Below are 57,671 nucleotides of genomic sequence, written 5' to 3'. Positions count from 1 at the left end.
TTGACGAAGAACCTCAAGTTCTAGGAAAAACTATCTTTTTTGCACAGCTCGTAGCCCGTGTTCAGTTATACAAGATACAAAGGGCGTTTGACACGAGTTCCACTCGTTCTATTTCCAGCCTTCAACAGTCTATCCCCAGACTGTTGAAGTGAGCGAAGTAAAAATAGGAGATTGACAAAGTGTTCGATGAACATGAGGAAATCTATCTTGAGTCAAGAAAAACAGAGATTCACGCTAGGCGTGAGTCTCTGTTTTTCTCATACTCTTTAAAAATCAAAAGGCTGCTCCCTCAACTTGTCTCGGTGAGTGAATACCATGACTGGAGCTTTTCAGCCCGTTTCCTTGAACTAGGCTGGAACTACTGAGGAAAGGTAGGGCTTTTCTTGTTTCAACTAGCTTTGACTTCAACTGATGTTGATGTTTATTGAGTATTACTTGGCGCTTCCCTTTCAGGTTACAGTCTTTGTAACTCGTCTTTATCTATCTAAAGCCAGGCGTTACATCGCGACCGTTATACTCGATTTTTTAGTTTTTGGCAAATACATTTTTAAAAAATTGCCCGATTGTTTGTAATAGTGTCGGTAATTTCACGACTTTTTCATTACCGAGATGGTTTCGTGCCTCTTTTAAAATCTTTCCCGAATCCTTGGAGGCAAAGAGGAACTTTCCGCTATCGGTAAAGACCTGGAAATGCCGGCTGATATGCCTTCGAGAAACATTGGCTCCGATTTGTTGGATATTTTTCCAAGGGATTTGGATATAATCTGCTACGTTAGCATCTGCGTAAAATTCTAGAGCCTGATCACCAATGAGAAATTTTCCTACTTTACCACCGGTTCCTAAGTAGGAAACACCGGTTGTTTGTAAGTCGACTCGTTTATTTTGTGACTGTACCATACATTATCCTTTGCTATTGCTGTCTGTTCTGTAAAAATTTCTACCAACCTTACGAATACTCCATGAAAGTCAAAAGACTACTTCGTCAAGAGTCTCGGGAAATGAATACCACGACTGGAGCTTTTCACTTGTCCCCTTGAAATAGTGATTAACGATTTCAATTATTCCGACTTTGATGGTGAAAGCTCGTCTGATAGTGATTTTCATGGGGCATTCCTATTGTATCATAAAAAGAAGGCCGAAACCTTCTTTTTCTTACATGATACCTACTAGACGGGCAAGGATACCAACGATAAAGAGTCCAATGATAATAGTGATTGGTGACACTTTTTTCTTTAATAACCACATACATAGGAAGGTAAGAAGTAAGTTCATCAATCCTGGAATCAGACCGTTCAAGTTATCTTGGAAGGTAGTGATTTTAGTAGGAGTCTGGGATAGCCCTTGACCGACTTGCTCAAAGGCTTGGCGGATACCTTCGCTGCCATTTGCTAGTTTGTCCCAGTGGATATATGCTTCTTCTGCAAGTGGCACTTCGGATACGTTGAAGGTAAAGTTGATGGATACCCAACGTTGTGCCAAGACAGCGAGGATAAACATTCCGAGGATAGAAGCACCTTTAGTAATATCTTGGAGGATACCTCCTGACATATCTTTTGTAATTTCAGAACCGGCCTTGTAGCCAATTTCTTGTGTATACCATAAAAAGGCCATGCGGATAAGATTCCATGCTAAGAAGAAGATAATCGGACCAAGGATATTTCCTGAAAGGGCCAGTGAGGCTCCAAGTGAACCAAGGATTGGACGAACAGTAAACCAGAATACTGGGTCACCGATACCAGCAAGAGGTCCCATCATCCCGATTTTAACCCCTTGGATAGCAGCGTCATCAATGGCTGCACCGTTTGCGCGCTCTTCTTCAAGGGCGAGTGTTACTCCGAGGATAGGAGCAGCTACGTATGGGTGCGTATTGAAGAATTCCATGTGGCGTTTTAGCGCGGCTGCCTGGTCTTCTTTCTTTGTGTAGAGCTTTTTCAGAGCAGGAACTAATGAGTAAGCCCACCCCAAGTTTTGCATACGCTCGTAGTTCCAAGAAGCCTGAAGAAATTGGGAACGCCACCATACTTTTTTACGGTCGCTTACGGAAAGTTGTAGTTTTTCTGACATTGTAAATCTCCCTTCTTAGTAGTCTTCTAGGATATCGCCGATTGGATCGTTAGAGGTAGCTCCTCCGCCACCATTTCCACCTGTTTTTGAAAGGTGAAGATAGATAAGGGCGATTGAAACACCTAGGGCACCAAAACCGATCAAGGTGATTTGAGTGACAGCAGCAAGTACAAAACCAATTGCAAAGAATGGCCATACTTCGCGGGTCGCCATCATATTGATAACCATGGCAAAACCAACAGCTACTACCATACCACCACCGACTTGCATACCGCCTTTGAGCCATTCAGGCATCAATTCCAGCATAGCTTGTACAGATTCAGCAGGGATTGCAAGAAGAAGAGCAGCAGGGACAGCGATACGAAGTCCTTGAAGAGAAAGAGCGATTAAGTGGTAGCGCTCAAGAGCAGCGAAGTTCCCTTTTTCAGCGGCAGCGTCAGCACCGTGTACAAGAGCGACAGAAGCAGTACGCACAAGCATGGTGAGGAAAAGTCCAGCGATCGCTAGAGGAATGGCAATCCCTTGAGCGACACTGATAGCAGCAGGGGAGAAGTCACCGCCTTTAATCAAGATGATAGCTGCAGCAACAGAGGCAAGAGCAGCGTCTGGCGCAACGGCAGCCCCGATATTTGCCCAACCAAGAGCGAGTAATTGAAGAGTACCTCCTAGCATAACACCAGCAGTAAGGTTCCCTGTTACAAGACCGATGAGGGTACATGCAACGATTGGTTGATGAAATTGGAATTGGTCGAGGATTCCTTCCATACCAGCAAGGAATGCAACTAAAACGACCAAGATCATTGAAATGAATGACATGATAGATCCTTTCTTTTCATAAGATACATAGAATAGAGTCAGAAATGGTTTTCCTTCTCTATTGGTGCAGGCGGATGGATTCTTTCGTTGGTTCAGATACAGTCATTGAGTGCGATAGGCAACAGCTCTTCTTTTCTATCTGATTTGTAGTTCTCCATCGCTTCACCGGTTCTGGTTAGAAATTAGTGAGGGACATTCGCCTTATTGATTAAGTCGAACAAGTCTTTCTTGGCGTCGTTTGGTACTTTACGGACATCAAACTCAACGCCTAAATCGCGTAATTTTTCAAAGGTAGCAACATCTTCTTTATCCATAGAAAGGACGTTGTTGACCATAGTTTTACCCGTTGAGTGAGCCATTGAGCCGACATTTAGGGTCTTGATTGGGACACCGCCTTCAACTGCGCGAAGGGCATCTTGAGGTGTCTCAAATAAGATAAGGGCATGTGTATTTCCAAAGCGAGGGTCTTTTGCAACATCAATCAATTTCTGAATTGGTACGACATTTGCCTTTACATTTCCTGGTGCAGCTTGTTTGATCAATTCTTTACGAAGGGAATCAGCTGCCACTGAGTCAGATGCAACGATGATACGGTCTGCTTTTGAATCGGGTGTCCAAGCGGTTGCAACTTGACCGTGTAGGAGACGTGTGTCGATACGAGCAAGGTTGATTTTTAATTTCCCATCCCCGATAACCGTTCCCTCAGGAATAGCAGCTTGAGCCACCTCGGCTTTTGGAGCAGCAGCTGTCTCTTCTACAGGGTTCAATTCTTCTGGAAGGGCTTTGATTCCGTCTTTTGATTCTTTAATGATATTAGCAGCAACTGCGGCAACACCTGCACTTGCATCCATCATTCGTTCTGTATAGGCCTGAATTAGCATTGGTAAATTCAAACCAGTGATAATGGCGAACGTACGGTCTGGGTTTTCTCCCATTACACGGCTTGCCTGATTGAATGGTGAACCACTCCACAAGTCGGCTAGGACCAAGATTTCATCGTCCGCATCAAAAGTAGCTACGGCATTGTTGAATTTGGCATATAAATCATCTGGACCTTCGTTTGGCATAAAGGTTACAACTTGAACTTTTTCTTGTTCGCCAAAAATCATTGAACCAGATTGATGAATACCAGCGGCAAATTCACCGTGGCTTGCAATAATGATTCCGATACTCATTATGTTTCCTCCTAAAAATTTTGTTAGCCAGCCAAAATGGGTCTCTCCTTAGTGCCTGCCTATCGAATACTCTTCAAAAATCAAAAGGAACGTGTCTAGGTCAGATTTGGAGTGTGAGACACGAACTGTTGAGATTTGCTGCGCAAATCCTATCTCCAACCGTTGACAGTTCACTGGACTGTAAAAGCCAATCAATCACTGCGATGAGAGGTTGATGTGAACTCGGAGAAGTGGTGTTGGACGTTTTGCCCAGCCTCAATACTTCGTTTCCTCGTCCACGTTGATTTTTATTGAGAATAAACACTTGTTCCATTATGGATCTGGCTAAAGTTCTCCATGTTGCTGTCTGTTGGGACGACATTTTTGAACTGTCTTATTATAAAACGTTTTCAAGTTTTCTGTCAAGTAAATATGTGCTGTTCATGAGTAAATTTTATGGAAGTTTTCTGAAATTTACCCATATAGTTACAGAGATGCCGATGAAAACATCTGATAGATAAAGGATTTAGCTCCCCCTACTATTCAGAGAAATCCAGATAGAAAACTGTGCCAGCCGATTGGGGAGAGAAATAAACACAACCCCCAAATTGGAAGTTGTGTTACCTAATCTAATAGTAGTTTTCTGAGCTCTCTTGCGACGCCGTCTGCATCGTTCGTGTAGTCTGTCAGATAGTCGGCATAGGGAAGGAGGGTATCACTAGCATTTTTCATGGCATAGCCTCTTCCTGCTAGGGATAGCATTTGTATATCGTTGTGTTCATCACCAAAGGCAATCAAGTCTTTGGCCTCCATACGGTAGTGGTCCAACAAGTAGGTGAGGGCAGAAGCCTTGGTGACACCCTTGGCACAGGTTTCAAGGATATTAAGAGGGCCGCCCCAGGTGTTGATTTCCAGTTCGTCGTTGAAATAATGGTTGATATCCGCTGCTAGTGCATACTTGTCAGCAGCGCGTGTCTGCATTAAAATGGAGTGTGGGTCGGATGTGATTCGCTCAGGTTTTATCAATGTGTCAGGCGAGATTTGTTCCACCCCCAAGAGGGCGGGGCTAAAATTATCCAAGTAGTTTTGGGTGATGAAAAATTTATTTTTGTACTCGCCGGCAATAAAATCTGCTTCAAATCGTTCCTCTTCTTTTAGGAAGTCGATCAAATACTGCTTATCGATGAGGATGTTTTGCTCCCACTCCCAGTTTTGATCAGGAATATGGACGAGAGAGCCATTGAAGTTAATCATGGGGGTTGAGAGCCCTAGTTCTTTATAATACTGATAGGCCATGCGATAGGGTCTGCCGGTTGCAATAATCACAGTATGACCGGCCTCTTGGATTTTGCGAATCGTTTCGATGGTATAACTGCTTAATTGGCTATCTCTATTTAGTAAGGTGCCGTCTAAATCGAGGGCGATCATCTTTTTCGTCATGCGGGTAATACTCCTTTTTGGTAGACTCATACGTTTCAGTATAGCAAAATAAGCTACGTTTCGCAAAGTATAGTTGTTTGCTTGTCATTTATTCGCTTCTTACCCGTCTTGCCGAATGCCAGTCCTGTCTGAGATTTGTGGATGAATGGAACATCTCCACTGGGGCTTTTCACGGGCTTTGTATCTTATAATTGAACTCGAGCTACAACTCACTGAAAAAAAGACCAATCTCATTGGTTGCAAGACAACCCGCTTCGATTGTCTATTTTTTCTAGGAGTTGTTTGACGCTCTCGTATCTTATGTAATTGAGTTCGGACTAAGGTCTGTGTGAAAAAGACAATTCCTCCTAGAGTCTCTGGACTCTGCGTCAGAATTCCTATTTTCACTTAGACCTTTTAACGTCCTCACATCTTGTGGAATTGAGTATGAGTGGGACATCAAAATTGGGAGATTGTAAAAGAGAGCAAGGCTTGTTGAACGGCTAAGATACTGTAAAGCAATGAAAACGGCGGAAAACAGGTAGAATCCGAACGTTTATCTATCAAAATGGGGGATGGACTAAAAAAAGAAAACAGTTTCACAAACATCAGGGTTGAAAAGTGAATGTTTTTTAGTTATAATATCTATAACGTTCGTAAATAAAGGAGATTTTTGAAAAATGGACAAATTTTTTGGCCTGAAAGAACATGGGACGACCGTTTCAACGGAAATCGTGGCAGGTCTGACGACCTTCTTTGCGATGTCCTATATCTTATTTGTTAATCCAAGCGTACTGAGTGTTGCGGGCATGCCTTCGCAAGCTGTATTTTTAGCAACGATTATTGCAAGTACAGTGTCTACCCTTATCATGGGCTTGTTTGCTAATGTTCCGTATGCCCTGGCTCCGGGAATGGGCTTGAATGCCTTCTTTACTTATACAGTGGTCATTGGTCTTGGCTTTACCTGGCAGGAAGCCCTAGCCATGGTATTTCTCTGTGGATTGTTTAATATTTTTATTACAGTGACCAAGGTGCGTAAAAGCATTATCAAGGCAATCCCCGTTAGTTTACAACATGCTATCGGTGGTGGTATCGGGGTCTTTGTTGCCTATCTTGGTTTCAAAAATTCAAATCTGATTACCTTCTTGACATCGGGTTCTGATATTATTACCGTCAATGGAGTAGCCCCAGCAGAGGCAACGGCAGATACCTTTTCAAACGGAGTCTTTTCCGTTCTAGCAGGTGGAGGGGTTGTTCCAGCCATCTCAACCTTTACAGACCCTAGCGTCCTCTTGACTGTTTTTGGTCTGATTTTAACTGCGATTTTGGTTATCAAAAATGTCCGTGGTGGTATCTTGATTGGAATCGTAGCGACAACACTTGCCGGTATCCCTATGGGGGTGGTTGATGTTTCTTCCATTAACCTTGCAGAAAATCATATCGGGAGTGCTTTTGCAGAATTAGGGACAACCTTCCTTGCAGCTTTTGGGGGCATGTCCTCACTTTTTAGTGGTACGGAACGCCTGCCCTTGGTACTGATGACCATCTTTGCCTTCAGCCTATCTGATACCTTTGATACGCTGGGTACCTTTATCGGTACTGGACGCAAGACAGGCATCTTCTCGGCAGAAGATGAGGCAGCCCTTGAAAACGGAAAGGGCTTCAATTCAAAAATGGACAAGGCTCTCTTTGCCGACGCCATCGGAACCTCTATCGGTGCAATCTTTGGAACGTCAAATACAACAACTTACGTGGAGTCTGCTGCTGGTATTTCAGCAGGAGGAAGAACTGGCTTGACAGCAGTAACGACAGCCGTTTTGTTCTTACTGTCAATCCTTATCCTACCATTTGTCGGGATTGTGCCTGCGGCAGCGACCGCTCCGGCTCTGATTATCGTTGGGGTCATGATGGTATCTTCCTTCCTTGATGTGGATTGGAGCAAGTTTGAAGATGCACTACCAGCCTTCTTTGCAGCCTTCTTTATGGCGCTTTGCTTCTCTATCTCGTACGGGATTGCGGCAGCCTTTATTTTCTACTGCTTGGTTAAAGTGTCAACAGGTAAGGCAAAGGAGATTCATCCCATTTTATGGGGTGCAACAGCCTTGTTTATCGTGAACTTTATTATCCTTGCGATTCTTTAATGTACTTATTGTCTAAACAGAGGGGTGGATCAAACAGGTCTGCCCCATCTTTTTTTGCCGTGCATTTGTTTCTTGGGTAAATTCTCAAAGTAAGTTCTAGTTCCCGTCCTTCCAGAAGTTACTTTGAGAAAACTGCATAAAATCAACAGAATTTAGTCTCAGACTAAGTTCTGTTTTTGACTAAAAATGTTGATAATAATGAGTTTTAGTATTGAAAATGTTGAAAAAAAGAGTACACTAAAGTTACTGGCTCTGAGACGTCTCAAAGTAAGTTCTAGCTATCTGGAATTTGGGATGGGACAAGTTCCTTTCTATTTTGGACTTATTTTTTGATAAAAATTAGCGATTATTTATCTAATAATCGAGGTGATTGGATGACGTTTTCAGGGTCAATTTTAGAGATTCCCAAAAGTGTTGCCAATTCCTCACCGTAGGTAAATGTAAAGAGTTCATAAGCGGATTTTCCGTTGAAAGCAGCTCGTTTGACACTGTTGACATGCGAACAAACTAGGTTGATGTCATCCTGTATCAAGTTGTCAAAACTAGTTCCTTTAGGAAGAATGTCTCTGATAAGTGTGTGATTCTTCTCAATTCTCCCCTTCTGATCAGAACGATTAGGGTCACAGAAGAATAGCTTAGATTCTCCGCGAACATCCATTTCTATATCGTCCACTCTAGCGAATTCACCACCATTGTCGGTCAGAATGACAGGGAATATTTCGCAGAAGTCCATCTCTTTCTGATGCAGGGCATTCTTGATAGCGTAGAGGTGTTTAGCGACCTCATTAGCTGTTTTATTATCAAGTAATCGAGCGAAGATAAAGTTGCAGAAGGAGAGGTTAAAGGTGAGAAGTACCTTTCCGCCGATCCGTCCAGTAACGGTGTCCATTTCTAGCCAATAGCTGATTCCTTTCTCTGTGAGAAAGCGTTGGAAGTCCTCGTAAGACCGTCCTTCTTTGGCAGTTTTAGGAATGGGTTGGAGGTTTCTGGTTCTCCGCTTTCTGAATTTCACGACACGGGGGAAATCAATAGGCTTTGTGGACAGATAGCCTTTTTCAAGGTATCGGTAGATAGAAGCTCTGGATGCCGCCAGTTCGTTTGAGGCGATGATGTGGTTGAGGTGTTGTCCTTTTTTGATGGCAGAAGAGATAATCTCGTCCATGCGATAGAATTCTTCTTTATTTAGGGCAACACCTGTTCTCGACTCTGAGAGCTTAGCTTCATAATCAAGCTGAGCTCTTTTTGCGTAGTAGAACTGTTTCTGGTATCCACAATTGCTTCTCTTTTTCGGACAGGCATTACAAACGTAGGGAGCCTTTTTGAGCAGAGGGCAGGCCTCACAATTGGAAGTACTAGAGTTCTCTTTCACCACTCTATTTCTCCGAACTTCTTTTGAGATTGTGGACGGATCTTTTCCTAGCTTAACAGCGATAGCCGAGAAGGGCTTAAGTTGCTCGATTCCTATTTGAATATCGTTGCGATCAGAGAGAGTTAAGTGTTTGTTTTTCATTGTCAGTTACCAACTTGTCCCATAGTAAGTTCTACCTTATTTCTTTGTCTCATTCTAGTTTCCAGTTTTTAAGACAGACTAGAACTTACTTTGGGAATTTACTCATTTATTTCTTGATGGGGGAGTTTCTAGGATAGAAAATGACAAAGTATCCCTACTATGCTATAATAGAGGACATGTATAGTCAGAATGAAGAAGAATTGATAGGGCTTGGCCAGATGATTGGCCAGCGACTACAGGCAGGAGATGTGCTGATCCTGACGGGTGATTTGGGTGCTGGAAAAACCACCCTGACCAAGGGTATCGCCCGTGGTCTTGAGATCGATCAGATGATCAAAAGTCCAACCTATACGATTGTCCGTGAGTATGAGGGGCGCCTGCCCCTCTATCATTTAGATGTTTACCGGATTGGGGATGATGCGGATTCCATTGATTTGGATGATTTTCTCTATGGGGGTGGTGTGACAGTGATTGAGTGGGGGGAGCTTCTCAATAGCTCACTCTTTGATGACTGTCTAAGGATTATGATTGAAAAAGAGGGGGATGGACGAAGGATATCCTTTGAAGCCCAAGGAAAACGTAGTCAGACCCTGGTAGAGGAACTTGTTCATGGTGCAGATTAAAAAAGAGATTTTCTTTGAAGAGGCAGAAGAGCCATATGCAGTAGCTTTTATTGACTTTATGAATCAAGTAGCCCGAGAGACAGACTTTCTGGTTATGGATGAGACGGGGTTTCGCTTTACACCAGAGGAGCTAGGTGCTATCTTTGAACAAAGTTTCGGTAGCCCACACCAACTGCACCTTCTTGCGATATGTGAAGGCGAAGTCATCGGTGCTATTACTGTGCGTGCTTCCAAGCAGTACCGAATCAGTCATATTGGCAATGTGTTTATCGCTGTACGGCAAGAGTATTGGGGTCGGGGTATCGGACGGATATTGCTAGAAGAAGCGGTGAATTGGGCAAAAACGTATGACATTATCAAGCGTCTTGAACTGACGGTTCAAGTCCGAAATGAGCGTGCAGTCGCCCTATATCAGAAGATGGGATTTGAAATAGAAGGCACCCAAAAAAGGGGTGCTAGAACAGATGAAGGAGAGTGGCTTGACCTGTATTATATGGGTAAGTTGATAGAGGATAAATGAGTATTGGTAAAAAGATTTTTCTCATGTTTTTAGCTATCATTGGCTTAACAGTAGGGGCTGGTGTGCTCTATGCAGCAACGGTGCTGAACTACTCAACGGATAGTTTTTCAAAGACCTTTAGATCAATCAAGGGGAAAGAAGAGGACCATGTCATCGAAGCGACAGAGCCTCTGACCGTCCTGTTGATGGGGGTGGACATGGACCAGGCTAGCCGTGGTGGTAACTGGGAGGAAGGGCGGAGCGACTCCATGATTTTGGTGACAGTCAATCCCAAGACTCAAAAAACAACCATGGTTAGTTTAACGCGCGACCTTATGGTAGAAATTGCCAATGCAGACGGCAAATCAAGTGGGACGGTTGAGAAACTCAACCACTCTTATAGCTATGGTCAAGCTCCGATGGCGATTGCAACGGTTGAGAAGATGCTCGATATCACTATCAATCGCTATGTTGAAATCAATATGGACGGTCTGATTGAGTTGGTAGATGCCTTAGGAGGTATTACCGTGAATAACACGCTGGGATTTCCGATTTCGATTAGCGAATATGAGCCAGCCTATACAGCGGTGGTAGAACCTGGAGAGCAACATGTCAATGGTAATCAGGCTCTCGTCTACTCTAGAATGCGTTACGATGATCCAGAAGGGGATATTGGCCGCCAAAAACGCCAACGTGAAGTCATCCAGGCTATTGTGAAAAAATTGCTAAACTTGGATGGCATTACCCAATATAAGCCGATTTTAGATGCGATTTCAAACAATATGCGCACGAATGTATCTATTACGCCAGCCTCTTTCCCGGGACTTCTAGGTTATAAAGATTCCTTAAAGACGATTGAAACCCACCAGTTGGTTGGAGAGAGTCAGATGATTGATGGTCTCTCTTATCAGATTCCGACGAGCGAAGAATTGCTGGACATTCAAAATACGATTAAGGCATCGCTTGGACTACCCACTTCTACTGAGTTAAAAACAAATGCGAGAGTGTCAACGACCGCTACTCCGATTTCGGTACTAGATGCTTATACAAATCTGCCAAGTGTAGGGGCAGGGGTGGAGACGACAGTAGACACCGGCTTTGATGCCCCTCAATAATAAAAACCAAGCCCTCAGCTTGGTTTTTATTTCATTTAAATCGTAATCCCTATTTGATTGCCTTCAAAGGTTAAAAGACAGCTTTCATAATAACCGTCACCAGTGGTTCTTGGACCACTAAGAACTCGGTAGCCATCATCTTGCAGTTGTTGGCGTATCCTGTCTACTTCTTTCTTCCTACTGAGAAAGCAAGGTGGATAATCCCTGTTCGATGGATGGTTTCTCACATTTTCCATCTACTGAATGATGAAGAGTTGATGGAATGCCACTCGTTTTTACGAGTAGTTAGGACTGATATTTTTCTTGTATCTTTTGAATCTCGTTTAAGTTGCCGGCGATCGTTTGCTGGTAGACCCGCAGTTTGTACTGGAGGTCTTTAGCCATTGCTTGGAGTGGCTCTTGGTAATCTTGGATAAAGGCGAGCTGCTCTTGGATATTCTGATAGCTGTCCTGCATGCGCTGGAGACTATCGATGGTTTCTGTCGTTTCCTGTGCAATTTTCTCGCGATGTTTAACGGCGAGATAGGCAATGGTAGCGGCTGTTCCTGCGGCGAGTAGATGTCTTAGTTTCATGGTGCCTCCATATGTAGTTGTTCTGCTAATTGTGCTAGGGCTGAAAAGTCAGGTTCCTTGGTGTCAAAGGAGATATGGAGACCGTCTTGATCGTCAAAGCGAGGTAAGAGGTGGATATGGGTGTGGAAAACGGTCTGTCCTGCACTGGCTTCCATATTGCTCAGCAGGTTGATACCGCTTGCTCCGAGTTGTTCTTTTAGGTGCTTTGCGATAACGGGGATTTTAGAAAAGAGCGCAGCGCTGGCCTGTTCCTCCATCTCTAATAGGTTACGGAAGTGCTGTTTGGGAACGACTAAGGTATGACCTTTTGTGACCTGAGTAATGTCTAAAAAAGCAAGGATATGTTCATCTTCATATAGGGTAGATGAGGGAATCTCTCTAGCAACGATATTACAAAAAATACAATCTGACATAAAGCAAACCCCTTTTTCAAAATTTTGTTATAATAAGTATATCAAATTATAGGAAAAAATGTATGTTAGAAGTAAAAAATGTGACAGGTGGGTATGTCAATATCCCTGTTTTAAAAGATGTTTCCTTTCAAGTCGCTGATGGAGAATTGGTTGGTTTAATCGGTTTAAATGGTGCGGGGAAGTCAACGACGATCAAAGAAATCATCGGCTTGTTGTCGCCCTATCAAGGACAGATTTTAATCGATGGGGCCAGTCTCCAAGAAAATCCGGAGGATTATCGAAAAAAAATCGGCTTTATCCCAGAGGCACCGTTCCTCTACGAAGAACTGACTTTGAAAGAGCATTTGGAAGTGGTGGCCATGGCCTATGGCTTGGACTGGGAGCAGGCTTTTTCACGTGCGGAAGAATTGCTCAAGATTTTTCGATTAGATGAAAAATTAGAGTGGTTTCCGGTGCATTTTTCCAAGGGGATGAAGCAGAAAGTCATGATTATCTGCGCCCTCATGATCAATCCGAGCCTGCTGATTGTTGATGAGCCATTTTTAGGTCTAGATCCCGTAGCCATTGATGATTTGATTCATTTACTAGAGGAAGAAAAGGCAAAAGGCACTTCTATTTTGATGTCGACCCATGTTCTGGATTCGGCGGAAAAAATGTGTGATCGGTTCGTTATTTTACACCAAGGCGAAGTGCGGGCGCAGGGACATTTGGCAGAACTCCAAGTGGCATTTGGTCGGGAGCATGCCAGTTTAAATGACCTCTACCTTGCCCTTACAAAAGAAGGAGCAGGGGTATGAAAGAACTGTTTTACGAGCGCAGGTTAGGCTTTATCCAGCGCTGTCTCAAGTATCTTCGCTATGTGTTAAATGACCACTTTGTCCTGGTTCTAATGGTCTTGTTAGGCTTTCTATCTCTCCAATATCGCTCTCTTTTGGAACATTTTCCAGCAAATCCGTGGCTTGTCTATCTATTGCTAGCGGTCGTGACCATCTTGCTCTTTCTTGCAGGGCGTCCCGCAACTTATTTGGAATCAGCTGATTGTGTCTTTCTCTTGCCTAAAGAAAGCGACGTGTTAACAATTATCCAACAATCCCGTATGCGTGCCTGGTTCCTCTGGGGAATGCTACAGTTTTTAGGACAGCTCCTACTCTTGCCCCTCTATCTGAAATTAGGCCTTAGTCTACCGCTCTTTTGGCTCTATGTCCTTACTCTAACTGTAGGGAAATATGGCTGGCTGGTCTTTCAGACAGGTTTTCTCATGCAATCAGGGAATGTAGACTGGGAGAGGGCGGTGCAGTATGAAACGAGGCGTCAGCAGGGGATTTTACAATTTTATTCTCTCTTTACGCATGTTAAGGGAATCAACAGTGATGTTAAACGGCGTAGGTATTTAGATCCTCTGCTTGCTCTTGTCAAGAAAAGACAAGCTAGGGTCTGGGACTACTTGTTTCTTCGTAGTTTTTTACGGTCGGGTGATGTTTTCTGGATTAGTCTTCGCTTAGAAATTCTGAGTGTGGCTAGTTTTCTTCTCGTTCAGGAATCTTGGCTTGCAACAGGCTTGGCGAGCTTGTTTGATTATCTCTTGTTTTTTCAATTATTGCCTCTTTATCATGCTTATGATTATCACTATCTGACACGCCTTTATCCAGTCGCTCAACAGGAAAAAGTGGCGAGCTTTAAACGCATCGTTCAGCTAATCTTGTATCTAGCTTTTATACCGCAGTTACTGCTAGGAATGTTGTTGCTAGAAGAGAAGCTGTATCTGGTGGTGCTAGCGGGAGTAGGAATTGCTTTAAGCCATCTATACCTAGGATTGAAATCAAAGAAATTGATTGACTAATAAGATGAAAATTAGTAAAATAGTAAAGAATTTTTAAAGGAGAACTGGCATGCAATTTGATACAAGCGGACTTCGTCTGCAATCGATCGCAGGAAATAGTGGTAAAGCATTTAAGGGCATGCGAACAGATGGAACCCCTGTTTTTGTCAAGTATGAAATGCCACCGATTGTTTCAGCCTTGGCGCATGAACAAATTACCCCTCCAGTCCTATCGGCTAATCGGGAGTTGGGAGTTGGTCAGCGTGTCGAGCAGGAATGGTTGAACGGGCATATTTTGACCCGGTCGGAGATGGGGGGCAAGCAGGTCCAACAGATTTTGGTGCGGATGCACTACTCCAAGATGTTGCTCAATCAGGCCCTACAACTGAACTACACTTACCAAGAACCCCAAGACTTGGTCCGCAAATGGCAGCAGGAAGCGCCCGCTCGGCTTGCAAAAAACAGCTACCTTCAGTCGGTCTGTAGTGATTTATTGAATCATTTGCCACCCTTTCGTAAGGATGTGGCGACCTTTGTCCACGGGGATCTACACCATACTAATTGGGTGGAGACAACGAGTGGCTTGATTTACCTGACCGATTGGGAGACGGCTTGTGTAACAGATCGGATGATGGATGTAGCCTATGTATTGACCCACTATATTCCAAGACAAGCATGGAAAGAGTGGTTGAAGAGCTACGGTTACAAGTACAATCAAACAGTTTTAAATAAAATTTACTGGTATGGCCAGCTAGGCTATCTCAATCAGATTGCAAAACATGTCGAAAGTTATGATATGGAAGCAGCGAATAAAGAAATCTATGCCTTGCGGTATTTTCGCGAGAGTTATTATAAGGAAGTATGAGAGTAAGAAATCGTAAGGGAGCTAGTGAGATGTTGCTAGCCTATCCTCAGTATGTCATCTTGAATCCTGAGGACTGTAAAGGGAGATGGGCTAGTATTTTTGGTAATAGCAATCCCATCCATATAGAAGTTGGCTCTGGAAAAGGTCGTTTTATCACAGGAATGGCGGCCCAACATCCAGACATCAACTATATTGGCATTGATATTCAGATGACAGTTCTGAGCTATGCCTTGGATCGTGTGGTGGAGGCAGACTTGCCGAATATTAAGTTATTGCAGGTGGATGGCTCTAGTTTAACCAACTACTTTGCAGCAGCAGAGATTGATCGTCTGTACTTGAATTTTTCAGATCCATGGCCGAAAAAACGTCATGAAAAGCGTCGCTTGACCTATAGGAGCTTTTTGGATACCTATAAGGAAATTCTGCCAGAAAAGGGAGAGATTCACTTTAAAACAGATAACCGAGGGCTTTTTGAATATAGCCTAGTGAGCTTTTCTCAGTATGGCATGGTGCTAACGGGTGTTTGGCTTGACTTGCATGCCAGTGACATGGAAGGGAATATCATGACAGAGTATGAAGAAAAATTTGCGAACAAGGGTCAGGTCATTTACCGGGTAGAAGCAAGATTTTAGAGGGAGCTATCGACAGTATCGTTCTGTCCTAGCTCTTTTATAATCCTTTAGGTTATGGTTTATTATGGTGTTCATACTCAATAAAAATCAAAAGTAGACTAGGAAACGAAGGCGAAGGTAGAACTAGCGTTCACCGAGACAAGGTGACAACGTATCCTTTTGATTTTTAAAGAGTATTAGTACAAGGAAATGAGTTGCAGCTTATACTGAAGTGCAGAAAAGCCAGCTGTTTACACGAAAGGCAAGCCCAAAGATTGAGGTCTAGACAAATGCTTAATGATCAAAAAGATAAGGAGGATGGAGATGAGTCCCAGCCTCTTTTACGATTGGGGCCAGCGTTTTTCGTAATCAGGGTAAGAAAGGGCTGGAGTAGGTAGTAAAAAATGGGAGAAGTTGTCTATCTGGACAAGTCCATTCATTTCATATAAAATAGTCTCAGAAGTGGAGTCGTATATAGATCATTTATACTCAATTTCAAAAGATGTGAGGACGTTAAAAGGTCTAAGTGAAAATAGGATTGAAACAGTTCGGGGAACTGTTTCAATCTCATCTGTAATCAGCTAAAGCCAAAACAGCTGCCTATCTTTTTGTCAGCGAGTTGTAGCTCGAGTTCAGTTAAGATGTGAAGCCGTCAAAAAACCGACTGAAAAATAGGAGGCTGCCGCAGTGTTCGATGAACACAAGAAAGCCTATCTTTTTTCCGAGGTTTTAGGCTGAACTCAGTTACAATTCACCGAGACAAGGTGACAACGTATCCTTTTGATTTTTAAAGAGTATTAGTTTGTTTTTATTGAGTAAAAGGAGTTTTATGAAACAGTATTTATCAACCATTCGCCCCTCCCGCCCCTGCATTATCTAACCTATATTGATGTACTCGTGTTGGCTATTTTATTTTTTGGTGAGCCTATCTATTCATCTCAGCTAGTCTGGCTGCAAACATTATCTGGTAAGGTCGCCGTTTCAGATGTGCTGGAATTTTCAGCCTCAGACAACTGGTCAGCTCTGATAGGACAAGGGCGACAGCTACTATTGGCTCTCTTGTATCTGTTTTTGCGGCGCTATCCGTTTAAACAGTTGAACATCCGTTGGAATTGGTCTATCCTACCATGGACTGTCTTTATTTTCTTAACTGCGGGTATAGTCTGTGATTTATCCTTTAGTCTACTATCCTTGCTACCAGGAGTACCAGATCACTATAACTACCTAAGTTTTCTCCCCTACTACGATTGGTCTTTTTCGACTTTCTTTAGCTCGTTCGTCACCATCGATCTAAGCACTCTTATCTATTCTTTGTTTAATGGTTTTTATGAAGAGCTATTCTTTTTGGGACTCTTGCTTAGTACAGAGCCTTCCAAACGGGGCCTTATCTTACTTTTTTCCACCATCATCCGGACCCTCTTTCATACCTATCAGGGATTGGTCCCTGCCTTGGTTATTGGAGTATCGTTTGGTCTCTTCTATTACTATCTATACACCAAACGTCAGGACAACCTATTGCCCTACTTTTTGGCCCACGCCTTGGCAGATATGGTGGGGATTAGCTTTTTGACCTTGTTTGCTGGATAAATAACGGAAAAGGGATAGATCTTGCTAGAAGGGCGACTGTCCTATCTATAAGAACATGTCTTTACAGTTCGGCACTAAAACACTTTACTGGTGCATGCAGGTTCTAAAAAACGACGATAAAGGTAGGCAGCAAAGAGTATCTCCAGAGGAAATCTCCATAGTGGGTATCTGATGTTAGCAATGCCCAGGTCCTCATAGTTGCAAAAGGGATGGACTACTGACACATATTCCTTTACAAAGGTTTGAAACTATGTTATACTACTAAAAAATAGAGAAAAGGAGGGTTGGTCTTGTACCAGCCCTTTCGATGTATGATTTAGAAGGAGGTTTTTCAGATGGCAAGGATTGTAGACATTGTCACACAGGCGATTGCCCCTCACATTAAGGCCCCTTATGAGCTGGTAGATGTGGTGTATGGCAAAATGGGTGGAGATGCTCTTCTATCTATTTTTGTCGATAAGGAGGGAGGGATTTCCCTCAATGACACAGCTGAATTGTCCGAAGTAATCAGTCCGCTTTTGGATCAGATTCAGCCGGATCCATTTCCAGAACAATACATGCTGGAAGTGACCAGTCCTGGTCTTGAGCGACCATTAAAAACTGCTGAGGCAGTCGAGAAGGCTGTAGGAAAGTATGTCCATGTGAAGCTCTATCAAGCAATCGATCAGCAAAAGGTTTTTGAAGGGACACTCCTTTCCTTTCAAGACCAAGAATTACGGATAGAATACATGGATAAAACGAGGAAAAAGCAAGTCACGATTCCCTATCAGGCAGTCGCCACAGCACGTCTGGCTGTAAAACTATAACAAGAAAGGATCTGTTGAAAAAAGGAACATAAGATGAGTAAAGAAATGCAAGAAGCCTTCCGTATTTTAGAGGAAGACAAGGGGATTAAAAAAGAAGACATCATTGAAGCGGTTATGGAGTCCCTCCGCTCAGCCTATAAACGTCGCTATGGTCAAGCTGAGTCAGCTGCGATTGAGTTTGATGAGAAAAAGGGGGATTTCCGTGTCTACACTGTCCGTGAGGTAGTAGATGAAGTATTTGATAGTCGTCTTGAAATTAGCTTGAAAGAAGCCTTGGCTATTTCTTCAGCTTACGAATTGGGGGATAAGATTAAGTTTGAAGAATCTCCAGCAGAATTTGGGCGTGTCGCAGCCCAGTCTGCCAAACAGACCATTATGGAAAAAATGCGCAAACAGACCCGGGCCATCACCTACAATACCTATAAGGGACATGAAAAAGAAATCATGTCTGGGACGGTTGAACGGTTTGATAATCGATTTATCTATGTTAATTTGGGCAATATCGAAGCGCAATTATCCAAACAGGATCAGATTCCTGGGGAAGTCTTCCAGTCGCATGACCGTATCGAAGTCTATGTCTACAAGGTAGAGGATAATGCGCGTGGTGTCAATGTATTTGTAAGCCGCAGCCATCCAGAGATGATCAAACGCTTAATGGAACAAGAAATTCCAGAGGTCTATGATGGAACTGTAGAAATCATGAGCGTTGCTCGCGAAGCAGGTGATCGGACCAAGGTTGCGGTACGTAGCCACAATCCAAACGTGGATGCGATCGGAACCATTGTTGGTCGTGGTGGTTCAAATATCAAGAAGATTACAGGTAAGTTTCACCCAGCCCGCTATGATGCTAGACTAGATCGCATGATTCCGATTGAGGAAAATATTGATGTCATCGAATGGGTGCCTGATGAAGCAGAGTTCATTTACAATGCGCTTGCCCCAGCAGAGGTTGACCAAGTTATCTTTGATACAGAAGACGGCAAGCATGCGACAGTGGTCGTACCAGATGATAAACTTTCTCTTGCCATCGGTCGCCGTGGGCAAAATGTGCGCCTGGCGGCTCATTTGACAGGTTTTCGTATCGACATCAAATCTGCCTCAGAATACGAAGCTATGGAAGCGGCGCTTTATCCTGAAGCAGAAGGGACAGCAACTGTAGAAACAGAAGAAGTAGGCGAATAAGCCCCTTTGGAGGTACCTATGGCAAAGGCGAGAAAAATCCCCTTACGGAAATCAGTTGTTTCTGGCGAGGTGATTGATAAGCGTGATTTGTTGCGCATTGTGAAAAACAAAGAAGGTCAAGTTTTTATTGACCCAACAGGGAAGGCAAATGGGCGTGGAGCTTACATCAAGTTAGATAATGATGAGGCACTTCTAGCTAAGAAAAAACGCGCATTTGACCGTGCGTTTAGCATGGAAGTAGCTGCAAAATTTTATGATGAATTGATTTCCTATGTTGATCACAAGGTCAAAAGGAGAGAACTGGGTCTTGAATAACCAGCAAAGAATATTACATTTACTCGGATTGGCACAGCGGGCGGGTCGCCTCATTTCAGGTGAAGAACGGGTCGTTGAAAGCATTCAAAAGCAAAAGGCTCAGATCGTCTTTTTAGCTCAGGATGCAGGTCCCAATCTAAGCAAGAAAATTACAGATAAAAGTCGTACCTATCAGGTAGAAGTCGTTACCGCGTTTTCAACGCTGGAATTAAGCTCTGCAGTCGGCAAGTCACGTAAGGTGCTGGCTGTGACAGATGCTGGATTTACTAAGAAAATGAGGTCTATTATGGAATAGAACAGGAGGACAAGATATTGTCTAAGAAGAGATTATACGAGCTTGCCAAGGAGTTGGGCAAGGAGAGTAAGGAAGTTGTTGCCAAAGCAAAGGAACTAGGCATTGAGGTGAAGAGTCACTCTTCAAGTGTAGAGGCAGAAATTGCACAACGGATTGTTGCTGGATTTTCTGAAGTGAAAAAAAGAGTTGAGGTTGAGAAGGGAGTAGATAAGGTTGAGCCAGCAGCTAGCAAAAAAGCAGAGCAAGGGTCAACGTTGGCAGACACAACAGTCGCTACCCCAGCTCCTCAAGAGGCACCAAATCGACCAAAAAGTCGTAATTTTAAGGCAGAGCGAGAAGCGCGAGCTAAAGAGCAGGCGGCAAAGCGCAATCAAAGAAATGGTCAGGGTCAAGGACGTCCACAAGGTAATCGCTCAAATGGGCAGCAAAAACCGCGTCGTGACCACAATGATAAAGAGCGGAAACCAAGTCGAAACAAAGGCTTTGATAAGCGTTCTCCTCAAGGGGGACAACAGCGACCAAGGGTGGAGGAACCGCGTGTAAAAATTGATTTCAAGGCTCGGGCTGCTGCTTTAAAAGCAGAGCAACTGCAAGAATATGCACGGACCAGTGAAGAGCGCTTCCGCCAGGCCCAAGAGGCAAAAAAACGCCCACAAAAGCCAAAAGAAATCAAGTTTGAGGAACCTGTAGTAGAAGCCAAGCCGAAAAAGGTTGTGCCAGTAGCGGTTGAAGCAACACCTGCTACTGATAAACGCAGGAAAAAACAAGCCCGACCAGATAAGCGTCGTGATGATTTTGATCACGAAGAAGATGGTCCAAGAAAACAACAAAAGAATCGAAATAGTCAAAATCAAGTGAGAAATCAAAGAAATAGTAACTGGAATCCAAATAAGAAACACAAAAAAGGTAGACAGCAACAGGCTGCTAAGCCGATCACTGAGCGTAAATTCCATGAATTGCCGACTGAGTTTGAATACACAGCGGGTATGACAGTGGCTGAAATTGCAAAACGTATTAAGCGTGAACCAGCTGAAATTGTTAAGAAACTCTTTATGATGGGAGTGATGGCAACACAAAACCAATCTTTAGATGGTGACACTATTGAATTGTTAATGGTGGACTATGGGATTGAGGCTAAAGAAAAAGTGGAAGTGGATACTGCAGATATTGAGCGCTTCTTCGTTGAAGAAGGCTACCTCAATCCAGAAGAAATGGTCGAACGTCCACCAGTTGTGACCATCATGGGACACGTCGACCATGGAAAAACCACGCTTCTTGATACCCTGCGCAACTCACGTGTGGCAACAGGTGAGGCAGGAGGGATTACGCAGCATATCGGTGCCTACCAAATCGAAGAAAATGGCAAGAAAATCACCTTCCTTGATACACCAGGGCACGCGGCCTTTACAAGTATGCGTGCGCGCGGAGCTTCTGTTACAGACTTGACCATCTTGGTTGTTGCAGCAGACGATGGGGTGATGCCACAGACGATTGAAGCCATCAATCACTCAAAAGCTGCCAATGTTCCAATTATTGTAGCCATCAACAAGATTGATAAGCCTGGGGCAAATCCTGAACGTGTCATCGGTGAATTGGCAGAGCAAGGGGTCATCTCGACAGCCTGGGGTGGAGACTGTGAATTTGTTGAAATTTCGGCTAAATTCAATCAAAACATTGATGAATTGTTGGAGACCGTTCTCCTTGTGGCAGAAATTCAAGAGTTGAAGGCGGATCCAACCGTTCGCGCGATTGGTACCGTCATTGAAGCGCATTTGGATAAGGGTAGAGGAGCAGTTGCGACCCTTCTTGTCCAACAAGGAACCCTGAACGTACAAGATCCAATCGTTGTCGGAAATACGTTTGGACGCGTCCGTGCTATGACAAATGACCTCGGTCGTCGTGTCAAGGTAGCAGGACCATCGACACCTGTTTCGATTACTGGTCTAAACGAAGCGCCGATGGCCGGGGATCACTTTGCGGTCTATGAAGATGAAAAATCGGCGCGTGCAGCAGGTGAAGAACGTGCCAAACGTGCCCTCTTGAAACAACGTCAGATAACCCAGCGGGTTAGTCTTGAAAACCTCTTTGATACCCTTAGAGCGGGTGAGGTGAAGTCTGTCAATGTCATCATTAAAGCAGATGTACAAGGTTCGGTTGAGGCGCTTGCTTCATCGCTTCAAAAGATTGAGGTTGAGGGGGTTCGTATCAATATCGTTCACTCAGCTGTCGGTGCTATCAATGAGTCCGATGTAACCTTGGCAGAAGCATCGAATGCTTTTATCATCGGATTTAGTGTGCGTCCGACTCCACAGGCTCGCCAGCAGGCAGAAGCAGATGATGTGGAAATCCGTCTCCACAGTATCATCTACAAGGTTATTGAAGAAATGGAAGACGCCATGAAGGGGATGCTGGATCCTGAATACCAAGAAAAGATTATTGGTGAAGCTCTGATTCGTGAAACGTTCAAAGTATCGAAGGTGGGCACCATCGGTGGATTTATGGTCATCAATGGAAAAGTGACGCGTGACTCGAGTGTCCGTGTTATCCGTGACGGTGTCGTAATCTTTGACGGTAAACTTGCTAGCTTGAAACACTTTAAGGATGATGTCAAGGAAATCACCAATGGTCGCGAGGGTGGACTCATGATTGAAAACTACAATGACCTCAAAGTGGATGATGTGATTGAAGCCTATATCATGGAAGAAATCAAGAAATGATAGATGTCCTTGTGCGCACGGCCAAGCAGGAAGATTTTAAGACGATTTATTGCTTGGTCCAGGAGGCGTTTTTAAGCGCCGCACATTCAGATGGTCAGGAGCAGGAACTGGTCAAGAGGATCTGGGAAAGTTCAGACTATCTGTCAGATCTTTCCTTGGTGGCAGAAATCAATGGAGAGATTGTAGGCTATCTCCTTCTCTCAAAGGTCAAGATTGCAACCGCTGTTGCCTTGGCTCTGGATCCGTTAGCCGTACGACCAGATGTTCAAAAAATGGGGGTTGGAACTCGTCTAATAACAGTAGCTCATCAACGGGCACGACAAGCTGGCTATCAGGCAATCCTTGTCTTGGGAGATGATCGTTACTATTCAGCCTTTGGCTATCAATCAGCGATTGAAAAAGGGATTGTTCCTCCATTTGATGTCCCAGCTCCCTACTTCATGATATATGAATTGACGACTGAACCTGCTACCCTACAAGGTGTTGTTCAATATCCTCCAGAATTTGGAATTTAAAAGGTTAGGAGAAGGTTATGGCAAATAGTTTTCGTGTGGATCGAGTCGGAATGGAGATCAAACGTGAAATCAATGAGGTTTTGCAAAAGAAGGTTCGCGATCCACGTGTCCAAGGTGTGACGATAACAGATGTTCAAATGTTGGGTGATTTGTCGGTCGCTAAAGTGTACTATTCTATTATGAGTGATTTAGCTTCTGACAATCAAAAAGCACAGACAGGGCTTGAAAAGGCAAAAGGGACCATTAAACGGGAACTTGGTCGCAAGCTCACTTTGTATAAAATCCCCGATTTGGTCTTTGAAAAAGACCAGTCCATTGAATATGGGAACAAGATTGATCAACTGCTACGCGCATTAGAAACGAAAGAGTAAAAACAACCGCAGGGTTGTTTTTTTTGAAAAGTTTCAACCGTTCTTGAAAAATGTTGAAAAATATGAGAGAATACTACTCGTACTCATTGGTATTCAAAGGGAGTCTGCTGTCAGTATTTGAGACCTTTTCTCCTAGTAGATGAAATCGTTATGAGAGGCACTGCTATTGCTGATGGCAGTCATCTTTCGAGCATGTGCAGGATCTTGACCAAGCTGAGAGGGGATGATGCTGGTAACGGTAAAAAGGCTAGTAGTGGATATGAGGGGAGTATCACGAAACATCTTGTTGTGGGGTGGAATATGAGAGACGATATTAAAATCAATGATCGCGCCTTGGCGCTTGAAGAGCAACTGATTGAGACCTTGGAAAGCATCTATGATCCAGAAATCGAATTAGATATTTATCATCTGGGCTTGATCTATGAAATCAACTTGGATGAAAACGGATTTTGTAAGGTGGTGATGACCTTTACTGATGCAGGCTGTTCTTGCTCGGAGACCCTGCCAGGGGATCTCATTGATGCTTTGAAGAAAATTGAAGGCATTGACAATGCAGGTGTCGAGGTTGTTTGGTCTCCTGCTTGGAAGATGACCCGTATCAGTCGTCTCGGTCGTATTACCTTAGGGATTAGCCCGAAATAAGTAGCAACCAGTGAGCTATTTGGCCCACTGGTTGTCTAGTCTTTTTATCCTTTTCAGACATCAGAATGAATTACCGAGAAAAGTCATTCCTTTTCTTGTTTTCACCACCTTCCTTTGTTTCTCAACCGACTGTTGGTGGTGATGGAGGGGGATAATACTCAATAAAAATCAAAAGTAGACTAGGAAACGAAGGCGAAGGTAGAACTCTGTTCCATCTTATTTTAAAGGAACAGGCTGAAAACCTCCACTGGAGCTTTTCACTCATCAAGATACAAGGACGTAAAACAACTCCTAGACAAAATAGGAAATGCGACGAAGAAGCCTCTGCTTCTAGGAGTATTTATCTTTTTGTCAGCGAGTTGTAGTCCGAGTTCAATTCACCGAGACTCTTGACAACGTATCCTTTTGATTTTTAAAGAGTATAAAATAAAAGATGGGAATGCTTGTAGGAATAGTGCCGTACTAATCAGGTCCTTCTCTTGTTAAAAAGGAGAAGGGTAGGCTTAAAATGATCATTAAACAGAATAATAAGGAGAACGATTGTGCAGAAGCGACAAATGGTTGCCCTAGTCCTTTATGGTCTAGCTTTAAGTAGTGTAATGGCTTTACTAGCATTCGCCTTTATCATGGCAGAGCAAGTAGGAAGCCATCTTGTTTGGGATATGCTTCTCCCACTCTTTCCATCACGTTTTGTCTTTAGCTTGGTGATGTTGACGCTTGCGACAGCCCTCCTCTATCTGATGAAAAAAGAGTGGGGTGAGATTCCTAGGACGAGCCATGAGATATTGGGGGAATTAAAAGAACATGAGACGCTGACCGCTAAAAATAGTTGGCGTGATTTGCTAGCTGCTTTGGTGATTTTGAGTTTTGGGGCGGGTGTCGGACCGGAAGCGCCCTTGCTAGGAGCAGTGATTGTCTTTTCCATTTGGCAAGCGGATAAGTTGCGCTTTATCACCTTCCATTGGCAGACAGTTGTAAGTGCCTCCTTTGCTCAAAAAATATCCTATCTCTTTCATCCCAGAAAGTATCGGTTAGCCTATCCTCACGTTAAAGCCCGTGGCTTACTGAATCCAAAGCGAAAACTTTGGATAAGCCTCTTTATCCTCAATGGCTTGGTGAGTTTTCTGCTTTTGATGCGTGCGACAGACCAACCTTCCTTTGTGACGAAGTTGGGAGTATCTCATTGGCAGTTGGCAGATCTGGTCCTTGTCCTCCCTCTTATGGTCTATGGTCTGTTTTCTGCCCGTGCCTATGGCTTTCTCAAACGATTAGTTGAGAGAGGGATGAGGACTATTCAAAAAAGACCGCATGGTCAACTAATTGTTCTTATCATCGGGGCTTTGGCAATCCTGATGATGGCAAACACCTTTCCCACCCTTCTATTTTCGGGACAACATTCTATGCATTTACTACACGATGTAGGGATGGAGACACCAAGCCTCCTACTCTTGGGACTTTCTCTCTTAAAATTACTGTTTTTAGAGGTTTGTATCCTAGCCGGTTGGACGGGTGGCGATATTTTTCCAATCACCTTTGCCAGTGTCTTGCATGGTTTTGCCATTGCACAACTCTTTCCAGGTTATGATAGCTTACTGATTGTTCTTGCTGTTAGCCTTAGTTTTGCCATTGGACTTTTGGGAAATGAGTGGTTGGCAGGTCTTTTTCTCTCCCTCTTTTTCCCAAGCGATCTGTGGTTGCTCTCATTCCTGATGGTAGTCTTATGTTCACTGCTGAAGAAGTGGAAAGAGAGGACTAGAAAGGAGAGTGTAATAAATGAGACGTTTTAGAATTTTGGGGCATATTTTAAAGGCCACAGGTTTTATCCCCTTTGTTATTTCTTTTGTGACTTACTTGCTACTAGCTGCACTTGTTTTATTATGGGTGGAACCTACTTTGCGAACATATAGCGACAGCCTGTGGTATAGTTTTGTCTCTGCGACAACAGTTGGCTATGGAGACATAGTTGTCCAGACTGGTATCGGGCGCATCATTAGCGCTATTTTGACCCTCTACGGCTTGATTTTCTTTGGCTGCTTATCTGGGGTTATCATCAATTACTATACAGAATTACACAAAGGGAAAGGAAGAGACTGAAGAAATCAATCCTTCTCAAAATCCTTATTCTCAAATAGCAGGTAGGGATAGTTCCTATATGAAGACCTGCAAGCTGAGCGCTGACGAGATTTGAAGAATATAATAGCCTCATCAGTGATTATAAGGCAATAAAAAGTAGCTCTAGGGCTGCTTGAGAACGTAGACAAACCCTCTAAACTGTAGAAAAACAGCAAGTTTAGAGTGGAAGATTATCTTGAAACAACTCTTAAAAATACTGCTATAGCGGTATTTTTAAGAGTTTTATTTTTTAGCAAAAGAAAAAGATTGAAGAAAATGAGCCGAAATGGACTTTTTCTTCAATCTGAAGTAGCTCTAGGGGTGTTGTTATTGCTTATTGGATTCCCCCCCTTCATGACTTTCTTGTCTTCTTTTATACTCTTCAAAAATCAAATTCAAACCACGTCAGCTTCGCCTTGCCGTACGGCAGTACAGCCTTCGGCTAGCTTCCTAGTTTGCTTTTTGATTTTTATCGAGTATTAGCTTCCCGCTGTTTCTGTATAATGAGTAACATTTGAGGAAAAATGTAGAAAATAGAAATTGCTTGCTCTACTATTGCGATTTTAGTGATAGCTTGATAATATAGTGAATTGAATAAAGGCTAGGACATCGTTAAGTCGCTTTGATGAACGCCAGTTCTATCTGCAGCTCCTTGCCTTGTCCTATTCCTTTTTCAATCCACTATAACATGTTATACTCTTTAAAAATCAAAAGGATACGTTGTCAAGAGTCTCGGTGAGTGAAAAGCTCCAGTGGAGGTTTTCAGCCTGTTCCCTTGAAATAGGGTGGAACAGAGTTCTACCTTCGCCTTCGTTTCCTAGTCTACTTTTGATTTTTATTGAGTATTAGAATCATTACTGCCACCACATGGAAGCCCTTTTGAAAAAAGTAGAGGGGCAGACCTTGCCACACTTCTGCAACGGGCAGGGGTATCGAATAACCTTTGGCAGGAAGAAATCAGTCTGACAACCTTGAAAAATCGCACGTCACTTTTTGATAGCTACCCTTGTTCTGTTTGGCTAATTTTTCTCTTCTAACTTTTCTATCGTTTTGGCAATCGGTTTTTGTATCATGACGACCTGGGTATCTAGGTCTTTAAAGCCAAAGGTCTCATCGATACATTCAGCCCAATATTCAAGGTGCTTTTTGTCGATTTCAGAATTAGAATCTTCAACATCAATACCGCCTACACCTTGGACGGCATACCAGTAGAGGTATTCTTGACCATCTAGGACTTCTCTGAAAATGGTTTCGACATACATTTTTTCGTCCTCAAGGGTCAATAGGGTCTCTTCCATGTGGCTATTTAAGAAATTCATCCATTCATCAACGATAGCAGATTTTCCTTCTTTAACCTTGAAGCGTGTTAGTTCAACAGTATAGTTCATGTTTAACCTTTCTTATAGTCTTTTAGTCCTTGCTCCACTAGTCTGGGAGAGTGAAACAGTTCGGTGAACTGTTTCAGCGCCTAGAAATTTGAGGTCGAAGTGGGCAAGGTTGGAAATAGGGAAACGGAGGTTCTAACGACCACTTTTTTGATGAAAGGTGCTAGGCTGAAAACCTCCACTGGAGCTTTTCACTCGTCGAAGTAATAAAAGGTAAACTAAGTGAGTATAAAATCCAATCAGTAAGTGATTGGATTTGCCTCGAGTTTATGTTTATTTCCCTGTTTCCTCAGGTTTCCAGAAGTCTGTCACGGCTCCTTTTGAAGCAGACGATACGATATGGGCATATTTTCCAAGCACTCCTCGTGAATAAAGCGGTGGAAGTGTTGTATCAGCCTTGCGACGCTCGATTTCTTCATCAGATACTGCCATGGTGATTTCTTTGGTATCTTGGTCAACGGTTACAATGTCACCTGTACGGAGATAGGCGATTGGTCCTCCCACTTGCGCCTCTGGCGCCACGTGTCCCACGACGAGTCCATAGGTACCTCCTGAGAAACGACCGTCCGTGATGAGAGCGACCTTATCTCCTTGTCCCTTGCCGACAATCATCGAAGATAGGGAGAGCATTTCTGGCATACCAGGTCCACCTTTTGGACCGACGAAGCGGACAACGACTACGTCTCCGTCTACGATTTCATCGGATAGAACTGCTGCAATCGCTTCTTCTTCAGAGTCAAAGACCTTGGCAGGACCGACATGGCGACGCACCTTTACTCCTGAAACTTTGGCAACAGCTCCATCAGGTGCCAAGTTTCCTTTCAAGATGATGAGCGGACCGTCTGCGCGTTTTGGATTGGTCAGCGGCATAATGACCTTTTGACCAGGTGTCAAATCGTCAAAGGCTTCTAGGTTCTCGGCCACGGTCTTACCAGTACAAGTGATACGATCTCCGTGTAGGAAACCATGTTTGAGCAAGTATTTCATGACCGCAGGGACCCCACCAACTTCGTAGAGATCTTGGAAAACATATTTTCCAGACGGTTTCAAGTCAGCCAGATGTGGGACTCGTTCTTGAAAATCATTGAAATCTTCTAGCGTCAATTCAACATTGGCAGCGTGGGCGATGGCAAGGAGGTGGAGTGTCGCATTGGTGGAGCCTCCTAGAGCCATTGTGACGGTAATGGCATCTTCAAAGGCTTCACGGGTCATAATGTCAGATGGCTTTAATCCCATCTTCAGCATATTGACCACTGCGCGACCAGCTTCTTCGATGTCAGCTTTCTTTTCTGGCGATTCAGCAGGGTGTGAGGAAGATCCTGGCAGGCTCATCCCCATGACTTCAATAGCAGTTGCCATGGTATTGGCCGTATACATACCACCACATCCACCAGGACCTGGACAGGCATTGCATTCCAAGGCTTTGACTTCTTCAGCAGTCATGTCCCCATGATTCCATTTTCCGATTCCTTCAAAAACGGAGACGAGGTCAATATCTTTTCCGTCTAGGTTCCCAGGAGCAATCGTTCCGCCATAGGCAAAAATCGCCGGAATATCCATGTTGGCAATAGCGATCATAGACCCAGGCATATTCTTGTCGCAACCTCCAATGGCTACAAAGGCATCCACATTGTGTCCCCCCATGGCTGCTTCGATGGAGTCTGCGATAATATCACGTGAGGTCAATGAGAAGCGCATTCCAGGCGTCCCCATAGCAATTCCATCAGCAACTGTAATGGTTCCGTACTGAACAGGCCAGGCGCCTGCATCTTGAACACCGACCTTGGCTAGTTTCCCAAAATCGTGCAAGTGCATATTACAAGGGGTGTTTTCAGCCCATGTTGAAATGACACCGACAATCGGGCTATCAAAACTATCATCTGTCATTCCTGTTGCGCGTAGCATGGCGCGGTTAGGCGATTTGACCATGGAATCATAGACGGTGCTACGATGTTTGAACTGGTTACGAGTATCTTTATCAGTCATAGGAAGTCCCTTTCGTCATCTGTTTTCTTTATATTATAGCACAAATTATGATGAGAAAAGAGATAAAATTGAAAAATGAGAGGTTTCTGCAAATCCGAAGAGTTGAACTGGATAGAGGAGTGATAGACATCACTGTGAAGAAGCAGGTGATTAGGTGCCTGAGGGGGTGAGTATAAGCGCTATGATACAAAGGAGCTTTAAAAAGAGAGTCACATACGAAGATACGAAGGTCCTAATTCCCTGCTTTAGAAAAAGGAAGGATTGACGAAAGGTGGGAATTTTCTGAAAATTTTATTGACTTTATCAACCAATATGATATGATAGTACATAATACTCGTCAAGATACGAGAGCGTAAAACAACTCCTAGACAAAATAGGAAATACGACGAAGAAGTAAAGGACGTTTGCTAAGGCAAACTTCTATTTCCCGCCTTCAAAGGTATACTATACCTTTGAAGCTAGGAGTATTTATTCTCGCTTTCCGATTTCTTGGCTCGGACTTCTATGGTCATTTTCTGATTTTTAGGTGACCAGCTGAAACAGTTCACCGAACTGTTTCACTCCACTGGATTAGTTTTATTGTCAGCGAGTTGTAGCTCGAGTTCAATTACAAGATACAAAGGGCGTGTAAAAAGCGACTGAAAAATAGGAGATTGACGACGTGTTTGTTGAACACGAGGAAATCTATCCCTAAAGGGATTCTCATCTGTAATCAGCTAAAGCTGAAACATCTGCCTATCTTTTTTCCGAGCTTTTAGCCCGTGTTCAATTCACCGAAACTCTTGACGACGTATCCTTTTGATTTTTAAAGAGTATTAATCAGAGTTTGAGTGTATCGGGTATAGGCAATATTTATCTAGTATTTTGAGGAAGAACATGATACTATAGTAGATAATAGTTGATGATTGATGAGAGGAGGAAGAAAGTTGAATCGAATGCAGTTAGAGGAAGCACGTTCGGGCTCCTATCTAATACTGGACACCTTGAAACGGTTAGGGGTTGACATCCTGTTTGGTTATCCTGGTGGGGCCGTCCTGCCTCTCTATGATGAAATCTACCGTTTTAAAGGCATCCAACATGTACTGGCTCGCCATGAACAAGGAGCAACCCATGAAGCAGAAGGGTATGCTAAATCAACAGGAAAAATTGGCGTTGCACTTGTAACCAGTGGACCAGGTGCCACTAACGCTATTACAGGGATTGCGGATGCTATGGGCGATAGTGTACCGATGCTGGTCTTTACAGGTCAGGTCGCAACGCCAGGAATCGGAAAAGATGCCTTTCAGGAGGCGGACATCATTGGGATTACCATGCCGATTACCAAATATAATTACCAGATACGGGATGCGGCAGATATTCCTCGTGTGATTACAGAAGCGGTGCATATTGCAACAACAGGTCGTCCAGGTCCAGTGGTTATTGATGTTCCAAAGGATGTTCAGGAAAGTGTAGTAGATTTTTACTATGACGATACGGTGCATTTGCCGAGCTATCAGCCAACGGTTATTCCCAACGGCCTGCAGGTGAAGAAGATTTTACAGCAACTCTCGCTTTCCAAGAAGCCGGTCATTCTAGCAGGTGGCGGAATCAATTATGCAGATGCCAACCAGGAATTGGTGGCATTTGCTGAACGTTATCGGATTCCAGTCGTTTCGACTCTTCTGGGGTTGGGGACCATGCCTGTCCAGCACGACCTATCGCTAGGAATGGGAGGCATGCATGGGTCCTACGCTTCTAACATGGCTCTGACAGAGGCGGATTATATCATCAACATTGGCGCACGATTTGATGACCGTCTGACGGGAAATCCAAGCACTTTTGCCCTTCAAGCAACTGTTGCGCATATTGACATCGATCCAGCTGAAATCGGTAAGGTCGTTAAAACGCAAATTCCAGTTGTCGGAGATGCCAAGGCGACCCTTGAAGCCTTGCTGGCCTTGGAAACTGTTGAGACAAACTATGAGGAATGGACTGCTCAAACCCTTGAGAATAAACGCCTAGCGCCATTTGCTTACGATAGAGACGCAACACATATCAAACCCCAGAAAGTGATTGAGCTGATTGGAGAGATGACAAATGGTGATGCGATTGTGGTAACGGATGTAGGGCAACACCAGATGTGGGCAGCCCAGTTTTATCCTTATAAGCATGCTAGACAGCTCATTACTTCTGGTGGAATGGGGACGATGGGCTTTGGGATTCCCGCAGCTATCGGTGCTAAATTAGCCAACCCCAATCGTGAGGTCGTCTTATTTGTAGGAGATGGTGGTTTTCAAATGACCAATCAGGAGCTGGCTATTTTAAATGGCTACAGTGTCCCGATCAAGGTGGTGTTGCTAAATAATCATTCCCTAGGTATGGTACGACAGTGGCAGGAGTCTTTTTACGAGGAGCGTCGTAGTCAGTCCGTATTTGATGCAGAGCCAAACTTCAGACTCCTAGCAGAAGCCTACGGCATCAGCTATACAAGCTGTGTCAATCCAGACACGCTGGTTGAAGATTTGCAAGTGATAAAGGAAAATAGGCCGATGTTGATCGAAGTTCATATTTCGACAAAAGAACATGTACAGCCGATGGTTCCAGCAGGAAAGAGCAATGCAGAAATGTTGGGGGTGACCTTCCATGCGTAGAATGCTAACCGCTAAATTGAGAAATTCCTCAGGGGTTTTAAACCGCTTTACTGGGGTTCTGTCACGGAGACAGATTAACATTGAATCGATTTCGGTAGGTCCGACCGAGGTTGCAGAGATTTCTAGGGTGACGGTCATCATTGATGTCAAGACATTGGATGAGGTCGAGCAGATTATCAAGCAACTCAACCGCTTGATTGATGTTGTTCGTGTGCGAGATATTACGGATATTCCACACTTGGAGCGCGAGGTTCTCCTGGTCAAAATGGTAGCCCCGCCAGCGAAGCGAGCTGAAATTTTGGCGATTATCCAACCATTTCGGGCGAGTGTTGTTGACGTAGCACCGCACTCCATTACCATTCAAATGACAGGTGACGGAGATAAGATTGATGCTCTTCTTCGAGTGATTCAACCTTACGGAATCAAAAATATTGCTCGTACAGGAGCTACAGGATTTAGCAGAGATTAAAAACAGTATAGGAAAGAGAGAAAGAAAATGGCAGTAGAAATGCAATATGAAAAAGATGTAACAGTAGCAGCACTTGACGGAAAAAAAATTGCCGTTATCGGGTATGGATCACAGGGACACGCTCACGCCCAAAACCTGCGTGATACAGGCCATGATGTCATCATTGGTGTCCGTGCAGGTAAGTCATTTGACAAGGCACAAGAGGATGGCTTTGACACGTTTGAAGTGGCAGAAGCTGCTAAGCAAGCAGATGTTATCATGATTCTTGCACCAGATGAAATCCAAGCAGACCTCTATGCGACAGACATTGCTCCGCATTTGGAGGCGGGGAATGCGCTTGGCTTTGCCCACGGCTTCAACATCCATTTTGGCTTTATTAAGGTTCCAGAGAATGTGGATGTTTTCATGTGCGCACCAAAGGGACCAGGACACTTGGTTCGTCGTACCTTTGAGGAGGGATTTGGTGTGCCTGCCCTCTACGCCGTCTACCAAGATGCGACTGGTAACGGTAAGCACATCGCTATGGACTGGGCCAAAGGTGTCGGTTCAGCCCGTGTTGGACTTCTTGAGACAACCTTTAAAGAAGAGACAGAAGAAGATTTGTTTGGAGAACAGGCTGTTCTCTGCGGTGGTTTGACAGCTCTTATGGAAGCAGGCTTTGAAGTTTTGACAGAAGCCGGCTATGCGCCTGAGCTTGCCTACTTTGAAGTGCTTCATGAAATGAAACTCATCGTAGACTTGATCTATGAAGGTGGCTTTAAGAAGATGCGCCAATCTATCTCAAATACGGCTGAGTTTGGTGATTATGTATCAGGCCCTCGTGTCATTACCGAACAAGTCAAGGAAAATATGAAGGCCGTTCTTGCTGATATTCAATCTGGCGCCTTTGCCAATGCCTTTGTCGAAGATTATAAGGCGGGACGTCCACGCATGGAAGAATACCGTAAAGCAGCTGCTGAGCTTGAAATTGAAAAGGTAGGTGCAGAGTTGCGTAAAGCCATGCCATTTGTTGGAAAAAATGACGATGATGCTTTTAAAATCTATAACTAATACGAGGAAAAGAGTGATTAGATAGGAAAGCGATTCGTTCTAAATCTGACAAGGATATAGAGGAAGTGAGGGAAATTAGTGCTACAGACGCGATTTTTCTCACTTTATTTTTCCTGTTAGAATCTGTATCCGTACTCCCTACATTTCAACATTTGACGAGTGGGGAATTGTGAGAGGTTGAGGATAGGGATAGAAAAGTCAGCCCCTCTAAACGGAGGGCAGAATTGGCATGCAGCAAGGTGAGCCAAGGATGTATAGTCTTTTCGTTTCCTTTTAGTACTTGCTCCACTAGTCTGGGAGAGTGAAACAGTTCGGGGAACTGTTTCAGCTGGTCACCCAGAAACTAGAAAGTGACCACAGAAGTTCGGTGAACTGTTTCAGCCTGAGCCTAGAAATTGGAGAGCGAAGTGGGCAAGGTTGGAAATAGGGAAACGGAGTTTCTAACGACCACTTTTTGATGAAAGGTGGTAGGCTGAAAACCTCCACTGGAGCTTTTCACTCGTCGAAGGAATAGAAGAGACGCAGCTGTTTCAGATTTAGTCAATTACAGCTGTGGCTACCTTTAGGTATAAACTAAATGACTATAAAAAGGTGATGTTTGATGAGAAACATAAGTGAGAGGCTTTTCAGTCCACGAGAGAGTTCTTGAAAGATATTGGCTATACGCTGAAAAAAGAAGGATGTGTCATGAGGAAAATAGTCTTCATGTTAAATAGACAGGATGAACTAGGAATACAGTTTTAAAGACCAGTTTGTGTAAAAAGGAGAAGTTATGTTAACAGCCAGGGACATCGTCCACGCCCATAAGGTATTAAAGGATGTAGTAGTGCATACACCGCTTGATTATGACCGTTATCTGTCAGAAAAGTATGGGGCTAAGATTTATCTCAAAAAAGAAAATGCACAGCGTGTGCGCTCATTCAAGATTCGAGGTGCCTATTATGCCATCTCGCAGTTAAATGAGGAAGAGCGCAAACGTGGTGTTGTCTGTGCTAGTGCCGGTAATCACGCCCAAGGTGTAGCCCTTACCTGTCAGGAGCTAAAAATTCCTGCGACAATCTTTATGCCGATTACTACACCGCAGCAAAAAATTGGGCAGGTTCGCTTTTTTGGTGGTGATATGGTTGATATCAAACTGGTGGGAGATACCTTTGATGCTTCTGCTAAAGCTGCCCAAGACTTTACTGAGCGAGAAAACCGGACCTTTATTGCCCCTTTTGATGACATCCGTGTTCAGGCAGGTCAAGGAACAGTTGCCTACGAGATCATGGAAGCGGCAGAGCGTGAATCCATTGACTTTGACACTATTCTAGTGCCAGTCGGCGGGGGCGGTCTCATTGCAGGGGTTGCAACCTATATCAAGGAGAAAAATCCTGCTATTGAAGTGATTGGCGTGGAGGCAGCAGGTGCTAGGAGCATGAAAGCCGCCTTTGAAGCAGGAGGTCCTGTCCAGTTAAAGGATATTGATAAATTTGCAGATGGTATTGCGGTGCAAAAAGTAGGACAACTGACCTACGAGGCAACGAGGCAGCACGTAGAAAATCTCATTGGTGTCGATGAGGGCTTGATTTCGGAAACCTTGATTGACCTTTATTCCAAGCAAGGGATTGTAGCAGAACCAGCAGGTGCAGCCAGTATAGCAGCTCTTGAAGTATTGAGTGCCTATATCAAAGGAAAGACGGTCTGCTGTATTATTTCTGGAGGAAATAATGACATCAACCGCATGCCAGAAATGGAAGAGCGTGCTCTCATTTATGATGGTATCAAGCACTACTTTGTCGTGAATTTCCCGCAACGCCCTGGCGCCTTACGAGAGTTCGTAACGGATATTTTGGGACCAAACGATGATATCACCCGTTTTGAGTACATCAAACGAGCGAGTAAAGGAACAGGACCGGTCTTAATCGGAGTGGCTCTAGGAGATAAGCATGATTATGCTGGGTTGATTGAGCGGATGGAAAAGTTTGATCCTTCCTTTATCAATTTACGGGGAAATGAAACGCTCTATAGTTTATTGGTGTAAGCGGTACATTATCTTAAAATACCACAACATTTTGCTTGTTATTTCTTAAATAAAAGAGTATAATATTTATTAAAGAAAGGAGGGATACCTCATGGTTGTTAGTATACTCAGTATTATATTTGTCCTAGTCCTCTTGCTAGTTTTGGTACTTGCCCTGAGTTCGCTCTATGTTGTTCGTCAACAATCGGTTGTGATCATTGAACGGTTCGGTAAATACCAGAAACTAAGCACGAGTGGGATTCATCTAAGGCTTCCGTTTGGCATTGACCACATCGCGGCTCGGATTCAATTACGTCTCCTGCAAAGTGAGATTGTAGTCGAAACCAAGACCCAAGACAATGTATTTGTGACCATGAACGTGGCTACTCAATATCGGGTCAACGAACACAATGTCACAGACGCCTACTACAAGCTCATGCGTCCAGAAGCACAGATTAAGTCGTATATTGAAGATGCTCTTCGTTCATCTGTTCCCAAATTGACTCTTGATGAACTCTTTGAGAAAAAAGATGAAATTGCCCTTGAAGTGCAAAAACAAGTGGCAGAAGAAATGTCTACCTACGGCTATATTATCGTGAAAACGTTGATTACTAAGGTAGAGCCTGATGCAGAAGTCAAGCAGTCTATGAATGAGATCAATGCAGCCCAACGGAAACGTGCTGCAGCTCAAGAACTGGCAGAAGCAGATAAGATTAAGATTGTGACAGCTGCCGAAGCAGAGGCTGAAAAAGATCGTCTGCATGGTGTGGGGATTGCCCAACAGCGAAAAGCTATTGTGGATGGATTGGCTGATTCCATTAAGGAATTAAAAGAATCAGACATTGGTTTGACAGAGGAGCAAATTATGTCCATTCTTTTGACGAACCAATATTTAGATACCTTGAATAACTTTTCACATACAGGCAATAGCACTATTTTCTTACCAGCGAGTCCAGAAGGAATGGAAGATATCCGCACACAGATATTATCTGCTCTAAAAGGTAAATAATAGTAATTTATTGCACATTTTACTTGACAAGTGACGAAGGATATAATAAACTGAATTGAACGAATAAAAAGAAAGGGGTTTCTCATGACTAGTTATGAAAAAGTGGCCGCGGTTGTCGGTTGGGTACGTGATAAAAAAATCACAGGTTATCGTATCAGTAAAGAGACAAATGCACGTGAGATGTCAGTTATTGCTCTTGCACAAGGTCGTGCAAAAATTGACAACATTTCGTTTGCTACCGCTTTGGGACTTATTGATTTTTATGATAAAAATCATAAGAAATTTGAAAACTAATGTAGAGCGTGAAAAGAGGGGACTTATCTCCTCTTTTACTCTTATTTTACTCTTAAAAAAGCACCGGCTAGTTTCTAGCTGGTGCTTTTGTCTACCTATTATAAAAGAGTATTTCCGAGGAAGCGCTGCAAGAATTCCTTGGTCCTTGCTTCTTGTGGATTTTCAAAGATTTGTTGAGGGTTGCCTTCTTCGGCAATCAGCCCCTTGTCCATAAAGATGACACGGTCTGAAACATCGCGGGCAAATTCCATTTCATGGGTAACGATAATCATGGTCAATCCGGATTTGGCAAGGGTCTGCATGGTTTTTAAGACCTCGCTGACCATTTCAGGGTCAAGGGCAGAGGTTGGCTCATCAAAGAGAATCACTTCTGGATTGACAGAGAGGGCGCGGGCGATGGCGACCCGTTGTTTTTGCCCTCCCGACAGCTGGCTTGGTTTGGCGCCCCAGTATTGTTCGGTCATGCCGACCTTATTGAGATTTTCTTTAGCGATTTGCTCTGCTTCGGCGCGGCTGCGTTTTAAGACAGTCGTCTGAGCAACGATGGCATTTTCTAACACATTTAAGTTATTAAAAAGGTTGAAGGACTGGAAAACCATGCCTAATTTTTCGCGGTATCGTATCAAATCATAGCCTTTGGCTAACACATTTTCGCCGTGATAGAGGATTTCTCCCTCACTCGGTATTTCTAGGAGGTTAATGGAGCGTAAGAAGGTTGATTTTCCAGAGCCAGAAGAGCCGATAATGGAGATTACTTCTCCTTTTTTTACCGTCATAGAAATATCTTTTAGGACTAGATGCTGACCAAAAGATTTTTTCAGATGGTTGATTTCTAAAATGGTATCAGTCATGAAGGACCTCCGTTTGTATTTGGTTTGCACCAGTTGTATAGGTATCGGTATCAAGGTGTTTTTCAATGATTCGTAAGATACGAGTAACCGTAAAGGTCAGGATAAAGTAGATGATAGCAATGACAGTAAAGGTTTGGAAATACTGGTAGGTCTGAGTTGCGACGGTATTTCCAGAAAAGTATAGCTCGACTACCGAGATAACGTTTAAAACAGACGTATCTTTAATATTGATTACAAATTCATTACCTGTAGCAGGTAGGATATTGCGAATAACCTGTGGTAAGACCACCTTTCTCATCGTCTGACGATGGGTAAAACCAAGAGCTGTTGCGGCTTCAAATTGCCCTTTATCGACGGCAAAAATTCCTCCACGGACGATTTCACTCATATAGGCTCCTGTATTGATGGACACGATGACGATCGCAGCCAAGGTCCGGTCCAAGTCCAAGCCAAAGGCTTGAGCTGTTCCATAATAGATGACCATAGATTGAACAATCATCGGTGTCCCTCGAAAGATTTCAATATAGACATTGATGAGAATGGCAAGCGCTTTTTGGAGGTAAGCCACTCCATTGTTGGCAGCCCTTGGAGCAGTGCGAAAGACACCGATGAGTAGGCCGATGGCCGTTCCGATGATTGTTCCAAGGATTGAAATGAGCAAGGTCATGCCTGTTCCACGTAGGAGCTGTGACCAGTTATTGACTAAGATATTCCATACTTGAACAGGGAAGGCAGGTTTTGTTGTCTCTGTGGTCGTTTCTACTGGCTGCTGTTCAATCATCTTATCCATGAGCGCCAGCTGGTCTTTTTCTGTAAGGGTGTCTAAGACTTGGTTGACGTTTGCAATGCGGGCATCGTCTTTACGCATACCGACAGCGATTGCCACATCTTCTGTGTTGGTGTCAAAACCACTTGTCAACTCCACCATGTGAAAATTAGAGTTGGCTGCTTGAGCGGTACGAGCTTCGGGACGTTCTGAGACATAGGCATCGATGACGCCAGCTTCAAGAGCTTGACGAATCTGGGAGAAGTCCCCCATAGCTGTCTGTTTATCGACGCCTTTAATCTGGTCGATCAAATCATAGAGATAGACTCCTTGCTGGGCAGTGATTTTTGCGCCTGCGAAGTCTTGTATGCTACCAGCCTTGGTCCACTGGCTATCCGCTCGTACGACCAGCGTTGGAATGGATGTGTAGTAGCTAGAAGAAAAGGCAATTTCTTTTTTTCGCTCTTCTGTTGGACTCATTCCTGCGATAATCATATCAATCTTGCCAGAGGTTAGGGCGGGGACCAGTCCCTCCCACTTGGTCTTGACGACCAGTACTTCCTTGCCCATTTTTTCGGCGATTTTTTTTGCAATTTGGACATCATAACCGTTAGCAAATTGGTTGGTTCCTTCGATTGGAACGGCTCCGTTTTCATCTGTTTCCTGTGTCCAGTTAAAGGGAGCGTAGGCGGCCTCCATTCCGACACGTAGGTATTCATCGGCTTGCACTCCAGTGCTGACATAAGAGGCAGCAAAGAGAAGGGCAAGTAGTATCAACAATCGTTTTTTCATAGTCTCTCCTTCTTTAAAAGTAGTTATATTGTATAAAAAATTCTGACAGATTGCAAACTAATTGAAAAAGCTATAGTTTCCCGTTGGTTTATGGTATAATGGAGTGGAGTGAATAAGGAGGAAGCTATGTTTGTTGAGATGATAAAAGCGATATTCTTTGGCATTGTAGAGGGAATAACGGAGTGGTTGCCCATATCCAGTACAGGGCATTTGATTTTAGTACAGGAATTCGTTGCCTTCAAGGATGTAAGTGCTGATTTTACATCGATGTTTAATGTCGTGATTCAGCTAGGTGCTATCTTAGCGGTGATGGTCCTATATTTTGACCGCCTCAATCCCTTCCAGCCGGGAAAATCAAGCCGAGATGTCCGACTGACTTGGCAGTTGTGGGCAAAAGTCGTGATTGCAGCCTTACCAGCAGCTGTTTTGGGCCTCTTGTTCGATGATTGGTTGGACGATCATCTCTATAACTTTATGGTTGTGGCGCTGATGTTAGTGATCTATGGTTTGGCTTTTATCTATGTTGAAAAATGGCAGAAAAACCGTCAACCACAAGTGGTCTCTTTGAGTAAAATGCCTTATCAAACGGCCTTCTTCATCGGATTGTTTCAAGTTCTGGCTCTGATTCCTGGAACCAGTCGTTCAGGAGCAACGATTTTAGGCGGGATTCTCCTTGGAACCAGTCGTGAGGTAGCAACAGAATTCACCTTCTTCTTAGGGATACCGATTATGTTTGGAGCTAGTTTGTTGAAAGTGGTCAAACTTCTCGCCAAAGGTTTGAGTGTGACAGCCAGTCAGTGGTGGTTGTTGCTCCTTGCGATGGTGACTGCTTTTGGTGTTTCGATGCTGGTCATCCGGTTCTTGACCGATTATGTGAAAAAGCACGATTTCACCTTCTTTGGAAAGTATCGCATTGTATTAGGGACACTTTTGGTTCTTTATTATCTAGGAACACTGATTCTTTGAAAAATCAAGGCTGGAAACGGATTCCAGCCTATTCGTTTGCGCCTAGTCTCCTCAAAGGGGCTTTAGTACCACTGCGCTCATCTCTTTTCTTTTGTAAAAGAGCCTGTTTTTTTGTATAATGAATGAGATATGGATTCTAAAAGAATTCGTTGAAAAGGAACGGAATACTCTATAACATCGGCGCCTGAATCGGCAAGAAAACCGAGGCCTTTGACCAAGCATCTTGTTGATTTTGAAAGAGTATGAAAGTATGAGGTAGCGAAATGAAGATGAAACAAATTAGTGATTCAACCTTGAAAATCACGATAAAAATGGAAGATTTAGAGGAGCGGGGAATGGAAATCGCTGATTTTCTAGTACCACAGGAAAAGACCGAAGAGTTTTTCTATACGGTCCTAGATGAATTGGACTTGCCAATGACCTTCCGCGAAAGTGGCATGTTGAGTTTTCGGGTGACACCAAAACCAGATAAGGTTGACATTTTTGTCACCAAATCAGAGATTGATCAACAGTTAAACTTTGATGATTTTGCAGATATTGCAGACTTGGAAGATTTCTCACAAATGTCACCAGATGAATTTCTAAAAACGCTGGAAAAAAATATTCGAGAAAAGAGCCTTGGAGATGGTAAGGCTGTCCAATATTTGGAACAGGCGGAGCAAGAAGAAGTTGAAGAGGACGATATAGAAGATCGTAGGTATATTTACTATATTCTGGATTTTGCCAATCTGCAAGAAGTTGTCCAATTTGTCTCGTCGATTGATTTTACCGTTGAAGAATCAGAACTCTACAAGATGAATGATCGGTATTATATGACGGTCCTCATCAATATTGAAAACCGCTCGACAGCTTATCCGGATTATATCTTGTCACGGATGCTAGAGCACGCAGATGATACTTCTATCTCGCGAGCCGTCCTTCAGGAACACGGCGTTCTCTTGTTGCCAGTTGGAGCGGTAGATGAGCTTGGGAAGGTGAGTTTGGTATGATTCCCTTTGCCTTACAATACATCATTGTCATCGTACTGACGATGGTGATTTCGGTTATTTCGACCCCCTTGATTCGATTTTTATCCTTTAGAATTGGAGCAGTAGATAAGCCCAATGAGCGGCGCATCAATACAGTTCCGATGCCGACAGCTGGTGGTTTAGCGATTTTTGTGGCTTTCTTTTTAGCAACCATGTGCTTGCTACCCGTTGTAGTGACTCATATTTCTCCTAAGGGTACCTATTTTGAGTATAGCTTGCCGTTGGTGATTGCAAGTAGCATCATTGTCTTTACTGGTTTGATCGATGATATTAAGGAACTACGTCCAATGCCTAAGATGGTAGGGATGCTTCTTGCGGCAACCATCATTTGGGTTTTTACTGAATTTCGCTTCGATAATTTCAAGATTCCCTTCGGTGGTCCCATGCTGCACTTTCCGGCCTGGCTTTCTTTTTTCTTGACCATTCTGTGGATTGTAGCGATTACCAATGCAGTGAATCTAATAGATGGTCTCGATGGTCTCGTGTCGGGGGTGTCTATTATTTCCCTCACGACCATGGGGATTGTGTCCTATTTTTTTCTTCACAACAGCAATCTCTATTTAACCTTGACAGTCTTTGTTCTGGTCGCTGCGATTATCGGCTTTCTTCCCTATAACTATCACCCTGCCATCATCTATTTAGGTGACACGGGAGCCTTATTTATCGGCTTTATGATTGGAGTGTTGTCCCTTCAGGGGTTGAAAAATTCCACGGCAGTGGCTGTGGTGACACCAATGATTATTTTAGGGGTACCGATTACCGATACTCTAGTGGCGATTATTCGCAGGACCCTGTCTGGACAAAAAATTTATGAGGCAGACCGCATGCACTTGCATCATCGCCTGCTGTCGCTTGGTTTAACCCACCGAGGAACGGTCTTGGTCATCTATGCGATTTCCTTTATCTTCTCTCTCATTTCTCTGCTCTTAAATGTTTCCAGTCGCTTGGGGGGAGTCCTCTTGATGATTGCTCTCTTATTCGGGGTAGAGATTCTCAGCGAGCTGATAGGGATTTTTGGGGAAAATAGAACCCCGATTTTAAACCTTTTGCGATTCATAGGTAATAGCGATGCCCGACAGGAGTATTTGGCCAAAAGACGGACGAAGAGGGCTAAACAGCAGAAGAAACGAGAATAATTGTGTTTTGAAACAAAGAAAGAGCCTAAATGGTTCTTTTTTGGTATAATACATAAGGGAATACTCTTTGCTATATCATACTCTTCAAAAATGAAACTCAAATGTTATTGATACTCAATAAAAATCAAAAGTAGACTAGGAAACGAAGGCGAAGGTAGAACTCTGTTCCGTCCTATTTCAAGGGAACAGGCTGAAAACCTCCACTGGAGCTTTTCACTCACCGAGACTCTTGACAACGTATCCTTTTGATTTTTAAAGAGTATGACTTGGTTTGAAGAGAGTATTGAAGAGTATGAGTCTAAAAATGTGAATGGAGGTAGGTATGTCAATACTAGAAATCAAAGATCTTCACGTGGAGATCGAAGGGAAAAAAATCTTAAACGGGGTAAATCTGACCTTGAAAACTGGGGAAGTGGCAGCCATCATGGGACCAAATGGGACAGGGAAGTCTACCCTCTCAGCCGCTATCATGGGCAATCCCAACTATGAGGTGACCAAGGGTGAGGTCTTGTTTGACGGTGTCAATGTTTTAGACTTGGAGGTTGATGAACGCGCGCGTATGGGTCTGTTCCTAGCGATGCAGTACCCGAGTGAAATCCCTGGCATCACCAATGCAGAATTTTTACGGGCTGCAATGAATGCCGGTAAAGAAGATGATGAGAAAATCTCTGTCCGTGACTTTATCACCAAGCTCGATGAAAAAATGGAATTACTCAACATGAAAGAGGAAATGGCAGAGCGCTATCTCAATGAGGGATTTTCAGGTGGTGAGAAAAAGCGCAATGAGATCTTGCAACTCTTGATGTTGGAACCGACCTTTGCGCTTTTGGATGAGATTGATTCTGGGCTAGACATCGATGCTCTTAAAGTTGTTTCAAAGGGAGTGAATGCGATGCGTGGGGAAGGTTTTGGTGCCATGATCATCACCCACTACCAACGCCTCTTGAACTACATCACTCCAGACGCCGTTCACATCATGATGGAAGGTCGTGTGGTGCTATCTGGTGGTCCAGAACTTGCAGTACGACTTGAAAAAGAAGGATATGCGAACATTGCAGAAGAACTAGGCTTGACTTACGAAGAGGAAGTTTAAGGCGAAACTTGTTCAGAAAGGAGAAACAGATGACCAAAGAAGCCATTAAACTTTTTTCACAAGCCCATGCAGAACCCGCTTGGTTGAGCGAACTTCGTCAATCAGCTTTTGAAAAGATTGCAACATTAGCCCTGCCGACGATTGAACGGGTGAAGTTCCACCGCTGGAACTTGGGAGATGGCACCATTATGGAATCACCGATAAGGGGTGACGTTCCTGATTTCACAGTTCTGGGTGATCATCCAAAATTGGTGCAAGTAGGGACACAGACAGTCTACGAACAATTATCGCCAGAGTTAGTAGCAGCAGGCGTTGTCTTTACGGATTTTTATACAGCCTTGGAAGAAATTCCAGAAGTCTTGGAACAGCATTTCACTCAGGCGGTTGCTCATGATAGGGATAAACTCGCCGCTTATCACACAGCGTATTTCAATAGCGGAGCAGTCTTATATGTTCCTGATCAGGTCGAAATCGACCTTCCTGTCGAAGGGATTTTCTACCAAGACAGTGACAGTGCTGTCCCCTTTAACAAACACATTCTCGTAATCACAGGTCAAAATGCTAAATTGACCTATCTGGAGCGCTTTGAAAGCATTGGAACAGGCAGTGAGGCAGCGACGGCCAATATTACGGTAGAAGTTATTGCAGGAGCTGGTAGCCAGATTAAATTTGCGGCGATTGATCGTCTCGGTCAGCATGTGACAACTTACATCAGTCGCAGTGGACATCTTGCGAATAATGCCAGTATCGATTGGGCAATCGGCGTCATGAACGAGGGCAATGTTATCGCAGATTTTGACAGTGACTTGTACGGTGATGGCAGCCATGCAGATATGAAGGTGGTCGCTCTTTCCAGTGGTAAGCAGGTACAAGGGATTGATACCCGTGTGACCAACTATGGTCGGCATTCCATAGGAAATATCCTTCAGCACGGTGTTATCCTTGAAAAAGGCACGCTCACCTTCAATGGAATTGGCCACATTATAAAAGGGGCTAAAGGAGCGGATGCCCAGCAAGAAAGTCGGGTGTTGATGTTATCTGATAAGGCGCGAAGCGATGCCAACCCGATCCTCTTGATTGATGAAAATGATGTTACTGCAGGGCATGCTGCCTCCATCGGTCAGGTGGACCCAGAAGATATGTATTATCTGATGAGTCGGGGCTTGGATAAGGCGACGGCTGAACGGTTGGTTGTGCGCGGTTTCTTAGGTGCAGTCATCACAGAAATTCCCGTTAAGGAAGCACGTCAAGAGATGATTGACGGAATTGAAGAAAAGTTAAATAAGAGGTGAGAAGCCATGCCAGTTGATAGCCATGTCATCAAAAAAGTATTTCCAATTTTAGAGCAACTAATCCATGATGAACCCTTGGTCTATCTCGATAATGCAGCCACCACCCAGAAACCGCAGGTCGTCTTAGAGACCCTGCTAGATTATTACCAGACAGACAATGCCAATGTCCATCGAGGGGTGCATACCTTGGCAGAACGGGCAACCAGTCGCTATGAGGCAGCGCGTGAGCGCGTGGGGCAATTTATCCATGCCACCTCTGTAAAAGAAGTGCTCTTTACGAGAGGTACGACCACTAGTCTTAATTGGGTAGCCCATTTTGCGGCCCAAATCCTGCAACCGGGTGATGAAGTCTTGATTTCTATCATGGAACACCACGCCAACATCATTCCCTGGCAACAGGTCTGCCAACAAACAGGTGCCAAGTTGGTCTATGTCTACCTCAAAGAAGGATATTTGGATATGGAGGATTTGCAGGCCAAGTTATCATCTAAGACTAAATTTGTTGCCCTTGCCCATGTATCCAATGTCCTGGGAGTCATCAATCCAATAAAGGAAATCACCCAGCTTGCACACCAAGTAGGTGCTATCATGGTGGTGGATGGCGCCCAGTCAACTCCCCATATGCCGATTGATGTAGTGGATTTAGACGTCGATTTCTTTGCCTTTTCTGGTCATAAGATGTTGGGACCAACAGGAATTGGTGTCCTCTATGGTAAGGAGAAATGGCTATCACAAATGGAGCCGGTAGAGTTTGGTGGTGAGATGATTGACTTTGTCTACGAGCAGTCTGCAACCTGGAAGGAATTACCCTGGAAGTTTGAGGCGGGAACGCCCAATATGGCAGGGGCGATTGGACTTGCTAAAGCCATAGATGTATTGGAAGAAATCGGCATGGAACAGGTTCTTCGCCATGAAGAAGAGTTGATGGCCTACCTCTTTCCTAAATTGCAGGCGATGCCTGGTATTGAAATCTATGGTCCAAAAAATCTGGCACTGCGTTCGGGCGTCATTTCTTTTAATGTGAAAGGGCTGCATCCTCACGATGTGGCAACGGCACTTGACTATGAAGGAATAGCTGTGCGGGCAGGACATCACTGTGCCCAACCGCTTTTAGCCTATTTGGGAGTGACATCAACTGTTCGAGCTAGCTTCTACCTTTATAATACGAAAGAAGATTGTGACAAATTGATTGACGCATTAGAAAAAACAAAGGAGTTTTTCAATGGCACTTTCTAAACTAGAGAGTCTATACATGGCAGTGGTGGCAGATCATTCTAAATCTCCTCATCATCAAGGAAGCATTGATGGAGCAGATCGGGTGGAGCTACATAATCCAACCTGTGGTGATGTCATCAGTCTATCTGTAAAGTTAGATGAGGCAGGAGAAAGGATTGCAGATATTGCCTTTATGAATGAAGGCTGTACCATTTCGACAGCCTCAGCCAGCATGATGACCGACCTTGTCCTTGGAAAAACAAAGGAAGAAGCATTTGAGTTGGCGAATATATTTTCTGAAATGATTCAAGGGAAATCGCAAGAAGGCCAAAAAGAATTGGGGGATGCTGCTTTTCTTTCTGGTGTCGCCAAATTTCCTCAGCGAATTAAATGTGCTACGCTGGCTTGGAATGCACTAAAAAAGAGTCTAGAGAAATAGTATAGTCTTTTAGTTTACTTTTAGTACTTGCTCCACTAGTCTGGGAGAGTGAAACAGTTCGGTGAACTGTTTCAGCCTGAGCCTATAAATCCGAGAGCGAAGTGGGCAAGGTTGGAAATAGGGAAACGGAGTTTCTAACGACCACTTTTTTAATGAAAGGTGGTAGGCTGAAAACCTCCACTGGAGCTTTTCACTCGTCGAAGTAAGAAAAGAGACGCAGCTGTTTCAGATTTAGTCAATTACAGCTGTGGCTACCTTTAGGTATAAACTAAACGACTATAACATGTCCGATGACAAATGAATAAAGTAGATAGAGGAGAAAAGAATGACAGAAGAAAGGGTAGAACCAAAGCCGATTGACCTAGGTGAATACAAATTTGGTTTTCACGATGATGTAGAGCCGATTATATCGACAGGAAAGGGCTTGAATGAGGCTGTAATCCGTTCGCTATCGGCAGCTAAAAATGAACCAGAATGGATGCTGGAGTTCCGTCTCAAATCCTATGAGGCCTTTAAGAAAATGCCACTTGAAACCTGGGGGGCGGACTTGTCAGAAATCGACTTTGATGACTTGATCTACTACCAAAAAGCGTCTGACAAACCAGCTCGTTCTTGGGATGATGTCCCTGAGAAAATCAAGGAAACCTTTGAGCGAATCGGTATTCCAGAAGCAGAGCGGGCCTATCTTGCAGGTGCAGCAGCCCAGTATGAGTCAGAAGTAGTGTATCACAACATGAAAGAAGAGTTTGAAAAGTTAGGGATTATTTTCACGGACACAGACTCTGCCTTAAAAGAATATCCAGACCTCTTTAAACAGTATTTTGCCAAACTGGTCCCACCAACAGATAATAAACTGGCAGCCCTAAATAGCGCAGTGTGGTCAGGAGGAACCTTTATTTATGTACCGAAGGGTGTCAAATGTGACATTCCCTTGCAGACCTATTTTCGGATTAACAATGAAAGCACAGGGCAGTTTGAGCGAACCTTGATTATCGTGGATGAAGGTGCCAGTGTGCATTATGTTGAAGGTTGTACGGCGCCGACCTATTCAAGTGATAGCCTGCATGCGGCGATTGTGGAAATCTTTGCTCTTGATGGTGCCTACATGCGCTATACAACGATCCAGAATTGGTCTGATAATGTCTATAACCTCGTTACCAAGCGCGCCCGTGCCATGAAAGATGCGACTGTTGAGTGGATTGATGGAAATTTAGGTGCAAAAACTACCATGAAATATCCATCTGTCTACCTAGATGGTGAGGGGGCACGCGGGACCATGTTGTCCATCGCTTTTGCAAATACAGGGCAACACCAAGATACAGGTGCTAAAATGATTCACAATGCACCCCATACCAGTTCTTCCATCGTATCAAAATCGATTGCCAAGGGTGGTGGAGCAGTAAACTACCGAGGTCAAGTAACCTTTGCCCGCAATTCTAAAAAATCGGTCAGCCACATCGAGTGTGATACCATTATCATGGACGATTTATCTAAGTCAGATACCATTCCGTTTAATGAAATTCATAACTCGCAGGTTGCTTTGGAACATGAAGCGAAAGTATCGAAAATTTCCGAAGAACAGCTCTATTATCTTATGAGTCGTGGTTTGTCAGAAGGGGAAGCCACTGAGATGATTGTGATGGGCTTTGTTGAGCCATTTACCAAAGAGCTACCAATGGAATATGCAGTCGAACTCAATCGCTTGATTGCGTATGAGATGGAGGGTTCAGTTGGCTAAATGAACTAGTAGTCACATAACCATAAAGTTATTTGCCACAGTTCATTTGCCAACTGAGGTTAGAAATAATGCAAGCCCCAGCTTGCAACATTAGTGAGGTTAGAGAAAATTAGTGACTCAATAGCTATGAGGCTATTGCGTACAATTTCTCTCCGACTGAAGTTGGAAATAAGGCCAGCGCCAGCTTGCAACATTAGTGAGGTTAGAGAAAATTAGTGACTCAATAGCTATAAGGCTATTGCGTACAATTTCTCTCCGACTGAAGTTGGAACTAAAGGCCACTGAGTTTCCGTCTTTAGTTATTTTGATTATTTGCCACAGTTCATTTGCCAACTGAGGTTGGAAATAAGGCCAGCGCCAGCTTGCAACATTAGTGAGGTTAGAAAATATTAGCAACTCAATAGCTATAAGGCTATTGCGTACAATTTCTCTCCGACTGAAGTATGAAAAGTAAAAAACATGAAATCTTTTGGATTGATTTCATGTTTTTTACTATACTCACAGATTCTCGTTCACATAGCGAACAAAGTGATTCCACCAAGAGAAGGGCCAACTTGCAGGAGGGGTCTCCTCGCCTGCGACCAACTCAATACTGGGCTGTTTGTCAACGTAGCCATGACCAATCAGGTCTGTATCGTTTAGGGTTAAAGAGCCAACGACAGTCCCCTTAGCCAGCGGAGCATCCAATACACGATCGAGTCCCTCTGCTTTTGTAGCTGTTTCTTCTTTATAGCGTTCTCTTTTTGCAAACATGAGATTTTCTTTCGCGACAGCTGGAACAGTTGCTTTCTTACCGTTAAAGACCGTGATACTGCTGTTGTTATATGATTCATTAGCTTCTACGATGGGAGTCCACTTAAAATAAGTATAGGAATAATTCAACAAGTTCATTGTTTCGATGAAGCGTTTTTCAGGGTAGAGGTCGCCTTCTTTCGTGTGCAAGATAACAGTGATGACCCGCATGTTATTTTCTACACTGGTTGCAACGATAGATGTTCCCGAAGCTGTCTTGAGACCGTCTACCCCCTCTCGCTCATAAGCGCCCCCTCTTAGCATCGGATTTGTACCGTAGTAAGTGCTACCATTAAGGGCAAAGTGGGATTGGGAAGTTACCTCTAGTACTTGCGGATAATCGAGGATCAGTCGGCGGGCGATGATGGCCACATCAAGAGCAGACAAGCGATTTTCTTGGCTGTCTTTCTCATTTGAAGGTTCTCCACCTTCTAAAAGAGCAGTGTTTACACCGGTAGAGTTGAAGATGCTTGCATCTGAAATTCCCCAAGATACCAGTTTTTCCTTCATTAAATTGACAAATTCCGACTCACTTCCTGCCACCTGTTCAGCTAGGGCGATCGTTGCGCTGTTGGCCGAAGCGATTAAGGAGGCATTGATTAGTTCCCGAACAGAATAGGAACGTTTGTCTAAAGGAATATTGGTGACAGGTGATTCAAGGGTTAACTTATAGGCATAATCTGAGATGGGCACCTGTGTGTCAAGTGTCAGTTTCTTTTGCTCCACTGCTTCATAGACTAGGTAGATAGTCAGTAGGTTTGAAATAGAGGCAATGCTAGTCGGGGTAGTCGCATTCTGTTCATAGAGAATCTTGCCTGTCTGGGCTTCAATGGCAATCGAATGCTCAGCGTCTGTGCTATATTTTTCGGCAGCCTGGACAGAAAAAGGGACAAGCAGGATGCACAAGACAGTTAGTAGAAATGGATACAATCGTTTCATATTCAATGGAACCTCGCTTTATAGTAGTCCTATTATATCATAAAGTAAGGAAGTGCTTGGATGAAATCTCTATGAAAGTAGTCTGAAAATAATGAAAATTACGCCTTTTGCAACATTTTCTGATAAAAACCCTTTTTTTAAGAAAAGTTTATGGTATAATACTTTCTATAGACATGAAGTCTTTACTATATGAATACAAAGAGGTGTTTTATGAATAAGTCTACAAAAATGCTCACCCGTGCAGGTGTAGCATTGTTATCTGTCGCAGCGCTTGCAGCCTGTGGTTCAAAAAGTTCATCTAGCAAGGGTGCGGCGGAAGCCAATTTGAGTTTTCCAGCCGAAGTGACTCATGAGGGTTCAGCGATTAAAGGCGGACAGTTTAAGTATGCGGTTGTGGCAGCATCTGCTACAACAGGGCTCATGATTGATGAGTTGAGGCAACAGACCGTTGATACAGCTTTTGGGAATATGGTTGATATCAGTATGTTCGGCTACGATGGCAGTCGTAAACTAGATGATTCGGGTCTTGCAAAAGTAGACTTTGATACAGAAGCTAAAAAAATCACGGTGACTTTGACAGGTAAGGACTATAAGTGGTCAGATGGCGAGCCATTTACTATTGATGACTACCTCTTTACCATTGAAAAAATGGCGGATAAAGGCTATACGGGTGTCCGTTTTGATGAAAAATTTACAAATATCGTCGGTATGGATGAGTTTGTCGCAGGGACAGCTGACAAGATTTCAGGCATTGAAAAAGTAGATGACTATACAGCAGTGTTAACTGTGAAAGAGATGAAGCCATCCATGATGTATGCTGGTGGAGCTGTACCATCTTATGTTACGCCAAAACACCTCTTTAAAGACATTCCAGTGGCTGATTGGGAAAAGAGTGAGTATGCCCGTGCCACCACAAAAATTGTAGGGATGGGACCGTTTAAGGTGAAAGAAGTTGTCAATGGTGAATCTATTACGTTTGAAGCAAACGAGCATTACTTCAAGGGTAAACCAAAAGTGGATAGCTTGAAGATGGACATTGTATCGCCAGATACGATTGTTTCAGAAATGAAAGCAGGTCACTATGATGTTGCTGACATGCCTGTGGATCAGTTGGATTCTTACAAAAACTTAACAAATGTGACCCTCCTTGGTCAGTTGGAGTCATCTTATGAGTACCTATCGTTTAATTTCGGAAAATATGATGAGGCATCCAAGAAGAATGTGATGAATCCTGATGCGAAAATGAACGATGCAAAACTGCGCCAAGCGATGGGATATGCTCTTGATACCAAGACAGCTGGGGAAAAATTATATAATGGCTTGTACCACCCAGCGACATCACTGATTATCTCATTCTTCGGGGATCTTCATGATTCAGAGATGGAAGGTTTTGCCTACAATCCAGAAAAAGCCAACAAATTACTTGATGAAGCGGGTTATAAAGATGTGGATGGCGATGGGATCCGTGAAGGAAAAGACGGCAAACCGTTTAAAATCAGTCTAGCAGCTCGTAAGCGTACAGAAGCAAATGAAGCCCTCGTACAACAATATCTAGCCTGGTGGAAGGAAGTTGGCTTAAACGTTGAGCTTTACACAGGACGTACCATTGAATTGAATTCATTCTATGATATGGTTCAAGCCAACGATGAGAATATCGATGCCTATCTAGGTGGCTGGTCTACTGGTTATGATCCAATGCCAAACATGTGGGGACCAACCAACAAGTTCAACATGTCTCGTTTTGTATCAGATGACAATACGAAGTTGCTCGAAGCAATCGGATCAGTTGAATCATTTGATAAGAAGACAAACCTTGAAAACTATAAGAAATGGCAAGAAAATGCCTTCAACGAGGCTTTTGCAATCCCGTTGTTTGAGTCAGAAGCTGTGACAGCTATCAATAAACGCGTGAAAAACTGGGATACTTACTACGGTTCAGCTTCTAAAGCCTCAGCCGCTCAGTGGGAAAAAGTTGAATTGACAGCTGATAAAGGTGTTGCTGAGTAAGATTCTACCGGAAACATTTTCATAAAATCTGTTATGATAGAGCAAAGAGAGCTTGATTATAACATCAAAAACGAACAAAGATTGATTATCGGAGACAGAAAACCAATATTTGTTCGTTTTTTATCTGTTTTATCGGAGAGTAGCGCGATATAGTGCTCAGTCTCGAACATTCTACTCTTTGTGCCTTGTTTCTTTTTCATATTTTAGTAAAAAAAACGAACAAAGGATGGCAGTTTTTCAGAGAAATAGGATGAAAATCCCCCTTGCCTGCTGTTGAAATAGTTGGCAGAGGAGGGGAAAGTATGATAGAATAGGATAAATATTCTATTTTTTATTGACAGGCAGCTCGGCTGTTGACGAAGGAGGAAAAGCGTGACAAATGGAACCCCGCTTTTAGAGATTAATGACCTACACGTCGGTTTCCGTATCGGTGATGAGTTTTATGATGCTGTTGATGGTGTGTCGATTGATCTACAAAAAAATGAAATTTTAGCGATTGTCGGAGAATCGGGATGTGGAAAATCAACCTTGGCGACCACTATTATGGGACTTCACAATCCATTGAATACCAATATTAAGGGTAAGATCCAATACAAGGACAAAGAGCTAGTTGGAATGAGTGAAACGGATTACAATAAGATTCGTGGAAATGATATTGGAATGATTTTCCAAGACCCATTGGCTTCTTTGAACCCTTTGATGACGATTGGGGCACAAATCGATGAGGCACTCTACTACCATACAAGTATGACTGCTGAAGAGCGGACAGAGCGTGTCTTAGAATTGTTGGAACAAGTTGGCATTCCAAATCCAAAACGGACCTTTAAACAATACCCACACGAGCTATCAGGGGGTATGCGCCAACGGATTGTTATTGCCATTGCCTTGTCATGTAAACCACCGATTATTATTGCCGACGAACCAACCACGGCTCTTGATGTGACCATTCAGGCACAGATTTTGGATTTATTGAATGACATTCAAGCAGAGACTGGCTCGGGTATCATCTTAATCACCCATGACCTTGGTGTGGTGGCAGAGACCGCAGACCGTGTAGCTGTCATGTATGGAGGACAGTTTGTGGAAGTGGCACCAGTTGAAGAGCTGTTTACCAATCCAAGACACCCCTACACTCGTTCCCTATTAAAATCCAATCCCCAATCAAGTGATGAAGGTGGCGATTTACATGTGATTAACGGAGTTGTACCGCCGCTGACGAAAATGCCTCGTACAGGTTGTCGCTTTGCACCGCGTATTCCTTGGATTGGTGCGGATGCCCATGAAGTAAATCCTACCATGCATGAAGTGTCAGCAGGGCATTTTGTCCGCTGTACCTGCCATGAAACATTCTATTTTGAAGGAGAAACGAACTAATGGGATTTATTGAAGTAAAAGATTTAAAAGTTCATTATCCAATTCGTAGTGGCTTCTTCAATCGCATTACAGATTATGTTTATGCTGTGGATGGCGTTCATCTTCACTTTGAAGAAGGAAAAACCTATGGTCTCGTGGGAGAATCGGGTTCTGGTAAATCGACAATCGGGAAAACGATTATCGGATTGGAACGTGCAACAGCTGGGGAGATTATCTACGAAGGACAAGATGTGACCAATAAGCCCCGTCGCAAAAAGGGGAATTTTAATCGGGATGTCCAAATGATTTTCCAAGATTCGCTTTCCAGTTTTAATCCTAAAAAACGGATTTTGGATATTATCGCAGAGCCTATTCGGAATTTCGACCGTGTGTCACCAGATGAAGAAAAGAAGCGTGTCCTACGCTTGTTGGATACGATTGGTTTGACAGAAGAAGCGCTTGTGAAATACCCGCATGAATTTTCGGGTGGACAACGCCAGCGTATCGGTGTCGCTCGTGCCTTGGCAAGCAATCCACGCTTGATTATTGCTGACGAGCCAGTATCCGCTCTAGACTTGTCTGTCCAAGCACAAGTATTGAACTATATGAAACGTATTCAGGATGAATATAAACTGAGTTATCTGTTTATTTCCCATGACCTCGGTGTTGTTCAACACATGTGTGATGAACTATACATCATGTACCGCGGTCGTTTTGTGGAGACAGGAACCAAAGAAGATATTTATAATCATCCACAGCATATTTATACCAAACGCTTGTTGTCGGCAATTCCAAGTATCGATCCAGTTAACCGCGTGCAAAATAAAGAACGCCGATTAGCAGCGGAGCAAGAATATCTTGAAAAACAAAGCATCTTCTACGATGAGAACGGGCGTGTCTTTGATTTGAAAACATTTGCAGCGACTCATCAAGTTGCTTTACCAGAAACGAAAGGAGGTATCTAAGGATGTGGAAAACAGTATTACGTCGTTTCTTACTTATGATTCCTCAGCTTATTCTTCTGAGTATTATTGCTTTTGCATTTGCTAAATTGATGCCTGGTGATCCGTTTACAGGACAAGTGGATCCAAATATTGACCCGGAAGCGATTGAACGGTTGCGTATTCAGTATGGCTATTATGACCCGATTCATATCCAATATTTCCGCTGGATTGGCAATATCTTGCATGGGGACTTTGGTCAGAGTGTTTTCTTTAAACAGCCTGTTAGCACCATCATCATGCAGCGTTTGAATAACACCATCTGGTTGTCTCTTTTGACCATGGTGATTACCTATATGATTGCCTTGCCGCTTGGTATGATTGCAGGACGCTATCAAAATTCTATAGCAGATAAAATCATCAACGTGTATAACTTTTTAACCTACTCAACTCCCGTCTTTATCTTTGCCATCTTGTTGTTATGGTTGTTTGGATTCTCCCTTGGTTGGTTCCCAACGCGTGGTTCGATGGCTTCAGGGGTCGTTGGTCTAGAAGCGATTCTCAGTCGCTTACATCATATGATTTTACCAGCCTTGACGCTCGCCATCTTATCAACAACGAGCACGATTCAATATCTGCGAACGGGTGTGATTGATGCTAAGGCTCAGGACTATGTTCGTACAGCTCGTGCCAAAGGGGTGCCAGAAAAAGTTGTTTACAACCGTCATATTTTCCGAAATTCCATTTTGCCAATCGCAGCTTTCTTAGGATACGAACTGACAGGTTTGATTACAGGTTCAGTATTTGTGGAGAATATCTTTACCTATCCAGGGATTGGACAACTGTTTATCAGCTCTCTTTCAGGTCGTGATTATAGTGTTATTTTAGCACTTTTGTTGATGTTTGGATTTGGGACCTTGGTTGGAACCTTATTGTCTGATATCATCATGAGTATTGTCGATCCACGGATTCGGGTCAAGTAAGGAGGAGAAGTGTGAGTAAAGATAAAAAAATAGATAAAAGCACGGCATCTACACCTCCTGGAGGGCTACGTGTCATTGCTCGAGAATTTACAAAAGATAAGGTTGCCTTGGTTTCACTCTTTCTACTGGGTGCCATATTAGTCAGTGTCTTTGTTGGCGCTATGATTATGAACCAAGAAGAAGTCATGAAAGTTAACTTACTCGGCCGCTACCTTGAACCGGGAGTAGATGGACATATTTTGGGAACGGATGAAGGTGGACGAGATATTTTTGGTCAGCTGATTATTGGTGCTCGCAACTCAATTATCATTGGTTTTTCCATCACTATTCTAACCAGTCTTGTCGGTGTCTCACTAGGAATCGTGGCTGGCTACTACGGTGGTAAATTTGATGGTTTTTTGATGCGAATTGTAGATTTTATCTTGATTTTACCAACCCTGATGATGATTATCGTCTTTGTTACAGTTGTTAAGAACTATACTATCTACCACTTTATCTTCATTATGAGTTTGTTTGGCTGGACCTACAAGGCACGTCTGTTTAGGACACGTACCTTATCTGAAGCAAGTTTGGACTATGTTAACGCTTCTAAAACACTTGGAACAAGTGATTTTATGATCATGTTCCGCGAGATTCTCCCAAACTTAAGTTCTTTAGTCATTGTTAACTTGACCTTGAACTTTGCTGGTAACATCGGGATTGAAACCTCGCTGACCTATCTTGGCTTTGGTCTCCCAGCGACAGTTCCAAGTTTAGGGACCTTGATTGCCAATGCCAGAAGTGCCGAAGTTTTGGAAAACAAAACCTGGATTTGGTTACCTGCAGCAATCTTTATCTTAGTGATGATGTTATGTATCAACTATGTTGGCCAAGCCTTCCAAAGGGCAGCTGATGCAAAACAACGCTTAGGTTAATTTCTATATTATAGAAAAGAAAGTAGTAAGTCATGAACTTGCTACTATTTTTAGTTGTTGTGAATACAGCACAAGCAGTCTTGTCGTCTATAGGTAATATCTCTTCATATTTTCCTCAAGCACGATGCAGTATAGTCAATCAGTTTTAAATCAGTAATTATGGTATACTAAAGTTATGGCATATGATTTAGATTTTAGAAAACGAGTGATTTCGTTTGTTCAAGACGAAGGTCATACTCGTAAAGAAGCTTGTCAGCTCTTTGATATTAGCGTAAACACTCTCTATTTATGGGAACAACAGTTAAAACATCACGGGACTTTGGCGGTTAAAAAGCGTTCCCCACGTCCTAGAAAATTGCCACTGGATCAACTTCAGAAGTTTGTCTCAGCACATCCAGATGCCTTTCTCCGTGAAATAGCTGAACAGTTTGATTGCACACCGCAGTCTGTTTGGGCTGCTTTAAAGAAACTCAAAATAACTTTAAAAAAAGACAACAACTTATAAAGAGCAGGACGCAGGAAAAGTCCAGCAGTTCTCAACCATTCTCCAACTCCTATCCGGCTATCCAATCATCTACATTGATGAAACCGGCATCGACACTTATTTAACACGCCCACGAGCGAGAGCTCCTAGGGGACATAAGGTTCTGGAGAAGATTAGTGGAAGAAGGTTTGAGCGCATTTCAGTTGTAGCTGGTCAAATTGGAGATCAATTTGTAGCTCCGATGATTTACAAAGAAAGTATGACCAGTGACTTTTTTATGAAGTGGTTTTCAGAGGAGCTGTTACCCTCCTTATCTGAAACTCATGTTATTGTGATGGATAATGCGACGTTTCACCCCAAGAAGCAACTAGATGAGCTTTGTATTGAACATCACCACTTCTTTCTGCGCTTACCTCCTTATTCACCGGAATTAAATCCAATTGAAACTGCTTGGGCAAACTTAAAGAAAGCAATCATAGAATTATTACCACAATGCGAATCTATAAATGAATCGTTGAATTACTATTTTAAAACTTAATAACTATAAAATGCAGGAATTGTAGGAGATATTTTCGATAGAATAACAAAAGGAGTCGAAAATTTGAAAATTTGTCAAAAAAAAGTCCAAAAAAGGTAAAAAAAATAAAAAAAGTAGTTGACAAAGGAATAAGAAGGTGATATACTGATATAGTTGTCGCTTGAGGAGCGGCGCAAGACCTTTGAAAATTAAAGAAGACGAACCAAACGTGCAGGGTGATTTATCAAGCAGATAAATCGTCAATGAACAAAAGAACAATAAACGGATAAGCCAGAGTGCTTAGCCGGACAAACGATTATTTTAATGAGAGTTTGATCCTGGCTCAGGACGAACGCTGGCGGCGTGCCTAATACATGCAAGTAGAACGCTAAAAGGAGAGCTTGCTCTTCTGGAAGAGTTGCGAACGGGTGAGTAA

At 43.4% G+C, this 57,671-nt stretch carries 54 protein-coding genes, 1 rRNA gene and 1 pseudogene; 42 read left to right on the top strand and 14 right to left on the bottom strand.

Annotation, left to right across the window (positions count from 1 at the left end; all coding sequences use genetic code 11):
- Window positions 1–525: 525 nt before the first annotated feature.
- The 5 genes from BVE84_RS00290 to BVE84_RS00265 all read right to left on the bottom strand — a co-directional run bounded on the left by BVE84_RS00290 (window position 526) and on the right by BVE84_RS00265 (window position 5,474).
- Entirely contained in the window at window positions 526–897 is a 372-nt protein-coding gene (locus tag BVE84_RS00290; protein ID WP_076995099.1) for a DUF956 family protein, read from the bottom strand.
- A gap of 255 nt (window positions 898–1,152) precedes the next feature.
- Window positions 1,153–2,064 (bottom strand): PTS system mannose/fructose/sorbose family transporter subunit IID, encoded by a 912-nt coding sequence (locus BVE84_RS00285; protein ID WP_076995098.1) that lies wholly within the window; start codon window positions 2,062–2,064, stop codon window positions 1,153–1,155.
- 15 nt (window positions 2,065–2,079) lie between these two features.
- Entirely contained in the window at window positions 2,080–2,880 is an 801-nt protein-coding gene (locus BVE84_RS00280) for a PTS mannose/fructose/sorbose transporter subunit IIC (protein WP_076995097.1), read from the bottom strand.
- A gap of 182 nt (window positions 2,881–3,062) precedes the next feature.
- Entirely contained in the window at window positions 3,063–4,055 is a 993-nt protein-coding gene (locus BVE84_RS00275) for a PTS sugar transporter subunit IIB (protein ID WP_076995096.1), read from the bottom strand.
- A gap of 603 nt (window positions 4,056–4,658) precedes the next feature.
- Window positions 4,659–5,474: a Cof-type HAD-IIB family hydrolase gene (locus BVE84_RS00265; protein WP_076995094.1), complete on the bottom strand. Its 816-nt coding sequence runs from the start codon at window positions 5,472–5,474 to the stop codon at window positions 4,659–4,661.
- A 659-nt stretch (window positions 5,475–6,133) separates the two neighbouring features.
- On the opposite strand from BVE84_RS00265, the gene BVE84_RS00260 reads away from it, so the two are divergent.
- Window positions 6,134–7,594, top strand: a complete 1,461-nt coding sequence (locus BVE84_RS00260; RefSeq protein ID WP_076995093.1) for an NCS2 family permease — start codon at window positions 6,134–6,136, stop codon at window positions 7,592–7,594.
- Window positions 7,595–7,940: 346 nt separating this feature from the next.
- Here the strand turns inward: BVE84_RS00260 and BVE84_RS00255 are convergent, their stop codons facing one another.
- Window positions 7,941–9,104, bottom strand: a complete 1,164-nt coding sequence (locus BVE84_RS00255) for an IS30 family transposase (protein WP_076995092.1) — start codon at window positions 9,102–9,104, stop codon at window positions 7,941–7,943.
- Window positions 9,105–9,280: 176 nt separating this feature from the next.
- On the opposite strand from BVE84_RS00255, the gene tsaE reads away from it, so the two are divergent.
- The 3 genes from tsaE to lytR are packed head-to-tail and all read left to right on the top strand — an operon-like array spanning window position 9,281 to window position 11,341.
- Window positions 9,281–9,727, top strand: coding sequence for a tRNA (adenosine(37)-N6)-threonylcarbamoyltransferase complex ATPase subunit type 1 TsaE (gene tsaE, locus BVE84_RS00250; RefSeq protein WP_076995274.1), 447 nt, complete (start codon window positions 9,281–9,283; stop codon window positions 9,725–9,727).
- Complete coding sequence (locus BVE84_RS00245) at window positions 9,714–10,247, top strand: GNAT family N-acetyltransferase (RefSeq protein WP_076995091.1); 534 nt, start codon at window positions 9,714–9,716, stop codon at window positions 10,245–10,247. The genes tsaE and BVE84_RS00245 overlap by 14 nt, the downstream gene beginning before the upstream one ends.
- Window positions 10,244–11,341 (top strand): glycopolymer--peptidoglycan transferase LytR, encoded by a 1,098-nt coding sequence (gene lytR / locus BVE84_RS00240; RefSeq protein WP_076995090.1) that lies wholly within the window; start codon window positions 10,244–10,246, stop codon window positions 11,339–11,341. The genes BVE84_RS00245 and lytR overlap by 4 nt, the downstream gene beginning before the upstream one ends.
- 35 nt (window positions 11,342–11,376) lie before the next feature.
- Here the strand turns inward: lytR and BVE84_RS11280 are convergent.
- The 3 genes and pseudogenes from BVE84_RS11280 to BVE84_RS00225 form a co-directional block, all read right to left on the bottom strand.
- Window positions 11,377–11,487, bottom strand: a pseudogene (locus BVE84_RS11280) (VOC family protein); the annotation flags it as partial.
- A gap of 139 nt (window positions 11,488–11,626) precedes the next feature.
- The gene (locus BVE84_RS00230; RefSeq protein WP_076995089.1) at window positions 11,627–11,914 is read right to left on the bottom strand and encodes a chemotaxis protein; all 288 of its coding nucleotides are present in this window, start codon (window positions 11,912–11,914) and stop codon (window positions 11,627–11,629) included.
- Window positions 11,911–12,327 carry an HIT family protein gene (locus tag BVE84_RS00225; RefSeq protein WP_076995088.1) on the bottom strand — a complete coding sequence of 139 codons (417 nt, stop codon included), beginning with the start codon at window positions 12,325–12,327 and terminating at the stop codon, window positions 11,911–11,913. Before BVE84_RS00225 ends, BVE84_RS00230 begins: the two co-directional genes overlap by 4 nt.
- Before the next feature lie 62 nt (window positions 12,328–12,389).
- Between BVE84_RS00225 and BVE84_RS00220 the strand changes: the two genes are divergently transcribed.
- The 16 genes from BVE84_RS00220 (at window position 12,390) to BVE84_RS00140 (ending at window position 26,647) form a co-directional block, all read left to right on the top strand.
- Window positions 12,390–13,124: an ABC transporter ATP-binding protein gene (locus BVE84_RS00220; RefSeq protein WP_076995087.1), complete on the top strand. Its 735-nt coding sequence runs from the start codon at window positions 12,390–12,392 to the stop codon at window positions 13,122–13,124.
- Entirely contained in the window at window positions 13,121–14,167 is a 1,047-nt protein-coding gene (locus BVE84_RS00215; protein WP_076995086.1) for an ABC transporter permease, read from the top strand. Before BVE84_RS00220 ends, BVE84_RS00215 begins: the two co-directional genes overlap by 4 nt.
- Before the next feature lie 49 nt (window positions 14,168–14,216).
- Window positions 14,217–15,011, top strand: coding sequence for a cell cycle regulator CcrZ (gene ccrZ / locus BVE84_RS00210; protein WP_076995085.1), 795 nt, complete (start codon window positions 14,217–14,219; stop codon window positions 15,009–15,011).
- The gene (gene trmB / locus BVE84_RS00205; protein ID WP_076995084.1) at window positions 15,008–15,643 is read left to right on the top strand and encodes a tRNA (guanosine(46)-N7)-methyltransferase TrmB; all 636 of its coding nucleotides are present in this window, start codon (window positions 15,008–15,010) and stop codon (window positions 15,641–15,643) included. The genes ccrZ and trmB overlap by 4 nt, the downstream gene beginning before the upstream one ends.
- Before the next feature lie 879 nt (window positions 15,644–16,522).
- Window positions 16,523–17,209 carry a CPBP family glutamic-type intramembrane protease gene (locus tag BVE84_RS00195; RefSeq protein WP_425274929.1) on the top strand — a complete coding sequence of 229 codons (687 nt, stop codon included), beginning with the start codon at window positions 16,523–16,525 and terminating at the stop codon, window positions 17,207–17,209.
- Window positions 17,210–17,544: 335 nt separating this feature from the next.
- Window positions 17,545–18,015 (top strand): ribosome maturation factor RimP, encoded by a 471-nt coding sequence (gene rimP, locus BVE84_RS00190; RefSeq protein ID WP_076995081.1) that lies wholly within the window; start codon window positions 17,545–17,547, stop codon window positions 18,013–18,015.
- A gap of 33 nt (window positions 18,016–18,048) precedes the next feature.
- The gene (gene nusA / locus BVE84_RS00185; protein ID WP_076995080.1) at window positions 18,049–19,197 is read left to right on the top strand and encodes a transcription termination factor NusA; all 1,149 of its coding nucleotides are present in this window, start codon (window positions 18,049–18,051) and stop codon (window positions 19,195–19,197) included.
- 18 nt (window positions 19,198–19,215) lie between these two features.
- Window positions 19,216–19,512, top strand: coding sequence for an RNase P modulator RnpM (gene rnpM / locus BVE84_RS00180; protein ID WP_076995079.1), 297 nt, complete (start codon window positions 19,216–19,218; stop codon window positions 19,510–19,512).
- Window positions 19,505–19,807, top strand: coding sequence for a YlxQ-related RNA-binding protein (locus tag BVE84_RS00175; RefSeq protein WP_244157380.1), 303 nt, complete (start codon window positions 19,505–19,507; stop codon window positions 19,805–19,807). Before rnpM ends, BVE84_RS00175 begins: the two co-directional genes overlap by 8 nt.
- A 17-nt stretch (window positions 19,808–19,824) precedes the next feature.
- The gene (infB, locus tag BVE84_RS00170; protein ID WP_076995077.1) at window positions 19,825–22,524 is read left to right on the top strand and encodes a translation initiation factor IF-2; all 2,700 of its coding nucleotides are present in this window, start codon (window positions 19,825–19,827) and stop codon (window positions 22,522–22,524) included.
- On the top strand, window positions 22,521–23,039 hold the full coding sequence (locus BVE84_RS00165) for a GNAT family N-acetyltransferase (RefSeq protein WP_076995076.1): 519 nt from the start codon (window positions 22,521–22,523) through the stop codon (window positions 23,037–23,039). Before infB ends, BVE84_RS00165 begins: the two co-directional genes overlap by 4 nt.
- A 17-nt stretch (window positions 23,040–23,056) precedes the next feature.
- Entirely contained in the window at window positions 23,057–23,410 is a 354-nt protein-coding gene (rbfA, locus tag BVE84_RS00160) for a 30S ribosome-binding factor RbfA (RefSeq protein ID WP_076995075.1), read from the top strand.
- Window positions 23,411–23,710: 300 nt separating this feature from the next.
- Window positions 23,711–24,052 (top strand): metal-sulfur cluster assembly factor, encoded by a 342-nt coding sequence (locus BVE84_RS00155; RefSeq protein WP_076995273.1) that lies wholly within the window; start codon window positions 23,711–23,713, stop codon window positions 24,050–24,052.
- A gap of 542 nt (window positions 24,053–24,594) precedes the next feature.
- Entirely contained in the window at window positions 24,595–25,839 is a 1,245-nt protein-coding gene (locus BVE84_RS00150; protein ID WP_076995074.1) for a chloride channel protein, read from the top strand.
- Window positions 25,826–26,146 (top strand): potassium channel family protein, encoded by a 321-nt coding sequence (locus BVE84_RS00145; protein WP_076995073.1) that lies wholly within the window; start codon window positions 25,826–25,828, stop codon window positions 26,144–26,146. The genes BVE84_RS00150 and BVE84_RS00145 overlap by 14 nt, the downstream gene beginning before the upstream one ends.
- Window positions 26,147–26,347: 201 nt before the next feature.
- Window positions 26,348–26,647, top strand: coding sequence for a hypothetical protein (locus BVE84_RS00140; RefSeq protein WP_076995072.1), 300 nt, complete (start codon window positions 26,348–26,350; stop codon window positions 26,645–26,647).
- A gap of 536 nt (window positions 26,648–27,183) precedes the next feature.
- On the opposite strand, the gene BVE84_RS00135 is transcribed toward BVE84_RS00140, so the two are convergent.
- Both BVE84_RS00135 and ilvD read right to left on the bottom strand, forming a co-directional pair.
- Complete coding sequence (locus BVE84_RS00135; protein WP_076995071.1) at window positions 27,184–27,552, bottom strand: DUF6176 family protein; 369 nt, start codon at window positions 27,550–27,552, stop codon at window positions 27,184–27,186.
- 270 nt (window positions 27,553–27,822) lie between these two features.
- Complete coding sequence (gene ilvD / locus BVE84_RS00130; protein WP_076995070.1) at window positions 27,823–29,535, bottom strand: dihydroxy-acid dehydratase; 1,713 nt, start codon at window positions 29,533–29,535, stop codon at window positions 27,823–27,825.
- Window positions 29,536–30,470: 935 nt separating this feature from the next.
- Here ilvD and BVE84_RS00125 point away from each other — a divergent pair.
- From BVE84_RS00125 to BVE84_RS00100, 6 genes are all read left to right on the top strand, one after another.
- Window positions 30,471–32,165 (top strand): acetolactate synthase large subunit, encoded by a 1,695-nt coding sequence (locus BVE84_RS00125; protein ID WP_370592823.1) that lies wholly within the window; start codon window positions 30,471–30,473, stop codon window positions 32,163–32,165.
- Window positions 32,158–32,634, top strand: a complete 477-nt coding sequence (gene ilvN, locus BVE84_RS00120) for an acetolactate synthase small subunit (RefSeq protein WP_076995068.1) — start codon at window positions 32,158–32,160, stop codon at window positions 32,632–32,634. The genes BVE84_RS00125 and ilvN overlap by 8 nt, the downstream gene beginning before the upstream one ends.
- A 27-nt stretch (window positions 32,635–32,661) precedes the next feature.
- A complete protein-coding gene (gene ilvC, locus BVE84_RS00115; protein ID WP_076995067.1) occupies window positions 32,662–33,684 on the top strand; it encodes a ketol-acid reductoisomerase in 1,023 nt (340 codons plus the stop codon).
- A gap of 772 nt (window positions 33,685–34,456) precedes the next feature.
- Window positions 34,457–35,707, top strand: coding sequence for a threonine ammonia-lyase IlvA (gene ilvA / locus BVE84_RS00110; protein ID WP_076995066.1), 1,251 nt, complete (start codon window positions 34,457–34,459; stop codon window positions 35,705–35,707).
- Between the two features lie 91 nt (window positions 35,708–35,798).
- Window positions 35,799–36,695, top strand: coding sequence for an SPFH domain-containing protein (locus BVE84_RS00105; protein ID WP_076995065.1), 897 nt, complete (start codon window positions 35,799–35,801; stop codon window positions 36,693–36,695).
- Window positions 36,696–36,779: 84 nt separating this feature from the next.
- Entirely contained in the window at window positions 36,780–36,989 is a 210-nt protein-coding gene (locus BVE84_RS00100) for a capsule biosynthesis transcriptional regulator (RefSeq protein ID WP_075098784.1), read from the top strand.
- A gap of 98 nt (window positions 36,990–37,087) precedes the next feature.
- Here BVE84_RS00100 and BVE84_RS00095 read toward each other — a convergent pair whose 3' ends face one another.
- Both BVE84_RS00095 and BVE84_RS00090 read right to left on the bottom strand, forming a co-directional pair.
- On the bottom strand, window positions 37,088–37,840 hold the full coding sequence (locus BVE84_RS00095; RefSeq protein ID WP_076995064.1) for an amino acid ABC transporter ATP-binding protein: 753 nt from the start codon (window positions 37,838–37,840) through the stop codon (window positions 37,088–37,090).
- Window positions 37,833–39,398 (bottom strand): ABC transporter substrate-binding protein/permease, encoded by a 1,566-nt coding sequence (locus tag BVE84_RS00090; protein ID WP_076995063.1) that lies wholly within the window; start codon window positions 39,396–39,398, stop codon window positions 37,833–37,835. Before BVE84_RS00090 ends, BVE84_RS00095 begins: the two co-directional genes overlap by 8 nt.
- 126 nt (window positions 39,399–39,524) lie before the next feature.
- Here BVE84_RS00090 and BVE84_RS00085 point away from each other — a divergent pair, with 126 nt between their 5' ends.
- The 8 genes from BVE84_RS00085 (at window position 39,525) to sufB (ending at window position 48,305) form a co-directional block, all read left to right on the top strand.
- On the top strand, window positions 39,525–40,364 hold the full coding sequence (locus BVE84_RS00085) for an undecaprenyl-diphosphate phosphatase (protein WP_076995062.1): 840 nt from the start codon (window positions 39,525–39,527) through the stop codon (window positions 40,362–40,364).
- Between the two features lie 263 nt (window positions 40,365–40,627).
- A complete protein-coding gene (gene mecA, locus BVE84_RS00080) occupies window positions 40,628–41,353 on the top strand; it encodes an adaptor protein MecA (protein WP_076995061.1) in 726 nt (241 codons plus the stop codon).
- The gene (locus tag BVE84_RS00075; RefSeq protein ID WP_076995060.1) at window positions 41,350–42,528 is read left to right on the top strand and encodes a glycosyltransferase family 4 protein; all 1,179 of its coding nucleotides are present in this window, start codon (window positions 41,350–41,352) and stop codon (window positions 42,526–42,528) included. The genes mecA and BVE84_RS00075 overlap by 4 nt, the downstream gene beginning before the upstream one ends.
- Window positions 42,529–42,850: 322 nt before the next feature.
- Entirely contained in the window at window positions 42,851–43,621 is a 771-nt protein-coding gene (gene sufC / locus BVE84_RS00070) for a Fe-S cluster assembly ATPase SufC (RefSeq protein WP_076995059.1), read from the top strand.
- Between the two features lie 29 nt (window positions 43,622–43,650).
- Window positions 43,651–44,913, top strand: coding sequence for a Fe-S cluster assembly protein SufD (gene sufD / locus BVE84_RS00065; RefSeq protein WP_076995058.1), 1,263 nt, complete (start codon window positions 43,651–43,653; stop codon window positions 44,911–44,913).
- A 6-nt stretch (window positions 44,914–44,919) separates the two neighbouring features.
- Window positions 44,920–46,149 carry a cysteine desulfurase gene (locus BVE84_RS00060; RefSeq protein ID WP_076995057.1) on the top strand — a complete coding sequence of 410 codons (1,230 nt, stop codon included), beginning with the start codon at window positions 44,920–44,922 and terminating at the stop codon, window positions 46,147–46,149.
- The gene (gene sufU, locus BVE84_RS00055) at window positions 46,136–46,567 is read left to right on the top strand and encodes a Fe-S cluster assembly sulfur transfer protein SufU (RefSeq protein ID WP_076995056.1); all 432 of its coding nucleotides are present in this window, start codon (window positions 46,136–46,138) and stop codon (window positions 46,565–46,567) included. The genes BVE84_RS00060 and sufU overlap by 14 nt, the downstream gene beginning before the upstream one ends.
- Before the next feature lie 325 nt (window positions 46,568–46,892).
- Entirely contained in the window at window positions 46,893–48,305 is a 1,413-nt protein-coding gene (gene sufB / locus BVE84_RS00050) for a Fe-S cluster assembly protein SufB (RefSeq protein WP_076995055.1), read from the top strand.
- A gap of 498 nt (window positions 48,306–48,803) precedes the next feature.
- Here sufB and BVE84_RS00045 read toward each other — a convergent pair whose 3' ends face one another.
- Window positions 48,804–50,036 (bottom strand): serine hydrolase, encoded by a 1,233-nt coding sequence (locus BVE84_RS00045; RefSeq protein WP_076995054.1) that lies wholly within the window; start codon window positions 50,034–50,036, stop codon window positions 48,804–48,806.
- Between the two features lie 210 nt (window positions 50,037–50,246).
- On the opposite strand from BVE84_RS00045, the gene BVE84_RS00040 reads away from it, so the two are divergent.
- The 8 genes from BVE84_RS00040 to BVE84_RS00005 all read left to right on the top strand — a co-directional run.
- A complete protein-coding gene (locus BVE84_RS00040; protein WP_076995053.1) occupies window positions 50,247–52,043 on the top strand; it encodes an oligopeptide ABC transporter substrate-binding protein in 1,797 nt (598 codons plus the stop codon).
- A 372-nt stretch (window positions 52,044–52,415) separates the two neighbouring features.
- A complete protein-coding gene (locus BVE84_RS00035; RefSeq protein WP_076995052.1) occupies window positions 52,416–53,417 on the top strand; it encodes an ABC transporter ATP-binding protein in 1,002 nt (333 codons plus the stop codon).
- Complete coding sequence (locus BVE84_RS00030) at window positions 53,417–54,361, top strand: ATP-binding cassette domain-containing protein (protein WP_076995051.1); 945 nt, start codon at window positions 53,417–53,419, stop codon at window positions 54,359–54,361. Before BVE84_RS00035 ends, BVE84_RS00030 begins: the two co-directional genes overlap by 1 nt.
- Before the next feature lie 2 nt (window positions 54,362–54,363).
- On the top strand, window positions 54,364–55,320 hold the full coding sequence (gene opp4B, locus BVE84_RS00025) for an oligopeptide ABC transporter permease (protein ID WP_076995050.1): 957 nt from the start codon (window positions 54,364–54,366) through the stop codon (window positions 55,318–55,320).
- Window positions 55,321–55,331: 11 nt separating this feature from the next.
- The gene (locus BVE84_RS00020; RefSeq protein ID WP_076995049.1) at window positions 55,332–56,234 is read left to right on the top strand and encodes an ABC transporter permease; all 903 of its coding nucleotides are present in this window, start codon (window positions 55,332–55,334) and stop codon (window positions 56,232–56,234) included.
- Between the two features lie 175 nt (window positions 56,235–56,409).
- Window positions 56,410–56,739: an IS630 transposase-related protein gene (locus tag BVE84_RS11205; protein ID WP_076995048.1), complete on the top strand. Its 330-nt coding sequence runs from the start codon at window positions 56,410–56,412 to the stop codon at window positions 56,737–56,739.
- A gap of 37 nt (window positions 56,740–56,776) precedes the next feature.
- Window positions 56,777–57,256 carry a transposase gene (locus BVE84_RS11200; protein WP_076995047.1) on the top strand — a complete coding sequence of 160 codons (480 nt, stop codon included), beginning with the start codon at window positions 56,777–56,779 and terminating at the stop codon, window positions 57,254–57,256.
- Window positions 57,257–57,555: 299 nt separating this feature from the next.
- Window positions 57,556–57,671, top strand: a 16S ribosomal RNA gene (locus tag BVE84_RS00005); the annotation flags it as partial.

Origin of the sequence: Streptococcus azizii, from assembly GCF_001984715.1 — a bacterium.
Taxonomy (GTDB): Bacteria; Bacillota; Bacilli; order Lactobacillales; family Streptococcaceae; genus Streptococcus; species Streptococcus azizii.
The sequence above is the reverse complement of the archived record's forward strand: the minus strand, read 5'-3'. Positions and strand labels throughout refer to the sequence as shown.

Bases quoted from the DNA above. Each gene is read 5' to 3' on its own strand.
- BVE84_RS00030 (WP_076995051.1), top strand. From the start codon at position 53,417: ATGGGATTTATTGAAGTAAAAGATTTAAAAGTTCATTATCCAATTCGT.
- BVE84_RS00105 (WP_076995065.1), top strand. From the start codon at position 35,799: ATGGTTGTTAGTATACTCAGTATTATATTTGTCCTAGTCCTCTTGCTA.
- ilvD (WP_076995070.1), bottom strand. From the start codon at position 29,535: ATGACTGATAAAGATACTCGTAACCAGTTCAAACATCGTAGCACCGTC.
- rimP (WP_076995081.1), top strand. From the start codon at position 17,545: ATGGCAAGGATTGTAGACATTGTCACACAGGCGATTGCCCCTCACATT.
- BVE84_RS00275 (WP_076995096.1), bottom strand. From the start codon at position 4,055: ATGAGTATCGGAATCATTATTGCAAGCCACGGTGAATTTGCCGCTGGT.
- BVE84_RS00145 (WP_076995073.1), top strand. From the start codon at position 25,826: ATGAGACGTTTTAGAATTTTGGGGCATATTTTAAAGGCCACAGGTTTT.
- sufB (WP_076995055.1), top strand. From the start codon at position 46,893: ATGACAGAAGAAAGGGTAGAACCAAAGCCGATTGACCTAGGTGAATAC.
- lytR (WP_076995090.1), top strand. From the start codon at position 10,244: ATGAGTATTGGTAAAAAGATTTTTCTCATGTTTTTAGCTATCATTGGC.
- tsaE (WP_076995274.1), top strand. From the start codon at position 9,281: ATGTATAGTCAGAATGAAGAAGAATTGATAGGGCTTGGCCAGATGATT.
- BVE84_RS00100 (WP_075098784.1), top strand. From the start codon at position 36,780: ATGACTAGTTATGAAAAAGTGGCCGCGGTTGTCGGTTGGGTACGTGAT.
- rbfA (WP_076995075.1), top strand. From the start codon at position 23,057: ATGGCAAATAGTTTTCGTGTGGATCGAGTCGGAATGGAGATCAAACGT.
- BVE84_RS00155 (WP_076995273.1), top strand. From the start codon at position 23,711: ATGAGAGACGATATTAAAATCAATGATCGCGCCTTGGCGCTTGAAGAG.
- BVE84_RS00255 (WP_076995092.1), bottom strand. From the start codon at position 9,104: ATGAAAAACAAACACTTAACTCTCTCTGATCGCAACGATATTCAAATA.
- BVE84_RS00215 (WP_076995086.1), top strand. From the start codon at position 13,121: ATGAAAGAACTGTTTTACGAGCGCAGGTTAGGCTTTATCCAGCGCTGT.
- BVE84_RS11205 (WP_076995048.1), top strand. From the start codon at position 56,410: ATGGCATATGATTTAGATTTTAGAAAACGAGTGATTTCGTTTGTTCAA.
- BVE84_RS00290 (WP_076995099.1), bottom strand. From the start codon at position 897: ATGGTACAGTCACAAAATAAACGAGTCGACTTACAAACAACCGGTGTT.
- ilvC (WP_076995067.1), top strand. From the start codon at position 32,662: ATGGCAGTAGAAATGCAATATGAAAAAGATGTAACAGTAGCAGCACTT.
- BVE84_RS00225 (WP_076995088.1), bottom strand. From the start codon at position 12,327: ATGTCAGATTGTATTTTTTGTAATATCGTTGCTAGAGAGATTCCCTCA.
- sufC (WP_076995059.1), top strand. From the start codon at position 42,851: ATGTCAATACTAGAAATCAAAGATCTTCACGTGGAGATCGAAGGGAAA.
- BVE84_RS00265 (WP_076995094.1), bottom strand. From the start codon at position 5,474: ATGACGAAAAAGATGATCGCCCTCGATTTAGACGGCACCTTACTAAAT.
- sufU (WP_076995056.1), top strand. From the start codon at position 46,136: ATGGCACTTTCTAAACTAGAGAGTCTATACATGGCAGTGGTGGCAGAT.
- BVE84_RS00285 (WP_076995098.1), bottom strand. From the start codon at position 2,064: ATGTCAGAAAAACTACAACTTTCCGTAAGCGACCGTAAAAAAGTATGG.
- trmB (WP_076995084.1), top strand. From the start codon at position 15,008: ATGAGAGTAAGAAATCGTAAGGGAGCTAGTGAGATGTTGCTAGCCTAT.
- ilvN (WP_076995068.1), top strand. From the start codon at position 32,158: ATGCGTAGAATGCTAACCGCTAAATTGAGAAATTCCTCAGGGGTTTTA.
- BVE84_RS00230 (WP_076995089.1), bottom strand. From the start codon at position 11,914: ATGAAACTAAGACATCTACTCGCCGCAGGAACAGCCGCTACCATTGCC.
- BVE84_RS00220 (WP_076995087.1), top strand. From the start codon at position 12,390: ATGTTAGAAGTAAAAAATGTGACAGGTGGGTATGTCAATATCCCTGTT.
- BVE84_RS00245 (WP_076995091.1), top strand. From the start codon at position 9,714: ATGGTGCAGATTAAAAAAGAGATTTTCTTTGAAGAGGCAGAAGAGCCA.
- BVE84_RS00090 (WP_076995063.1), bottom strand. From the start codon at position 39,398: ATGAAAAAACGATTGTTGATACTACTTGCCCTTCTCTTTGCTGCCTCT.
- BVE84_RS00165 (WP_076995076.1), top strand. From the start codon at position 22,521: ATGATAGATGTCCTTGTGCGCACGGCCAAGCAGGAAGATTTTAAGACG.
- BVE84_RS00095 (WP_076995064.1), bottom strand. From the start codon at position 37,840: ATGACTGATACCATTTTAGAAATCAACCATCTGAAAAAATCTTTTGGT.
- ccrZ (WP_076995085.1), top strand. From the start codon at position 14,217: ATGCAATTTGATACAAGCGGACTTCGTCTGCAATCGATCGCAGGAAAT.
- mecA (WP_076995061.1), top strand. From the start codon at position 40,628: ATGAAGATGAAACAAATTAGTGATTCAACCTTGAAAATCACGATAAAA.
- BVE84_RS00085 (WP_076995062.1), top strand. From the start codon at position 39,525: ATGTTTGTTGAGATGATAAAAGCGATATTCTTTGGCATTGTAGAGGGA.
- nusA (WP_076995080.1), top strand. From the start codon at position 18,049: ATGAGTAAAGAAATGCAAGAAGCCTTCCGTATTTTAGAGGAAGACAAG.
- BVE84_RS00125 (WP_370592823.1), top strand. From the start codon at position 30,471: ATGCAGTTAGAGGAAGCACGTTCGGGCTCCTATCTAATACTGGACACC.
- BVE84_RS00040 (WP_076995053.1), top strand. From the start codon at position 50,247: ATGAATAAGTCTACAAAAATGCTCACCCGTGCAGGTGTAGCATTGTTA.
- BVE84_RS00060 (WP_076995057.1), top strand. From the start codon at position 44,920: ATGCCAGTTGATAGCCATGTCATCAAAAAAGTATTTCCAATTTTAGAG.
- BVE84_RS00075 (WP_076995060.1), top strand. From the start codon at position 41,350: ATGATTCCCTTTGCCTTACAATACATCATTGTCATCGTACTGACGATG.
- BVE84_RS00280 (WP_076995097.1), bottom strand. From the start codon at position 2,880: ATGTCATTCATTTCAATGATCTTGGTCGTTTTAGTTGCATTCCTTGCT.
- BVE84_RS00045 (WP_076995054.1), bottom strand. From the start codon at position 50,036: ATGAAACGATTGTATCCATTTCTACTAACTGTCTTGTGCATCCTGCTT.
- rnpM (WP_076995079.1), top strand. From the start codon at position 19,216: ATGGCAAAGGCGAGAAAAATCCCCTTACGGAAATCAGTTGTTTCTGGC.
- BVE84_RS00260 (WP_076995093.1), top strand. From the start codon at position 6,134: ATGGACAAATTTTTTGGCCTGAAAGAACATGGGACGACCGTTTCAACG.
- ilvA (WP_076995066.1), top strand. From the start codon at position 34,457: ATGTTAACAGCCAGGGACATCGTCCACGCCCATAAGGTATTAAAGGAT.
- opp4B (WP_076995050.1), top strand. From the start codon at position 54,364: ATGTGGAAAACAGTATTACGTCGTTTCTTACTTATGATTCCTCAGCTT.
- sufD (WP_076995058.1), top strand. From the start codon at position 43,651: ATGACCAAAGAAGCCATTAAACTTTTTTCACAAGCCCATGCAGAACCC.
- BVE84_RS00135 (WP_076995071.1), bottom strand. From the start codon at position 27,552: ATGAACTATACTGTTGAACTAACACGCTTCAAGGTTAAAGAAGGAAAA.